The organism is Haematobacter genomosp. 1 (assembly GCF_002196855.1).
Taxonomy (GTDB): domain Bacteria; phylum Pseudomonadota; class Alphaproteobacteria; order Rhodobacterales; family Rhodobacteraceae; genus Haematobacter.
The window spans coordinates 1-56512 of the sequence record NZ_NIPW01000022.1; the positions used below are offsets into that span (position 1 = coordinate 1).

The following is a 56512-nucleotide window of genomic DNA, read 5'->3' on the forward strand; positions in this document are numbered from 1 at the left end:
CAATCCCGCAAGCAGAAAATGACATCCCGATGCATTTTTTCTGAAATTGCCTAATTATTAGGCAAAAGCGCGCCTTCTGGGCGCAACCTATCCCAGCCGGCGATAGGCGATCCCCCGGGCCAGCCAGCAGCCGAGTTCGGCGCCCGTGATCCGGCCCGCTCCGTCCCTGCGCAGGCGGAGCGTCCAGTCCCCCGGAGCTGGAGCATCCATGGAGCGGCGGGTCGCGACGAGCCAGATATCGGGGGCGAGAGGGCGGGCCAGTTCCATCGGCCCCTGCCCCAGCATCCCGCTGAACCCGACATAGAGGCCCCCCGCCGCGGGCATCAGCACCATCTCGGCCTCCAGCTCATCGGAGCGGAAGTGGCCTTCGGGTATCTCCCTGTCGGGCGGCGGCAGCGGCTCCAATTGCGCGGACAACCTGTCTGCGGACCGCGTCATCAGCATACCCCCCTCCCCTCTCTCCAGCCGGATGCCGGTCGCTTCCAGACCACCGTCGCGGAAGGTCAGGGGTTCCGGCGATGTGGCATAACGCAGGCGGGGGGCTGTACCGCCGTCGATTCTGACTGACAGCCCCGTCTCCCGGCAGAGCCAATGTCCGTCCCAGATCTCGGAGGGCGGGATCAGGGACGGATCGGGAAGATCCAGCATACGCCGGAACAAGCTCCGCGCTGCCGACTGGGCATCCCCCTGATGGTTGAACATGACCACGACGGAGAGACGCGCTTCCCGCGCATGTATCCTGTAGGCCCGGAACCCCCGCAGCGCCCCGCCGTGGCCGGTTACCGCCAGGCCGCCTTCCTGCCCGCGCGACAGACCGTAGCCGTAGGGCGCGGGGCTGCCACCCGCGAAACTTGCCGGCGACGAAATGCGTGAATAGAGCGCGCCCGGATCGTCGCGCGTCGCATCGATCCACGCCTCATAGGCCAGCATATCGGTGAGCGAGGCGGAGATCCCGGCATCGCCCTTCCACCAGATACCGTTGTCGGCGGGGAAAAAGCCCGTGTCCAGCGTGCCCTCATACCCGGTGACCCCGTCCGGGGGGTGGCGGGTATAGGGCACCAGCGCCGCCGTTTCCATCCCTGCGGGGCCGAAGATGTGGCGCGTGTAGAGCGTTGCCAGATCCTCCCCCGTCGCGGCCTCCAGCATCTCCGCGAGCAGACGGAAATTGCCGTTCGAATAGGAATAGCGGGAGCCGGGGGCGAAATGGCCGGTCTTCATGCGCGCAAGCAGGGGCAGGGCATCCTCCCGCCGGAAGGTCTGCTCCGCGCGCGCGCCTTGCAGCACCGTCAGCGCCCAGTAGTCCCGCAGACCCGACTGATTGTCGCAAAGCTGCCGCGTGGTGGGAAGCCGGTCGCGGAACCGGGGCAGATATCCGGCCAGCCGGTCGTCAAGCCGTGCGGGATCGCCGATCTCCGCCAGCAGCGCCGCGCAAGTAAACTGCTTCGAGATGGAGCAGATCGGCAACCGCAGCGCCTCTGTCATCGGGCGGCGGGCGGCAAGGTCGGCGAACCCCCAGCTTCGCACTGCCACGACCCTGCCCTCCCGCACGATCCCCGCGACGCCCCCAGGCCCCGGATACAGGTTTGGCAGAGCGTCCAGCGCGCCTTCGATGTCCATGATCTTTTCCACTTGCAGGGCCGATTCACGTGTCGGCGGCGGGCCGGCGCGCGGCGCAAGGAAGGCAGCCCCGCCCTGCCCCGTCAAGCGGCGGAATTCCCTTGCAGCGACCGTGCGCCCCTGCACTATCCACGCGACAGAAACAGGAGCTCGCCCATGTCCTCCCACGGCTACGAATCCGGTCGCCTCAACCTGCCCTTCGTCGGCATTCCGACTTTCGCCAAAAGCCGCTACGTGGAGGATTGGGACAGTATCGCGGCCGATGTGGCGATCCTGGGGGCGCCTTTCGACTTCGGAACGCAATGGCGCTCCGGCGCCCGCTTCGGACCGCGGGGCATCCGGGAGGCCTCCACGCTCTTCTCCTTCGGTCACGCGGGTGCCTATGACCATGAGGATGACACGACCTATCTGGAGGGGGTGCGGATCGTCGATCTGGGGGATGCGGATATCGTGCATACCGATACGATGGGCAGCCACGCCGCCATCGAATACGGAGTGCGGAAGATACTTGCGGCCGGTGCCGTGCCGGTGGTGCTGGGGGGCGACCACTCCGTCAACATTCCCTGCATCAACGCATTCGAGGATCAGGAGCCGATCCACATCGTCCAGATCGACGCGCATCTGGATTTCGTGGACGAACGGCACGGTGTCCGCTTCGGCCATGGCAATCCGATGCGCCGGGCCTCGGAAAAGCCGTGGGTGACGGGGATGAGCCAGCTTGGCATCCGCAACGTCTCCTCCACAGCCAAGGAAGGGTATGACTATGCCCGCGCACAGGGGTCTGACATCCTCTCCGTCCGCCAGTTCCGCAAGCTGGGGGTGGAGCGCGTGCTGGACAGGATCCCGGCCGGTGCGCGCTATTACCTGACGCTGGACATCGACGGGTTCGACCCCTCGATCGCGCCGGGCACCGGGACGCCCAGCCACGGCGGGTTTCTCTATTATGAGGTGCTGGAGCTGATCGCTGGGCTGTGCGAGCGCGGCCGGATCGTCGGCGTGGACCTCGTGGAAGTCGCCCCCGATTATGACCGGACGGGGACGACGGCGATCCTTGCCGCGCAGATCCTGCTCAACACCATCGGGCGGATGTTCGCGGCGAAATCCTGACGTCCGTCAGGAAATCTTCACCACAAGCTTGCCGAAGTTCCGCCCCTCCAGCAGCCCGATGAACGCCTCCGGAACGGCGGCAAGCCCGCCTTCCACGATATCCTCGCGGTAGCGGATGCGCCCCTCCCGGATCCACCCGGCCATATCGAGGTAGAAGGCGGGGCGCTGGTCCACGAACTCCCGCTGGATGAAGCCGCGGATCAACAGGCTTTTGGAGAGCACCTGCCGCATCAAGCCGGGGAGCCGGTCCGGCCCTTCCGGCACGCCGACGGCATTGTATTGCGCGATGAGACCGCAGACCGGGATCCGCGCAAAGGTGTTCAGCAGCGGAAACACCCCGTCCCAAACCTTGCCGCCGACATTCTCGAAATAGACATCGACCCCGTTGGGGCAGGCTTCGGCAAGACGCTCGGCGAAGTCGGGCGCGCGGTGATCAATGGCCGCGTCGAAACCCAGTTCTTCCCGCACGAAGGCGCATTTGTCAGCCCCGCCCGCGATGCCTACAGCCCGCGCGCCCTTGATCCGCGCAATCTGCCCGACGACGGAGCCCACCGCCCCGCTCGCCGCCGCAACCACGACCGTCTCCCCCGGTTTGGGCTGGCCGATGGTGAGCAACCCCGAATAGGCCGTGAACCCCGGCATTCCCAGCACGCCAAGCGATGTCGTCACCGGGGCTTCGTCGGGATCGAGCTTCCGCAGATCTGCGCCATCCGAAAGCGCGTATTCCTGCCAGCCGGAATGGGAGAGCACCATATCGCCCTCCCGGTAATCGGGATTGCGCGAAACGACGACCTCCGCCACGGTGCCACCTTCCATCACGGCGCCCACCTCCACCGGTGCCGCGTAGGAACGCGCCGCGCTCATCCGGCCGCGCATATAGGGGTCGAGTGACAGGTAGCGAACGCGGAGCAGAACCTCCCCTTCCCGCGGGAGAGGTATTGGCGTCTCCTCCATTCGGAAATTGGCGGGGGTGGGACTCCCATCGGGCCGCGAGGCAAGGACGAGACTGTGGTTGAGGGTATCTGACATCGGGCTCCTCCGTTTCGGGCCAGTTGTGCCATGGGAAGGCACGACTGAAAACCGTTACCTGAATGTAATGTAATAACGTCTAATCACCCAGCAGATTGGTTGCGGGATTTTCCGCGATATCGACGTCGGCATAATACTTCTGTGCTTGCGCAGCCGATCGGTGAAGAGAAAGTTGCATCGCCGCCTGCAAGGGCGCGCCGTCCAGTGCAGCCTGCGTGAGAAAGCCGGAGCGCAAGCCGTGCGGTGAGGCGAACCCCTCCGGCAACCCGGCCTCGCGGATCAGACGGCGCAGCACCGCTGCCACGCCCTCCGGTGTCAGCCGGCGTTTGAGCACCCGGTCTGACTTGCTGATCGGCCGAAAGACCGGACCGCTTTGTATTCCCGCAGCGTCCAGCCACGCGACGAGACTGCGAGCGCCCCTGCCCTTCAGAACGAGTTTCGGGGTAGCGCCTTTCCGCGTGGTCTTGGTGCCCGGCAGCCGTATCCAGACATGTCCGTTCCGGTCGAACTCTCGCAAGTCCAGATCCTCCACGTTCAGCGACACGACCTCGGACCTCCGCCGTCCACCGGATGCCCAGGCGAGCAACAGGATTGCCCGGTCGCGCAGCCCCCGCATGTCCGGCCCTGTAGCGGCCACCAGTTGCAGCAATGTCTCGCGGGTCACCGGGTTCGCCGATTTGGGCGACGGCGGCCGATCAGCAGCGCGCCGGGCCTTCTGTCGCGCCTGGCGGATCAGCGGAAGCTCGAAGGGAGAAGTCAGGTTCTGGATGCGATGGAAGGCGCGCCAGCTTGCAATGCGACGGTCCAGCGTCGCAGCCGCCGGGCAGGCAAGCTGGCGGCGAAGCCCATCGGCGATCAAACGCTCGGCTGCCTGACGTGCTGGATCATGCGCGGCGGCTTCCTCCAGATCGCGCGCGTGATCAAGGAGGAAAGCCAGGGCGACGTCCTCTCGTTCCGGCCAGATCGGCGCTGTGCCGAAACGAAGCATGCGCCAAGCGGAGATATATGCCAGGTCCCGTTCCCAGGCGCGGAGTGTGTTTTCGGGCGTTCCACGCCGGTAAAGCTCGGCAAGGTCGCTGCTGAGCCCGGTGGCGAGCGCTAGGGTGGTAGAGTTATCGACCATGCCGAATGTTCCTCATAAGGAGCAGGATTTGCAAGCAGGTTGAGTTGACAGCTGTCAACATCACCGCGTTGACAGCTGTCAACCTGCCGCAACCGCCCTTCGTGGCAGTCCTCGGACCATCTTTTCCAGCGAGAACGCACCATTCACGGCCTTTTTGGCCAGAACCCGAAGGTATGCGGACGGATGACGGATGGATTTCAGTCTTTGTAGAATGCAAGCAACCGTCGCGGCCGCGCACTCCGGGGTCATGGTTTCTCGGGCTTTCTGCCAGGAGCCGGCGTCGATGCCTATCATCGGGCGCACCTGTTCTGCAGCCTGGATGAAGTCTCGCCAGCTTTTCACGGGATAAAAACTTGCGAATTCCGTGCAGGACTCCATCACTTCAGCTAACTCCGGTGTGACGGGCACCCGCGTAGTTTTCTCTATCGTTATTGTGTTGTTTTCCTGTATGTGCCGCTCATTCTGATCGTCATTGCCGCTCGTTTCTTCCAGTTCGTCTGGCGCGAAAAACTGGTTTAACAGCTCGGCAATTTGCTCAAGTTCTAGGTGTGAAAGCTTACGCCGAAGGGCTTTCTTCATCTCCGTCAATGCAAGACTGTCGGACTGCCCAAGTTGAATCGCGTCCCGAAGCCTGAGGACGACACTCTCTCGCAGTTGTTGAAGCTGGTCATGGGCGCGGCGGCATTCATCCGCCATGCACCGAATTTCAACAGCTCGCCGAGCGAGCGGTGCAAGGTCAAAACCGAACGCACGGGCAGGTCGCGATTCGCTGGCGCGGGTTGCGTAGCGCTTGCCATTGGGGCTGTCGTGACGAAGAATCATGCCCGCTGCGACCAAGGCCGCGATATGGCGACGTAGCGTGCTCTCCGGCATCCCGTGCGCGCGGTGCGAGAGCGTCGCGTTGGAGGGAAAGACGATGCAGCCGTCGGGCGAGATGACGTCGCCTGGAAGAAACGAGATAAGTGCGTGCAGGACCGACAGATCGCGATCGGAAAGTGAAAACGCCTTTCGCGCGACTGTGAGATCGCGCAAAGGCTCCCATTTCGGAACCGCTGTCGCTTCGGCCGAGCCTCGCGCCAGAGCGCGCGCCGCCATCAGGTCAGCCGTAACCGGCCGCCCGAAAGGCGTTATGGAAATATGTTTCATATCATGTCACGAGGACGCGAAATATCGGCCGCCGCAGAAAGACGGGAGTTGACAGCTGTCAACGAAAGCCGCTACGTTCGAAGTGCTAGATCGACGGAACGGCCCTTCGGGATGTCATGTCCTGAGGGGCTTTTCTTTGTCCTGCTTCGTGCTCCCTTGTTGTTGCCCTGATCATTCCTCGCCGCTGGCAAGCCAGCTGCGGTGAATTTCGTCGATATTCTCAACCAGCCATTCCGCGAATTTCGCATGCTGGCTGTTGTCTATTGTAAGCATGGTCGCACGGCTGTTGCGTGAAACCGCGCCCAACCGTTCGCCGCCGTTGCCGGTCAGCGGGGCCTTGTCTGGCGCAGGGGAGGGCGCCCGCTGCGTCAGACCGGCCAGAACTGCCTCGAATTTCGCATCCGAGGTAGCGCCGTCTGCAAGCGGGATTACATCCTCAATACGTCGGCCCTTGAGCCTGGAGGCGAGGGTCGTCCAGCGATCCCGCCCGATCCCCGGTGCCGTCCCGATGGCGCGCATCAGGGGCAGGGGCACTGAATCCGCAACGGAAAGCATACGTGAAATCAATGTCTTATCGATCTGAAGCGCGTCGCAGATGATCTTCCGGTCAAAGCCTTCGTCCCGCATCGCGCGGGCAAAGTTCACTTTCTCGATGAAGCTCAGATCCTTGCGGGCGGTGTTCTCCTGCCCCTGCGCGATCACCAGCTCGCGATCATTCAGGTTGCGGATCATCGCCTTGACGGGTTGCCCAAGCAATTTCAGCGCAGAGACACGGCGCCGGCCATAGACCACCTCATACCGACCCTCATAATTGGGGGAGTGGCGGAGAAGGACGGGCACCTGCTGGCCGTAATCGCGAATACTTTCGGCCAGCGCCGCGATACCTTCAGGGTCGTCATCCAGCCGGTCGCGAATTCCGGCATTGTCGATCATGTCAGGAGGCACGTCGATCACCGAGCGGCTGCGCAGATCGGCGATCGACTGGCTGACCGCGCCAATGGCACCGCGACCGGGCCGGGGAATCGGCTGACTGGTCGAAACGCTGGCAGGGGAGGGGGGGTCTCCCGCGTCCATAAGCCCTTTGAGAAGGTCTTTCCGTGCCATCACGCGCCTCCCTTCCGGCCCCAGGCCTGCTGGATCAGGGCCTCGATCTCGCCGTTCACCGCATTCAGGCTTTCCATGGCACGCTCATAGGTGGCGCGGACGAATTGCGTTCGTTCGATTTCGTAGAGCGTCTGCTTGGTGATTCCCGCATCGGAAATCGCCGTGGACTTCAGCACCGGGTGGTTGAGCACATGTTCCCCGAACATGGAGCGCATGAAGCTCACCATCTGGTTCTGCGGCCCATCGCCCGGCTCATAGCGGGTCACGACATAACGCAGCCAGTCATAAGACATGTTGCCGCCCGCTTCGGACACCACCCCGAGCAGGTTGGACGTCATCAGCAAAAACTGACACATCGACATCACATCCAGCATCTGCGGATGGACGGTCACCAATACCGCGGTGGCAGCAGACAGCGCCGACATCGTCAGAAAGCCCAGTTGCGGCGGGCAGTCGATCACCACCACATCATAATTCGCCTCCACCTCCGCCAGCTTGTCGCCGACGCGGGTGAAGAAGAACTGCCCCGTGCGCGAGGCGAGCATCCGCGGGGTGTCATGCTCGAACTCCATGAGATCGAGATTCCCCGGAATGATGTCGAGATTGGGGAAATAGGTCGGCTGGATCACATCCGCCAGCGGCACCGGCACATCGTAACGGATCGCGTCGTAGAGCGTGCCGCCGTCGATCAGGTCGAATTCCGGCTGAAACCCGTGCAGCGCGCTGAGGCTCGCCTGCGGATCCAGATCGACCGCCAGGACCCGGTAGCCGTCCAGCGCGAGCTTCTGCGCGAGATGCGCGGCAGTCGTTGTCTTGCCGGAGCCCCCCTTGAAATTGATGACGGCGATCACCTGAAGATGGTCGTTCTCCCGCCGCCCGGGCAGATAGGTTCCGGGAGATTTCGCCCCCTTTTCAAGGGTTTCGCGCAGAGCTTGCACATCGGCGAGGGAGTAGTAACGCCGCCCGCCCGCCCGCGTCTCCGGGCTCGGGCCGCGTCCCTCGAGATGCAGTTTCCGCAGATAGGCATCCTTAACGCCCAGAAGCTCGGCCACCTCACCGGAGGTGAACTTCCGCAACTCCTTGCGGGCGTCGGGAGGGAAAAGCTGGGCACGATGCGCCTGAAGCCGCTCCGAAAGACGCGCGGCGTGTTCTCCCACGAGAACGTCAATGCGTTCCTGTTTTGTCATCTACTGCCTCGCGCCAGATCGTTAGTTACGCTTCTGGTCGTTTTATTCTGTTGTTGGCGTAAATAACTGCCTGAAACGCGGGATTCGAACAAGGCCTTTCAGCGGCTTTCCGCACCGGATCCGTCGTCTTTCGCCACAGCTCTGGCGAAAATATCGCCTGATTGTGGAATTACCGGCAGTTTTATCCGTCTTTGTCGGCTCTGCCACGGGATTCGCGGCGCTGGATGCCGGCTCGCGCGGGGGTGGTCAAAGAATCAGGTGCGACAAACATCCGCGGCACCATCGGGCGGTGCTGCGGCGTTTCATCCCTGTCGAGCGGCGGCCAATAGCGCGTAGTATCGCTGACCATAAGCAGACGGCCCGGAGGATGGAAATGACGATGGTGAAGATGAAGATCGGTGGTGCGGAGCAGGCATCGGGCGGCGGCAGGACCTATCAGCGTCTGAACCCGGTGACCGGCGCCGTGGCGAGCGAAGCACCGGCCGCCACGGTCGAGGATGCGGTCGCGGCGGTGGATGCCGCTGCCGCAGCATTCCCCGGATGGGCGGCGCTTGGCCCCAACGCCCGGCGCGCCGCGCTTCTCAGGGCTGCGGATGCTTTGGCGGCGAAGGGCGACCGCTTCGTGGCGGCGATGGCCGCCGAGATCGGCGCGACCGAGCCTTGGGCGCGGTTCAACGTCTCGCTCGCGGCCTCCATGCTGCGTGAGGCCGCCGCGCTTACCACGCAGGTGGCAGGCGAGGTGATCCCGTCCGACAAACCGGGCTGTCTGTCGATGTCGATCCGGGAACCCGCCGGCGTGGTGCTGGGCATCGCGCCATGGAATGCGCCGGTCATCCTCGGCACGCGGGCGCTGGCCACTCCGCTGGCCTGCGGCAATGCGGTGGTGTTCAAGGCCTCCGAGATCTGCCCGCTGACCCACGCCCTCATCGTCGAGGCGCTTGAGGAGGGGGGTCTGCCCAAGGGTCTGGTCAGTCTCGTCACGAATGCGCCCGAGGATGCGGCCGATATCGTCGGCGCGCTCATCGACCATCCCGCGGTGCGGCGGATCAACTTCACCGGCTCGACCAAGGTTGGCCGGATCATCGCGGAGCGCGCGGCACGAAACCTGAAACCCGTGCTTCTGGAGCTGGGAGGCAAGGCGCCGCTCCTCGTCCTCAAGGATGCCGATGTGGACGAAGCCGTGAAGGCCGCGATCTTCGGCGCCTTCTTCAACCAGGGCCAGATCTGCATGTCCACCGAACGCATCATCCTCGCCCCCGAGATCGCGGAGGATTTCGCGGCGAAGTTCATCGCGCGCGCAAAGGCTCTGACGGCGGGCAATCCGGTGGACGGAAGGGCGCCGCTTGGCGCGGTGGTCGATCTGCGGACGGTGGAGAAGGTCGCTGCGCTGATCGAGGATGCGCGTGAAAAGGGGGCGGAAGTGCATTCGGCCGGTGCGCCCGAAGGCGTGCTCATGCCCGCGCAGGTGGTGGACCGCGTCACCCCCGACATGCGCATCGCCTATGAGGAAAGCTTCGGCCCGGTCGTGGCGCTGTTCCGCGCGGCGGACGAGGCGGATGCGATCCGTATTGCCAACGATACCGAATATGGACTGTCTGCCGCGGTCTTCACACGCGATACGGCCCGCGGGCTGGACGTCGCGCGCCAGATCCGCTCCGGCATATGCCATATCAACGGGCCGACCGTGCATGATGAGGCGCAGATGCCCTTCGGCGGGGTGAAGGCGTCGGGTTATGGCCGCTTCGGCGGGCAGGCGGGGATCGCCGAATTCACCGATCTGCGTTGGATCACCATGGAAACACGGCCCGGCCAGTATCCCCTGTAAGCCAGTATCCCCTGTAGGCCACCTCACCGCTTGCGCTCGCGCGCCGGATCGGCAGGATGCGCGCGAGACGCAGGAGAGATGCATGGCCCAGTTGAAGGGTGACAGGACCGAAGCCATCTGCCGTGCCATCCGCCGGGCCATCATCGAAGGTGCGCTGATGCCCGGTGACCGGCTGCCGGAAGACGGTGTGGGCGACTCCTTCGGGGTAAGCCGCACGCTTGCCCGCCATGCGCTTGGCCAGCTGGCCGCCGAGGGGCTGGTCGATCTCCGCCGCAACCGGATCGCCACGGTCGCAGCCCCCACACCGGAAGAGGCGCGCGATATCTTCGACATCCGCATCGCGCTTGAACGGCAGGTGGTGGGCCATCTGGCCGGCGTGCTGACGGAGAAGCAGGCCGCCGAACTCCGGGCGCTCGTGGAAGCGGAGGACAACGCGCGTCATGGGCCGGACGGCCCCGCGATCCGGCTGGCGACGGAGTTCCACGTCCGTCTTGCCGAAATGACGGAGAAGGCGATCCTCGTCCGCTATGTCACGGAAATCTGCTACCGGGCGGGGCTGTCGCTCTCCTCCCTCGCGCGGCCGCATTCATCGGATTGCGCGGTGAGCGAGCATCTCGACCTGATCGAAACCATCCGCACCGGCCCGCGGGAGGCGGCGATGGCGCTCATGGACAGGCATCTGGAGGCGGTCGCCTCGCGCGCGCTGTTGTCGAGCAAGGGGGTCAGGACGCGGGAGCTTGCCGATATTCTCGCGCCATACCTGAACTGACATGGGTTGGCGTTCCGTGCCGGACTGCCAGGGCGCAAATGGCGGCGTCTCCGCAGGCTACCGGCGGGAGAGGGAAGGGTCCAGCAGCCATTCGGCGCTGTCGTTCCAGACGTCGGTCTCCAATATCAACCCGTCCTCCACCACGAAACGATCCACGAAGCGGTTGTGGTCGAAGGGCGTCCCGTCCGGCCAGGCACCGTGGAGATGGCCGGTGCAGTAAACCACCGTGCGCGCGCCGTCCGGCATCGCGTCGTAGCGGTCGATCCGCTTCTTCACCCACGCATAGCGGGCCGCATTGACGCGCGTCGGCCCGTCAGGTGCCGTGAATTCGCGGTTGCCGGTGAAGCGGCACAGGAACTCCGGCGCGACATGAGCCGCGGCGGCCACCGGATCCGGGCGCATCGAAGCCTCAAGGTAGGCCCTGACCGCCGCCACGTCCCGCTCTGTCCTGTCGCTCATTGCCAACCTCTGCCTAAAGTGCATACACATTCAGGATACTGAACCGCCAGCAGGAGACAAGCCGTGACGTTCGACCTCATCCTGCGAAACCTCCGGCCCTATGCCAGCGCGCAGGCAACGGATATCGGCATTCGCGACGGCCGGATCGCGGAAGTGGGGGCATTGGCGGGGCAGGGGGAGGATTTCGGCGGTCGGATCGCCGTGCCCGGACTGGTGGAGAGCCACATCCATCTCGACAAGGCGGGCCTGATCTGCCGCTGCGGGCAGGGCGCCGGGAGCCTTGCCGAAGCCGTCGCCGCCGTCTCCCGTCTGAAGCGGGACTTCAGTGAGGCCGATGTCCATGCCCGGGGTGCGCGGGTGGTGGAGGCGGCGATCCGGCAGGGCACCATGCACATGCGCGCCCATGTGGAGGTGGACCCCCGCGTGGGCCTGCGGAGTTTCGCGGCGATGAAACGCCTGCGGGCGGATTATGCCTTTGCGCTCGACCTCACGCTCTGCCCGTTTCCGCAGGAGGGTCTGACCAATGATCCGGGTGCGGAGGCGCTGCTCCGCCAAGCGCTTGCGGAAGGGGCCGACCTGATCGGCGGCTGCCCCTATACCGACACCGACCCGGAGGAGCAGATCCGGCGCATCTTCGCCATGGCGGTCGAGCATGACGTGGATATCGACTTCCATCTGGACTTCGACCTCGATCCCGGCTGGACGCATATGGATGCGGTCTGCGAGGCGACGGCCCGTGCGGGCTGGCAGGGCCGGGTCACCATCGGTCACGCGACGAAACTTGCCGCGATGGGGAAGGGGGCCTTTGCGCGGTATGCGGACCTGCTCCTGTCGGCGGGGGTGGGGGTGACGGCGCTGCCGTCCACCGACCTCTATCTGAACGGGCGATCGGAGGGGTTCCGCGCGGCGCGCGGTGTGGCGCCGGTGCATCTGCTTGCCGCGCGGGGGGGCAATGCTTCCGTCGCCACCAACAACGTGATGAACCCTTTCACCCCCTATGGCGATGCGTCGCTGCTCCGCATGGCCAACCTCTATGCCAATGTGATGCAGCTCGGGCTGGAGGCGTTTCCGCTTTGCATGGCCCTCATCACGGAGGGGGCGGCACGGCTGATGCGGCTGGAGGGTTACGGGCTGGCGGTGGGTGACCAGGCGGATATCGTCGTGCTGGATGCCGCCGATCCGGTCGAGGCGTTCGGGGGGATCGCCCAGCCCCTCGCCGGGTTCAAGCGCGGGCGGCCGAGTTTCCTCCGCCCGCCTGCCCGGATCCTGCACCCCTGACGGTCAGGAAAGCTGTTCGCCCTTCCGCTCCGGGATCAGGAAGAACATCGCCACGATGTCGAGGACATAGAGCGCGGCCAGCAGGGCGATGGCGGTCTCGAACCCGTGCGTCACCGCGATCGCGCCCACCACGACCGGGCCGAAGCCACCCACCGCGCGGCCGACGTTGAACAGCACGTTCTGCGCCGTGGCCCGGGCCGCCGTCGGGTAAAGCTCGCTCATCAGCGCGCCGTAGCCGCCGAGCATCCCGTTGACGAAGAAGCCCATGACCGCGCCGCCGATCAGCAGCGCCGTCGGATCCGTCAGGCGGGAATAGACCAGCACCATCACCGCCGCCCCCAGCATATAGCCGAAGAACGCGGGCCGCCGCCCGACCCGGTCCGCGATATGGCCGAAGCAGAAGATACCTGCCGCCATCCCGAGGATCGTCACCGCTGTCCACAGCGCGGATTGCGTGAGCGCAAAGCCGAACCGGGTGGAGAGGTAGTTCGGCAGCCAGATCATCACGCCGTAGTAGCCGAAGTTCTGCACCGAGCAGAGGATCACCATGCCGAGGCTGATCTTCCGCGTCTCCCTGTCTGCGACGAGCAGGCCGAGGGGGGAACGGGCGGGCCGCTGGCGCGACTTCTCCACGAACACCTCCGGCTCATGCAGCGTGCGGCGGATCACCCATGCCGCCAGCGCCGGAAACAGGCCGATCACGAACATGCCCCGCCAGCCGATCACCGGCAGCAGAAGCGGTGTGATGAGCGCGGCCGCGAGCACGCCCGCCTGCCAGCCCAGCCCGACGTAGGAGGACGCGCGCGCGCGTTTCGATGCGGGCCAGGCTTCCGCGACCAGCGCCATGCCGATGCCGAACTCTCCGCCCAGCCCGAGCCCCGCGATGGTGCGGTAGATCAGCAGGTCCCAGTAGCCCTGCGCCAAGGCGCTCAGCCCGGTGAACACGGCAAAGACCACGATTGTCCAGGTCAGCACCCGGACGCGGCCCAGCCGGTCGGAGAGCATCCCGAACAGGATGCCGCCCACCACCGCGCCCACCAGCGTCGCGGTGACGAGGGAGGCCGCCTGCGCCGGGCTGAGGCCCAGATCCTGCGAGATGGGTTTCAGCATGAAGCCGAGGATCAGCAGGTCGAACCCGTCCATCGCATAGCCGATGGCCGATCCCCAGAGCGCCTTGCGCGCCTTCGCATCCACCGGGCGGTCGTCCCACGCCGCCCCGGTCCGTTCCTCGACCATCGCCTTGCTCCCGGATTTTGCAGTCGGCCTGCTCTATGCGACGTCCCGTCGCAGGGCAATCCGTTGCGCCGCCCATGAGCCCGATTGGACGTGAGGTCTGCCCGGCAACCGGGCGGTTCGCCTGTTTCCCGGGCATCAGGGGATGCGGAACCGCCGCAACCCGAGCGCGAGAAGGAACATCCCCGTCAGCAGAAGCACCACCGTGGGCGCCGGCGCGCTGTCGAGGAAGAAGCTGAGATAGACCCCGCCCAGCATCGCCACGGCACAGGACAGCGCGGCGACGGCCATCATCGCCGGGAACCGCCGCGACGCCAGAAACCCGATGGCCCCCGGCGCGATGAGCAGCCCCACGGCAAGGATCAGCCCCGTCGCCGACAGCAGCGCCACGATCATCAGCGACAGCAGCACCAGCAGCCCGTAATGCAGCACCCCCGTGCGCAGCCCCATCGCCCGCGCCTGCACGGGGTCGAAGGCGTGGAGCAGCAGGTCGCGCCACTTCAGCAGGAGCGTGCCCGCGACCAGCAGGGAAATCGCCCCCGCTGTCCACAGATCCTGCGGCCCGACGCCCAGCATGTTGCCGAACAGGATATGATCCAGATGCGCGTCGGACGGGATGGAGGTGTAAAGGACGATGCCCAGCCCGAACATCCCGGAGAACACGATGCCCATCACCGTGTCGCGCTTCACCCGGCTGTTGTCGGAGAGGTAGCCGGTGGCAAGCGCCGCCGTCATTCCCGCCCCGAAGGCGCCGAGGATCAGCGGGATCTGCAGGACATAGGCGATGACGATGCCGGGAAGTACGGCATGGCTCACCGCATCGCCCATCAGCGCCCAGCCCTTCAGCACCAGAAAGCACGACAGGAGCGCCGCCGGAACCGCGACGATCGCCGCGATGAGGAAGGCGTTCTGCATGAAGGGGAAGTGGAAGGGCAGGAGCAGGGTTTCCATCAGGCGGTCTCCCTCGTCCGGCGGCGGGCGGCGAGACGTCCGTGCCGGGGGGCAAGAAAGAAGGCCAGCAGGAACACCGTCGTCTGAAGGCAGACGATGATCCCGCCCGTCGCCCCGTTCAGGAAGTAGCTGAGATAGGCGCCGAGAAAGCTCGTCCCCGCGCCGATGGCCACGGAGAGCACGATCAGCCGGGGGAAGCGGTCCGTCAGCAGGTAGGCCGTGGCGCCCGGCGTCACCACCATGGCGATCACCAGAAACGCGCCCACCGTCTGCATCGCCGCCACCACCGAGGCGGAGAGCAACATGAAGAACACCCCCTTCAGCAGCCCGGGGCGGAGGCCGATGGTGCGGGCATGGACCTCATCGAAGAACACGACCATCAGGTCTTTCCACTTCGCCAGCAGGATCGCCAGCGACACGAGGCCGATCAGCGCGAGCTGCAGCGTATCCTCCGGCGTGATGGCAAGGATGTTGCCCATGGTGATCGTCTGGATGGAGACGGACATCGGGTTCAGCGAGACCATGAACAGGCCAAGCCCGAAGAAGGCGGTGAAGATCAGGCCGATCACCACATCGACCCGTAGCCCGGACCGGTCCGAAAGCAGCAGCATCGCGCCCGCCGCCAGCCCGCCCGAAAGGAAAGCCCCGAGCGCGAAGGGAAGGCCGAGCATGTAGGCCCCCACCACACCCGGAACGACCGAATGGGAAAGGGCGTCGCCGATCAGCGACCAGCCCTTCAGCATCAGGTAGCAGGAGAGGAAGGCACAGACGCCCCCCACCAGCGCCGAGACCCACATCGCGTTGGTCATGTAGCTGTAAAGGAAAGGTTCCCACAGGATGCTCATGGCGCGGACCCGCTCCCCGCCAGCGGGGATCCGGTGGGCCGCTTGCCCGCCGCCCGCTCCTGCGTTGTCTGCGTTCCGGGGGGGTGGCCGGGCGGGTTGGCAGGGAGGTGCTGGGGGGCGAACTGCCGACCGGCGGTCGGCTGTCCCGAACCGCTGCGCGCGGCCTGCCCTTTATTGTCCGGGCAGCTCGCCCGGGTTCCGGCGTCAGGCCCCCCCGCGCTTTCTGTTTCCAGCATGGCAATCGCATCCGTTTCCGCGCGACCGGCACCCGCTTCGCCCGCAGCATGGGCCGCATGCCCCGGTGAAGCGCCCGCGCGCCCCGGCAGCGCCCGCCGCGTCGCCCCTCCGGGGCCATCTTGCCGGTCAGCCAACGGTCCACCGGCAGAACCGCCCTCTCGATCTCGACGCGCTCGCGGCTCGCCAAAGGCGAGCGCGAGGGTCTCCGGCGTGAAGATCTCTGCCGTCGGGCCGGAGGCGAGGACCGTTCCGCGCACCACCACGACGCGGTCGCAGAACTCCGGCACGCGGGCAAGGTCGTGGGTGGAGACGAGCATCACCCGCCCTTCGTCCCGCAACTCGCCCAGCAGGTCGATGATCCGGTCCTCCGTCCCGGCATCGACGCCGGTAAAGGGTTCGTCGAGCAGGATGAGCCGCCCGTCCTGCGCCAGTGCGCGGGCAAGGAACACGCGCTTGCGCTGGCCGCCCGACAGCTCACCGATCTGGCGATGGCGGTAGTCGCTCATGCCGACACGGGCGAGGGCGGTGTCCACCGCCTGCCGATCGGCGGCGCGGGGGCGGCGCAGGAAGCCCATGCGGCCATAGCGGCCCATCATCACCACATCCTCAACGAGAACGGGGAAGCTCCAGTCCACCTCCTCCGCCTGCGGAACATAGGCGACGAGGCTCCGGGCAAGCGCCTCCGCCACCGGCAGCCCCAGCAGCCGGACTTCTCCCGAAACCGGGACGAGGCCCATCAGCGCCTTGAACAGCGTGGATTTCCCCGCGCCATTGGGCCCGATCAGGGCGGTGATGGACCCTTCCGGCACGCTGAACCCGGCATGGCGGAGGGCGGTGTGACCGTTGCGATAGGTGACGGTCACGTCCCGCGCGCGCACTCCCGCATCGTCGGTCACTGGCTGCCCTCCGCCAGACCCTCGGCTATGGTGCGGGTTGTGGTTTCCAGCAGGTCGAGGAAGGTGGGCACCGGCCCCTCCGGCTCCGACAGGCTGTCCACATAGAGCATGCCGCCATATTGCGCCCCCGTCTCCCGCGCGACCTGCCGGGCGGGGGATTGGCTCACCGTGCTTTCGCAGAACACCGCGGGAATGTCGTTCGCGCGCACCCCGTCGATGACCGCGCGGACCTGCTGCGGCGTGCCCATCTGGTCGGCGTTGATGGGCCAGAGATACAGCTCCCGAAGCCCGAGGTCGCGGGCAAGGTAGCTGAACGCGCCCTCGCAGCTCACGAGCCAGCGGCGGTTCTCCGGCAGGGCGGCGATGTCCGCTTTCAGCGGCTCGATGGCGGCGCGGAGACGGTCCTTATATGCGGCGGCATTCTGGGCATAAACCTCCGCATGGGCAGGGTCATGCTCCGCGAGCGCGGCGGCGATGTTGTCAACATAGGTCAGCGCCTCCGTCAGCCCCATCCAGGCGTGGGGGTTGGGCTTGCCCTCATAGGAACCGGCGGTGATCGCGATGGGCGCGATCCCGTCGCTCACCGTGACGGAAGGTACGTCCCCCAGCGTGCGCAGGAATTTCTCGAACCAGACCTCAAGGTTCATGCCATTCCACAGGATCAGGTCGGCCCCGTGCGCCCGGACAAGGTCGCGGGGTGTGGGTTCATAGCCGTGGATCTCTGCCCCCGGACGGGTGAGGGAGACGACTTCCGCCGCGTCGCCAGCCACCTGTTGCGCCATGTCGGCGATCACGGTGAAGGTGGTGACCACCTTCATCCGCTCCTCCGCGCCCGCGGTGCCGGTCAGCAGCGCCAGCGCCGCCGTTGCGCCGAGTATGCGTCTCCCGATCCGGTTCATTCCCGCTCCTGTCCTGCCTGACTTTTTGCTCATATCATGAAAATGATAATCATTCGCAAAAAGTCAAGAAAGATCGTCGAGACAGTCATGTCCCCCGCAGCAACCCCATGGCGATGAGGGTCATCACCAGAGCGATCAGCCCATCCACCAGCCGCCATGTGCCGGGGCGGGCGAAGACCGGCCGGAGCAGCCGCGCGCCATATCCGAGTGCGAAGAAGAACATCACCGATCCAAGGATTGCCCCGGCTGCAAAGGCAGGCCGCTCGCCCGCGAACTGGGTGGAGACGGAGCCCAGCAGGACGACGGTATCCAGATAGACATGCGGATTGAGCCAGGTGATCGCCAGACAGGCCAGCACCACCTGCCGGAGCGCCGCCGGGGGAGCGCCGGTGACGGTCAGTGCCGCCTCCGACCGAAGCGCGGAGCGGAGGCTGCGGACGGCATACCACAGCAGGAAGGCCGCGCCGCCATAGCGCATCACCGGTTCCAGCCACGGAAACAGCGCGGTGATCCGCCCGAAGCCCGCGACACCCAGCGTCACCAGCACCGCATCCGACAGGGCGCAGGTCAGACAGACGGCGAACACATGCTCATTCCGCAGCCCCTGCCGCAGAACAAAGGCATTCTGCGCCCCGATCGCCACGATAAGTCCAAGTGACATGGTCAAACCGGAGAAGAAGGCGACGGTCATCGAATGCTCCCTGAATGTGCGTCCTTGCAGTAGGCGGTGCGGGGGGCGTTAATCAAATTAATGCAGCTCACGCCGATTCAGGAAAATTCATGATCGACTATCCTTCGGCCCGCGCCGTGGCGCTGGTGGTGGAGACGGGGAGCTTTGAGCGCGCCGCGCGGGTTCTGAACATCACGCCCTCTGCCGTGTCGCAACGTGTCCGGCAGTTGGAGGAGCGGCTGGGCGCGGTGCTGATCGAACGCGGCACGCCCTGCCGCGCGACGGAAAAGGGCGCGTGGCTTTGCCGGCATGTGGAGCAGGTCGGGTTGCTGGAGCAGGACCTGCTCCGCCATCTCCCGGGACTGACAAAGGCGAGGGGCAGCGGGTGACATTGAACATCGCTACCAATGCCGACAGCCTGGGCACCTGGTTTCTGCCTGCCGTCGCGCCCTTCACCGCGGAAACGGGCTATCTGCTCAACATCGGGATCGACGATCAGGATCACACGGCGGACTGGCTGCGCAGCGGGCGGGTGCTCGCCGCGGTGACGGGTCTGGAAACACCGGTGCAGGGCTGCTGCATCCAGCGGCTGGGAAGCCTGCGCTACCACGCCACGGCCAGCCCGGTGTTCATCGCGCGCCACTTCCCCCATGGCGTGACGGCTGCGGCGATGGCCGACGCGCCTGCACTGACCTATGACCAGAAGGACCGGCTTCAGCACCGCTGGCTGGAGACGCAGCTGGGGCAGGGGGCCGTGTCGCCGACGCACTGGCTGCCCTCCACGCAGGGCTTCGTCGATGCGACGCTGGCGGGGATGGGCTGGGCGCTGAATCCGGCGGGGCTCGTGGCGGAAGCGCTGGATGGGGGGCGGCTGGCGGAGCTGATCCCCGGCGCGGTGCTGGACGTGCCGCTCTACTGGCAGGTCAACCGGCTGGCGGCGGAAAGGCTTGCCCCGCTGACCCGGAGCATCGTCGCGGCGGCCCGTCATGCTTTGGTGTGACGCGACGTCATTCCGCACTTGCGGAGCGGCAGCGAAGCGGGCATCGTTCACGCCGCACCATAACGCATGGCAAGCCATGCCCGTTTTCCAGGCTTCCCGAAATTTCGCGTCGCCAAGAAGCACCTTCACGAAATGAATACATATCCCCCGACCCTGCAACCGTCATAATCGCAGGACGCCCGGCGTCCGACCGGGAGCAGGGGGGAGTTCCAGAAACGATGACCAAGATCGATCCCATCGACGCATGTCCGCCGAGCGGGCAGCTCATGCCGCTCGCGTTGCAGCATGTGCTCGTGATGTATGCAGGCGCGGTCGCCGTGCCGCTGATCGTCGGTCGCGCGCTGAACCTGTCGCCGCAGGAGGTCGCCTTCCTCATCAGCGCCGACCTGTTCGCCTGCGGCATCGCCACGATCATCCAGTCCTGGGGGATTCCCGGTTTCGGCATCAGGATGCCGGTGATGATGGGCGTGACCTTCGCCTCCGTCGGGCCGATCCTGTCCATCGCGGGCACGACCGATGTCGGGCTGACCGGGATCTTCGGTTCGGTCATCGCGGCGGGGTTGTTCGGCATCGCCATCGCACCCTTCATCTCGCGGTTGCTGCCGCTGTTTCCGCCGGTGGTGACGGGGACGATCATCCTGGTCATCGGCATCTCGCTCATGCGGGTCGGGATCAACTGGGCGGGCGGCGGGGTGCCGACGCTGACCAGGGTCGTCGACGGGGTGCCGGGGCAGTTTCCCAACCCCGCCTATGCGCAGCCGCAGGGGCTGATGATCGCGGGGTTCGTCCTGCTGGTCATCCTGGCGCTGCTGCGCTGGACGACGGGCTTCCTGCGCAACATCGCGGTTCTGCTGGGTATCGTGGCCGGCTGCGTGATGGCCTCGGTGCTTGGCCTGATGCATTTCGACAAGGTGGCGCAGGCGCATTGGGTGGATATCGTGCTGCCCTTCCACTTTGGGATGCCGACCTTTCACCTCATCCCCATCCTGACGATGTGCATCGTCATGATCGTGACGCTGATCGAATCGCTCGGCATGTTCCTCGCGCTTGGCGAGATGACGGAGCGGAAGGTGAGCAAGAGTGCGCTGACACGGGGGCTGCGGGCAGATGGTCTCGGCACGCTGATCGGCGGTGTGTTCAACACTTTTCCCTACACGTCATTCTCGCAGAACGTGGGGCTTGTCGGGGTGACCGGCATCCGCTCCCGCTGGGTGACGGTGGCGGGCGGCGCGATCATGATCTGTCTCGGGCTGCTGCCCAAGATGGCGGCACTGGTGGAATCGGTGCCGCAGGTGGTGCTGGGCGGCGCGGGGATCGTGATGTTCGGCATGGTGGCGGTAACCGGGGTGCGCATCCTCTCCACCGTGGATTTCCGCACCCGCCCGAACGACCTTTTCATCGTTGCCGTGTCCGTGGGCTTCGGGATGATCCCCATCGTCGCACCGGGATTTTTCCAGTCGCTTCCGCATGATCTGCATCCGCTGCTGGAATCAGGCATCCTGCTTGCGGCGATCATCTCCGTCGTGCTGAATCTGTTCTTCAACGGGATGCGGTCCGAAACCTCGGTCGAGCGGGAGACGGCGGGCGCCGCGGCCAGCGCGGAGCACTGCTGACGCCCGGAGCACTGCTGATACCTAGGCCGCGTCGCCCAGCGTGGCCTCAGGATCGACAAGATACCGCTGCGCCAGGGGCGCGGCGGCGGCACCCAGGGCACGCGCGTCCGGGCCGACCGTGCCCGCCTGTATCTGCGGCGGCGTGATCCCGGAAAGGTCCATGCCGCGGAGCGCCGTCTCCGTATGCGACACCACCTCCGCGCGTATCCGCGCGGGCATCCAGCCATCCACCAGCACTGCCTCCAGCTCCAGCAGGGCGCAGGCCGAGAGCGTGGCAGAGGCCAGTCCCGCGGCCGCACCGCCGATCCAGCGCGAAAGAACCGCCGGATCCACGTCCCAGTGGTCGGGGCTGGTCCAGAGTTGATCCGACGACTGGCCCGCCGTCTCCATCGCGCGGGCGAGGCTGGAGGTGGAGGCGACTTCCAGCAGCCGCACCATCCGCCCGTCCGGTCCGGGAACCGGCATGGTCGCCACGCCCGCCGCATTGCCGCCCCGCCCGGTGAACAGACGCCCGTTCAGGACCAGCCCGCCGCCGATGAAGTAACCGAAGTAGAAGTAGAGAAAGTCGCGCGGCTTCTCTCCCGTCCCGAACACGAGTTCCGCCCCGCAGGCGGCGGTCGCGTCGTTCTGAAGATGCACCGGCAGGCCGGTGAGAGCGGCCAGCGCCGCCTGCATGTCGGTGTTTCGCCACGGCTCCATCATCTCCGGCGGCGCGTCGATGTGGCGGCTCCATTCCCAGAGCTGAAAGGGCATGGCCAGCCCCAGCCCGCCGACCCGGCTGCGCAGCGGCGCGGGAAGCTCCGCCAACAACCCCTCCTGCTCCCGCTCCACAAAGGCCAAGACCGCGTCAGGCGTGGGGTAGGGATAGACCTGCCGCCGCTTGCCCCGGATGCGGCCGAGGAAATCGGTGAGCAGCAGGTCCGCCGAACGCCGCCCGATCTTCAGCCCGAGGAAGAACGCCCCGTCCGCCGCCAGCGACATCGGCACGGAGGGTTGCCCGATCCGCCCGCGCTGCGGTGTGCCGCGCTGGATCAGTCCCTCCTCCTCCAGCGCGCGCATGATGACGGAGACGGTCTGGGCCGACAGACCGGTCGCCCGCGCGATATCGGATTTCGCCACGCCGCTGTTCCGGCGCAGCAGCGACAGCACCAGCCGTTCGTTGTGTGCACGCATTGCGGATTGGTTCGAGCCGCGCAGCCCGACCCCTTCGGGGGGTGCCCTTTCAGGCAAGATCTCCGCCTTTGCCACCCTGTCCTCCCGCTTGGCCGGATGGGGCGCCCTGCTCCGGTGGTAGCAATCTGCCATCGAAGGCGGTGGGAGGCAATATTAAATCAGAGTGATTTATTTATCTTGACGCAAGGGGGCGATTCGGATTTCTCTCCCTGAACCGGAGGGGGCCCGCGGCGAGACGCGGGAATACGGGAGGAAACCATGAACGGCAGGATTGCACGACGCAGGACAACGGGACGACGCGCTCTTTGGGCGGCATCGGCCATCATGATCGCCGCCACGCCGGCGCTGGCGGCAGATCCGCCCACCGCCTGTCTTGTCACCAAGACGGACACCAATCCGTTCTTCGTGAAGATGAAGGAGGGGGCCGTCGCCAAGGCAAAGGAACTGGGCGTCAACCTCAAGACCTATGCCGGCAAGATCGACGGGGACCACGAAGGTCAGGTCGCCGCGGTGGAGGCCTGTATCGCGGGCGGCGCCAAGGGGATCATGATCACCGCCTCGGACACCAAGGCCATCGTCGATGTGCTCGACCAGGCCCGGCAGGCCGGGATCCTCGTGATCGCGCTCGATACCCCGCTGGACCCGCCTGACGCGGCGGATGCCACATTCGCCACCGACAACTTCAAGGCGGGCGAGCTTATCGGCCAATGGGCAAAGGCCACGATGGGCGACAAGGCTGCGAGCGCGAAGATCGCGATGCTCGACCTCGGTATCTCCCAGCCGTCGGTGGATGTGCTGCGCGATCAGGGGTTCCTGTCGGGCTTCGGTATTGACCTTGCCGATCCGCACCGCTGGGGGGATGAGACCGACCCGCGTATCGTCGGAAACGAGGTGACGAGCGGCAACGAGGAGGGTGGGCTGAACGCGATGGAGGCCCTGCTGACCAAGGATCCGCAGATCAACATGGTCTATACGATCAACGAACCCGCCGCTGCCGGCGCCTATGAGGCGCTGAAGGCTGCGGGCCGGGACAAGGACGTGCTCATCGTCTCCGTTGATGGCGGCTGTCCGGGGGTTTCCAACGTCAAGGCCGGGGTGATCGGGGCGACATCGCAGCAATATCCGCTGATGATGGCCGCGCTCGGCGTGGAGGCGATCGCGAAATTCGCCGCCGATGGCACGAAACCCGCGCCTACGCCCGGCAAGGACTTCTTCGACACCGGCGTGGCTCTGGTCACCGACCACCCGGTCTCCGGGCTGGACTCCATCGACAGCACCAAGGCCACCAGCCTCTGCTGGGGCTAGGCGCAGGACGGACTGGGCGGCCCCGGCCGCCCTCCCCCCACGTGTGAGGGAGAAACCCAATGGCGGATGCCAAGATCGTCGGCGGCTTCGAGGAGGGCCTGAAGGGTGCCTCCGGCGGGGTCGCGGAATTTCAGGACAACAGGACCACGCTGAAGAAGCTTCAGCAATGGCTGCACCATACGCCATCGGCGGTGCCGCTGATCGTGCTTGTGGCCTCCATCATCGCCTTCGGGCTGCTCTCACCGAATTTCCTCACGGCAACAACGCTGTCCACCATCCTGCAGCAGATTTCCATCGTGGGAATTCTGGGCATCGCGCAGGCGCTGATCGTGCTGACGGCGGGGATCGACCTTTCGGTCGGTGCCATCGCGGTGTTCTCCTCCGTGCTGATGGGGCAGTTCACCTTCCGCTACGGCATACCGGCACCCGCGGCCATCGCGCTGGGGCTGATGCTCGGCACGGCGATGGGTCTGCTGAACGGCTGGCTGGTGGCGCGGCTGCGCCTGCCGCCCTTCATCGCGACACTGGGGACATGGCAGATCCTGCTGGCCTCCAACTTCATCTTCTCCAAGAACGAGACGATCCGGTCCTCCGATATCGCCGAACAGGCGCCCATGCTCCAGTTCTGGGGCAATTCGATCCAGCCGGGGGGCGTCAAGGTGCTCTACGCGGTATTCCTCATGGTGGCGCTGGTTGCGGTGATGGCCTGGGTGCTCCGCCACACGGCCTGGGGGCGGCACGTCTATGCGACGGGTGACGACCCCGTGGCGGCGGAACTGGCGGGCGTGCCGACGAAGCGGCGGCTGATGCAGGTCTATGCGCTGGCCGGTTTCTTCTGCGCGGTGGCTGGCTGGGTGATGATCGGGCGCTTCGGCTCCGTCTCTCCCACGGCGTCCACCGGGCAGCTTGGCAATATCCAGTCGATCACCGCCGTCGTCATCGGGGGGATCTCGCTCTTTGGCGGGCGGGGATCCATCGTCGGCATGTTCTTCGGCGCGATGATCGTCGGCGTCTTCGAGATGGGCCTGCGCCTTGTCGGCACCGACCCGCAATGGACCTTCTTCCTGATCGGCGTGCTCATCATCTGCGCCGTGGCGGTGGACCAGTGGATCAGAAAGGTTTCCGTATGACCGAACCTCTGCTCAAGGCGCGTGGGCTGGTGAAACGCTACGGCCGTGTCACGGCGCTCGACAATTGCGACTTCGACCTGATGCCGGGGGAGATCCTTGCGGTGATCGGGGACAACGGGGCGGGGAAATCCTCGCTCATCAAGGCGCTCTCCGGCGCGATCCGCCCCGATGACGGGGAGATCACGCTGGAGGGCCGCGCCGTCTCCTTCCGCTCCCCGATCGAGGCCCGGGGGGCGGGGATCGAGACGGTCTATCAGACCCTCGCCATGAGCCCGGCGCTTTCCATCGCCGACAACATGTTCATGGGGCGGGAGTGGCGGAAACCCGGCCTTGCCGGCAAGGTGTTCCGGCAACTGGACCGCCCCCGGATGGAAGCCTTCGCCCGCGAGAAGCTGAGCGAGCTGGGGCTCATGACCATCCAGAACATCACCCAGCCGGTGGAGACCCTCTCGGGCGGGCAGCGGCAGGGCGTGGCGGTGGCGCGGGCGGCGGCCTTCGGCTCCAAGGTGGTGATCCTCGACGAGCCGACGGCCGCGCTCGGCGTGAAAGAGAGCCGCCGCGTGCTCGACCTCATCAGCGACGTGCGCTCGCGGGGGCTGCCGGTGATCCTCATCAGCCACAACATGCCGCATGTGTTCGAGGTGGCGGACCGCATCCATATCCACCGTCTGGGGCGCAGGCTCTGCGTGATCCGGCCGGGCGATCACTCCATGTCGGATGCCGTGGCCTTCATGACCGGCGCCAAGGTGCCGGAAGGCGCGGCGCAGGCGGCATGAGAGAGGTCGCGGACCTCGCCGCGCTGATCCGCGCGCGCGCGTCTGACGGCGCGCGTTTCCTCACGGGGATCGCCGGGCCGCCGGGTGCGGGCAAATCCACCCTCGCCGCCCGGCTGGTCGCCGAACTGGGACCGGAGGCGCGGCTGATCCCGATGGACGGGTTCCATTACGACAATGCCGTGCTGGCCGCCCGGGGCCTGATGGATCGCAAGGGCGCGCCGGAGACCTTCGACGCTGGCGGTTTCGTGGCGCTCCTGACGCGGCTTCGTGCGGGCGAGGAGGCGGCCATCCCCGTGTTTGATCGCGCCGCCGACCTTGCCCGTGCCGGTGCCGATATCGTGGAGAGACGACACCGGCTGCTGGTGGTGGAGGGCAATTACCTGCTCCTGCCCGAGGGCGCGTGGCGCGGCGTCGCGCCGCTTCTCCACCTGACGGTTTTGCTCGACGTGCCGGAGCAGGAGTTGGAGCGCAGGCTGATCCGCCGCTGGCTGGAGCACGGCCTTCCCGAACCGGCGGCGCGGGCCAGGGCACTTGGCAACGACATGACCAATGCGCGGCTGGTGCTTGGCCGCTCGACCCCTGCCGAGGTGCGGTTTTCCGATCAGGTCGCGGCGGGAGACTGACCGCCGGCCCCCGCTGGGGCGGTCAGGGCCGTGGCGCGCGCGATCCTGACGAAACCGGCGATGTAGTCGGTTGCCTCCTCTCCTACGCGCACGCCTACATGGATGGACTTCGGCAATCCCTCCGCCCCGATCCGGGCCGCGCGGATCGGCAGGCCGCGGCCCTCCTCCCTCAGCAGCCAGTCCGGCACCGCGCTCACCCCCCGGCCTGCGGCGACGAGTTGCAGCATCATGTCCGTCGTCTCCACCGTCCGGTGACGGGCGGGGCTGACATGGGCGGGGGCGAGAAAGCGGGTGAATACGTCCAGCCGCTCGGGCGGCACGGGATAGGTGATGAGCACCTCGCCCGCCAGATCGCCGGGCAGGGCAACGGCCCCGATCGGGTGATCCTCGGGCACCGCCAGCACCAGCTCGTAGTCAAAGACCGGCGCATAGGCGATCTCGGGCCGCTCCATGGGGTCGGGGGTGATGATGAGGTCGATCTCATGACCCAAGAGCGCGCCCAGACCGCCGAAGCGGAACGCCGTGCGGATCTCCAGATCCACATCCGGCCATGCGGCCAGATAGGGGGAGACGACCCGCATGAGCCACTGCTGGCAGGGGTGGCACTCCATTCCCACGCGGAGCGCGCCGCGCTGGCCGGAGGCGTAGTCGGCGAGCACGGCTTCGGCATGGTCGAGCTGCGGCAACACCCGCTGCGCCAGCGCCAGCAGATATTCCCCCGCCTGCGTCAGCCGCAGGGCGCGCCCCTCGCGCAGCCACACCGCGACATCATACCGTTCCTCGAACTTCCGCATGGTATGGGACAGCGCGGACTGGGTGACATTCAGCCGTTCCGCCGCCGCCGTGAGGCTGCCGAGACGATCGACCTCACGCAGGATCATCAGGTGTTGGCGGTCGAGCATACATGATCTCCGTTCATGAATACATGAAGTTATACCATTTCCGCTCATGTTTCCACACGGCTATGGAGGGGTGAGCAGAAAAGGAGACCCGCCATGCCGCTGGATATGAGCCTCACCGCCGGAACGAGGGTGTCCTATCGTGTGATGCCGGTCGCGGGTCTGGGGCGCAGCTTCCGCCTTTGGCGGGCGATCCGGGGGATTCTGGCGGAGGAGCCGGAATTCATCGCCGTCGCCGCAGCCGATACAGCCCAGACGGTGGATACGGTGCGCGCCATCCAGACGATCTGGGGTATCCCCGCCTTTGCCGCCGTGCGGGCCGACGCCGCGCCGGCAGAAGTCGCGCCGCTGCGGGAGGCGGGCATCCCGCTGATGGGCCTCCTGCCCGCGGCCTCGCTTACGGCGGAGTCTCCTGCCGCAGAACTGCCCGCGACGCTGCTTCCCGGGCTGGACGCGCTGATCCTGCCCGCGCGGGAGCAGGCCGCGCTTGCCCTGACGCGGGAGGCGCTGGCCGGCCGGGGACTGTCGCTGCCCGTCATCGCGGAGCATGACTTCGCCCTGCGGGGGGAGGGGAGGATCCACCGGTTCCTGCCGCTGGCCGCCTGATCCGCCCCCTGATCTCCCACCGGATCCCCCCCTGATCTCCGTCGGTTCTCCTTGAGCCCGACGCCAAAACCGCCAAGAGTGGCGCGATGAGCGCTAACCGCCGATACCCGCCCGATGAGGAGGAACAGCCTCCCCCCGGCCCCTATGACGGGCCGCCGCGGGAGGATGACCTGTGGTTTCTCCCCCCCGACCCGGAGGAGGATCCCGCTCTCCCCCCATGGCAGCGCAGACCGGCGCGGAGCGCGGTGGAGCCTGCACTGTGGGAGGCGGCGCAGGCCGCGCTTTCCTACGATCTCGCGACCCTGACCTATGACCGGGGGCGGCTGGACGAACGCGCGCGCCACATGGGCGACGGCGCACGGGAGCGGCTCGCGGCGGCGGAGGCGCTGGCGCTCGGCTGGGGCACCGGCGACAGGGTGGGGGCGGACCGGTTGGCGCTCTGGCGCGCGTTCCGCGTCGGCGCTCCGGGCGACACGGCAGAGGCTCTGGCCCGCACCGCATGGGCGGCGCGGCGTCTCTCCGCCCCGTCCGCGCGGGGGGTGACGGAGCACCTCGGACCGGACCCGCGCCTCGATACGCTGCCGGAGGAGGTGGAGGCGGAGCTTGCGGCCATCGCCGCCCTCCATCCGGTGGTCAGGGGATGTGCGGCCTATCATCTGTGGCAGGGGTTGGACGAACGCCCGTGGCCGCTGCGGCGTGCGGAGGCGGCGGTGATCGGCGCGCGGATCGCGGCGGAGGGTCAGGGCGCGTCGTTGGCCTTCCTGCCGCTCGCACTGGCGGGTCCGTCGGCGCTGGTGGCGAACGGGTCGGTGGAGCGGAGGCTCGCCCGCTGGGTGGAGGCCGCGCATCAGTCGGTGCTGGTGGGGCTCCTCACGCTCGACCGGCTGATGGCCTGGCAGGAGCGGGCGACGGGGGCGATCCACGATCTGTCGGGCCGCACTCCCCCGCGCCTGCTGGACACCTTCCTGCGCCATCCCATGGTTTCCGTTCCTCTGGCCGAGCGGGAAACGGGGTCCTCCCGCGCGGCGGCACAGCGGAACATCGACACTTTCGCGCAGCGGGGACTTGTGCGCGAAGTGACGGGGCACGCCCGTTTCCGTGTCTGGGCGCTGGCGGATCAGGGGTGATCCTGCCCGGCCGTTCGGGTCGGCAGAGCCTGCGCTGCTTCGTTACCGGGTTGCCGTGATATCCACCGGACGACGTAAGCCCCTGACCGTAGGCACCGCAATGCCGAACCGAAATCAGGGCTGTGCAGGCAGAGGGAGCCGCTTCCTGGCAGACTGCTGAAAAAGGCTTTTTGGCCTGTGTTGGAGCGGAAATCGTTCGCAATCTGACCAAAGCCAGCCGGAAATCCATAGGCTTCCGGACGTTTCCGAGCCGATTTTCCGATTTCCGGCACATAGGCATGAAGCGTCAGGACTTTTCCGCAGCCTGTGAAAGCTCCGCAACGTCATGCCCCGCTCCGGAAATAGGGACGTCGGCCCCGGGATGACCCGAAACGTACAGGTTTCCGGCTGGATTGCGTCGGATCGGGCCAATTTTGCCCCAACGCAGACCTGACTGCCCGGCTTACGTCGAAAGATGGGAAGTCGGTCCCCCAAGAGCCAAAACCTGCGGTTTCCGGGTGTTCTCCAGCGCTGGAGGACGTCTCCGCCGCAGGGCAACCCCGGACCGCTTTTTCAGCCGGCTGCCAGAAGCGTCTCCGGCAGCCGGCTAGGCGAGCGCGGTGAAGCGGGAAAGGCGCGTGGCAAGATCGGCGATTGCTTCCCCGGCCTCCGCGATCGCAGGGGGGGTTGCCTCCTCCGTGGTCATGGAGAGGGCTACACCGGCAACCGGCAGGCCCGCGCGGTTCAGCACAGCGGCGCCGATGCAGGTCATGCCGGCGCGCACCTGACCGTTGTCCACGGAAAAGCCGTCCTGCCGCACGCGGGCGATCTCCGCGTCCAGCCCGGCACGATCCCGCACGCTGGCGGGCGTGAGGGGCGGCGGAAAATCAGCGGTCAGCGTGGCGCGGGTTTCGGGTGTTAGATATGCCAGCATCGCCTTGCCCGTGGCGGTAAAGACGGCGGGCAGCCGCATACCCATGCGGAAGGTGACGCCGAGCGGCGCGGTGGAGTTCCGGCAGGAGGTATAGACCACCTCGGCCCCGATCAGACTGCTCAAGGTGATCGTGTGCCGCTCAAGGGCGGGGATCGCGCCGATCAGCCGGTTGAACTCCTGCGCCATGTCGCTTTGGTCAAGCGCCGCGCCCGCCCATTTCAGCACATGCGCCCCGATCGTGTAGCGCCCCCGCTCCTCGTTCAGCAGGCCAAGCGCGGTGAGCGTGGCGAGCAGGCCATGGAGGGAGCTTTTCGGCAGGGCGAGGGCGCGGCCGATCTCTGCCTGCGCGGGCGGTTCGGGGGCTTCGGAGACATAGTCCAGAATGGCCTGCGCCCGCTCCACCGCGGGAACGAGGCGTGGTTCCGCCGCCGTCATCCCGCCCCTCCGCCAAGCCGGTCGGCAAGGAAAATGCCAGCCGCCTCTGCCAGCCGCCGCCCGGTCGCGACCTTTCCCGCGGCGGTGAACAGGCCGTGCGCATGGCGGGGCAGGTGGTGATGCTCAACCTCCGCGCCGTGGAGCGCCAGCCGTCCGGCATAGGCCACGCCCTCCTCCGCCAGCGGATCATGGCCGCAGGTCACGATGAAATGCGGCGCACGGGAGGGATCGGCCGCCAGCAGCGGCGACAGGCGGGGGTCGGACAGATCCGCCTCCCCGGCGTAGTGGCCGCGGAACCATTCCATCGACCGGACGGAGAGCGGCACCCCCCGCGTCAACCGTCCCCAGGTGGCGCCGCGCAGGTCCGTCACGGGATACAGCAGCACGACCGCGGCAGGCTCCGTCGCGGAGGTATTCGCCAGCACCGCGGCAAGGTTGCCGCCCGCGCTGTCCCCTGCCAGCGCGATGCGCCCCGCGTCGATATCCAGCGTCTCGGCCTGATCGCGGAGCCAGCGAAGGCCGGCCTCGGCATCCTCAAGCGGCGTGGGAAAAGGGTGTTCGGGCGCAAGGCGGTAATCCACGGCGAACACGGCCGCCCCGGACGCTTGCGCCAGAAACCGGCAGAGCGGGTCGTGAGAGGCCAGCCCGCCGATAACCCAGCCGCCGCCATGCAGGAACAGGATAGCAGGCAACCGGCCCGCCGAAGGGCGATACTCCCGGATCGCGATGCGCCCCCCCGGCGTGTCGCCCGGCACTTCGATGCTATGGTCGCGCACCGTTGCCAGCGGTTCCGTCTGCAGGCCGTTCGCCGCGCCGGTCAGGTCGTAATTCGCGCGCGCTTCCGCCAGCGGAACGGTCTGGAAGGAGATCTCCCCCGCCTCGCGGAAGGCCCGGATTAGCGGGCGCTGATCCTCCGCCACATCGGCCAGCGGCAGCAGCGCTTCGGAGGCGTCCATCGTCATCTCCACGCGTAGTCGTCCGCGTTCCACTCCGCGGCGCGACGATATTGGTCCACCGTGCCGGACCAGTTGTTGATGACCTTTCCGGCGGCGTTCTTGTACCAGCTCGAACAGCCGGAGGAGAAGGCGGAGCTTGCCATATCGGCCTGCATCCTTTCGTTGAACCTGTCGAACACCTCCGCATGGACGGCGGCCGCGGCCCCGCGGGCCTCCGTCTCCCTGATGGCGCGGAGCACGTAATCCTGCTGGATCTCCAGCATGGTGATGATCGAATTGTGGTTCAGGTTGGTGTTCGGCCCATAGATCATGAACATGTTCGGAAAACCCGGCACCGTCATGCCGAGATAGGCCTCCGCCCCGTCCGCCCAGACGTCGGACAGGCTCGCGCCATCCTCCCCCTTGACGATCAGGTCGCCGTGAAACGCCTGACTGGCGAAACCCGTGCCGAAGATGACCACGTCGAAGGGAAGAACCGTCCCGTCCGCCGTCTCGATGCCGTCTTCGATGAAGCGCGCGATGCGGCGGGTTTCCAGCGCCACGTTCTCCCGGCAGAGCGCGGGGAAGAAGTCGTCCGACCGCAGGATCCGCTTGCAGCCGAACTCGTAATCCGGCGTCAGTTTCGCGCGGAGATCCGGGTCCGGCACCTGCTTCTCCAGATGCTCCCGGGCGAGGCGGATGCCCTCCGCCTGCGCTTCCGATCCCACCTGCGTGCGCGAGAAGCCGTTCTCGCGGAAGGCATGGAGATGCGCGCGGGAGGCGTCGAACAGCGCGGGATCAGCCTCATAGGCGTCAAGCTGCGCAGGGTCGAACACGATCTGGTTGCGCGGCATGATCCAGTTGGCGGTGCGTTGGAACACCGTCAGCTGGCCGACTTCCGGCGCGATCTCCGGCACGTATTGCACAGCCGAGGCGGCATTGCCGACGGAGGCCACACGCCTGCCCGCGAGCGGCACGCTCCCGTCCCACTCCGCGGAATGGAACGTCTCGCCCCGGAAGCTTTCCAGCCCCTCGAACGCCGGAATCGCGGGTTTGTTGAGCTGCCCCCAGGCGGTGACGAACACCTCCGCCGTGTAGCGCGCGCCGCCCCGCACGGCAAAGCGCCATAGCCGCGCCGCACCGTCCCACTCGGCGCTGAGGATCTCGCTGTCGAAGCGGATATGGTCGCGCAGGCCGTATTCCTCCCCGAGCCGTCCCATGTAGCCCAGCAGCTCCTCCCGCCCGGCATACATCCGGCTCACGCGGAGATGCGGAAAGAAGGAGTAGCAGTAGAGATGGGCCTCCGTATCGCAGGCGGCACCCGGATAGGCGTTTTCGCGCCATACGCCGCCGATGTCCCCCGCGCGTTCGAGGATGACGAAATCCTCATCCCCCGCGCGGACCAGCTGCGCGCCCATGCCGAGCCCGCCGAAGCCCGCGCCGAGGATCAGGGTGCGGACATGCGTGGCCCCCGCCATCAGAACGCCTCCTGATACAGGCGGAGCGCATCGGCCTCCGTCACCTCCACCGGATTGTTGATGAGCAGGCGCTGCTGCAACATCGCGTCGGAGGCGAGCATGGGCAGGCTTTCCTCCGTCACCTTCACGGCGCGCAGTTGCCGGGGCGCGCCGGAGCGGTCCATCAGCGTCAGCATGTGATCGACGAAAGCCGTGGCGCGGGCCTGTGTCCCCTCCTCAGAAGGGGGCAGCAGCGCATCGGCCAGTTCCGCATAGAGAGGCGCGGCTGCGGTGGCGTTGAAGCGCAGCACCGGCCCCAGCATCAGCGCATTCGAAAGCCCGTGGGGGATGTGGTAATGCCCGCCCAGCGGATAGGCCAGCGCATGGACCGCCGCCACGGGCGCATTGGCAAACGCCTGTCCGGCAAGGTTTGCGCCGAGCAGCATCGCCTCCCGCGCCTCGCGGTTGGCGCCGTCCTGACAGGCGGCGACGAGGTTGTCCGACAGCAGCTTCAGCGCCGCCCGCGCCAGCACGTCCGACACGGGGTTCTTCTTGTGGCGGCTGGTATAGGCTTCGATCGCGTGGACCATCGCGTCGATCCCGGTCGCCGCCGTGTGGAGCGGCGGCAGACCCACGGTCAGCTCCGCGTCGAGGATCACCTTGTCGGCGTAGAGCTGATCGGCCACGACGCCCATCTTCGTCGTCTCGCCGGTCGTCAGGATGGTGATGTTCGTCACCTCCGAGCCGGTTCCGGCGGTCGTCGGGATTTGGACGAGCGGCAGACGCCCGCCCGTCACCTTGCCGATGCCGTAAAGCTCCTTCAGCGGCTGGTCGGACGTGACGAGCACGGCGGCGAGCTTGGCGATATCCATGGACGAGCCGCCGCCCAGACCGATCACCACGTCGCTTCCCGCCGCGCGGGCCTTTTCCACGCAGGTCAGCAGGACCGCCTCCGGCGGATCGGCCACAACGTCGTCAAAGACGGTGACGGTGAAACCCGCTGCCTCCAGCGAGGCGAGCGCGGGGGCAAGCACGCCCGCCTGATGGAGCCCCTTGTCGGTCACGATGAAGGCGCTCCGCGCCGGGAACCAGCCCGCGAGGATCTCCCCCAGCCGGGCGGCGGCGCCCCACTCGACCAGCATCGAACCGGGTGTGTTGAACGTGAATGGTGTCATTGTCCCCTCCGCAATCCTGAGGCGGGCCACGGCCCGCCCGCTCCCCGGCGCTCAGACGGCCGAGCAGATGTATTTCATCTCGACATATTCCTCGATGCCGAACTTCGATCCTTCCCGGCCGAGACCGGACTGCTTCACCCCGCCGAAGGGAGCGACCTCGTTGGAGATGAGGCCGGTGTTGTGCCCGACGATGCCGTAGTCCAGCGCCTCCGCCACCCGGATCGAGCGGGCGAAATCCTTCGTGAAGAAATAGGAGGCGAGGCCGAAGATCGTGTCATTGGCCATGCGGATCGCCTCCTCCTCCGTGTCGAACGGGAAAAGCGGCGCGACGGGGCCAAAGGTCTCCTCCCGCGCGACGACCATCTCCGGCGTCACGCCGGTGACCACGGCGGGAGAGATGAACAGCCCGCCCAGACGTTCGCCCCCGGTGACGACCTTGCCGCCCTTCGCCCGCGCATCGGCGAGATGCTCCTCCACCTTTTCGATGGCGGCAGGTTCGATCAGCGGGCCGAGGACGACGCCCTCCTCCGTGCCGGGGCCGACCTTCATCTTCTCCACCTTCGCCACCAGCCGCCGGGCGAACTCCTCATACACGCCGCGCTGGACGAGGATGCGGTTGGCGCAGACGCAGGTCTGCCCGGCATTGCGGTATTTGGAGGCGATGGTCCCCTCCACCGCCTGATCGAGATCGGCATCGTCAAAGACGATGAGCGGCGCGTTGCCGCCAAGCTCCAGCGACAGTTTCTTGATCGTCGGCGCGCATTGCGCCATCAGCGTGCGCCCCACTTCGGTCGAGCCGGTGAAGGAGAGCTTCCGCACCGTCTCCGATCCCGTCAAGACCTTGCCGATCACGCTGCTCTTGCCGGTGATGACCTGAAGCACGCCCTTCGGGATGCCTGCCTCCTCCGCCAGAACGGCAAGCGCCAGCGCGGTGAGCGGCGTGAGGTCGGCGGGGCGCACGATCATCGTGCAACCGGCGGCGAGCGCGGGGCCGACCTTGCGCGTGATCATCGCGGCGGGGAAGTTCCACGGCGTGATGGCGGCGGTAACGCCGATGGGCTGACGGATGACGGTGATGCGCTTGTCGGCCTGCGGGGCGGGGATCGTGTCGCCATAGACGCGCTTGGCCTCCTCCGCGAACCACTCGATGAAGGAGGCGGCATAGACGATTTCGCCCTTGGCCTCCGCAAGCGGCTTGCCCTGTTCCGATGTCAGGATGAGCGCGAGATCATCCGCATTCGCGATGATGAGGTCGAACCATTTGCGGAGGATCTGGCTGCGGTCCTTGGCGGCGTGTTTCGACCACGGGCCGAAGGCGCGGTCGGCGGCTGCGATCGCCTCCTCCGTCTCCGCCTCGCCCAGACGCGGAACCCGACCGACGACAGCGCCGGTCGCCGGGTTGGTGACGTCGAGCCATTCGCCCGACCGCCCCTCCACCCACGCGCCATCGACATAAGCGGCGGATTTCAGCAGGGCGGAATTGTTGAGTTTCATGGCGTGCTCCCCCGGATGTTCAGTATATTGAACTATGTTCAGAAATCTGCCGGGGACGGCGGCATATGTCAACCCGGAAAACCGCGGGGGGATGATCCCCCGGGCTCCGCCTCACGCCGCCGGAAGAAGGGTCAGTCGTCCACCCCGACCATCACGTCGGACGCCTTGACGACAGCGGCAGCGGCGCTCCCCACCGTCAGGCCGAGTTCCGCAACCGCTTCATTGGTGATGGAGGCGGTGATGACGCTGCCGCCACCGATGTCGATCCGCACATGGCTGGTCACCGCGCCCTTGACGATGTCAACCACCTTGCCCTTGAGAACATTGCGCGCACTGAGTTTCATTCGTTCCTCCTCTCGGCATTTGCCATAACCGATGATCCTGTTTCGCGCCCCCGGCCGTCAAGAGAAACGCCGTGGCCGTTGACGGGAACACCCTTGGGAAACGGGGCGCAGCGGTGCGGTGAAGCGGGCTGGCTCGAAGGGCCGGACGCCGTCTCCAGCCGCGAGGCATGGGTATCGCGCGGCAACATTTCCGCAACGCATCCTTATAGGCGGGAGGCTCCCGCCCGCATCGACCTGATCGACATCATTGTCCATGCGGCGGTGCTGGCCACGGTCTGTTGCGCGGTCCGACCACGCGGCCCGACCCTGCTTCGTGCGGCCGGTGTGACCCGCCCGATCCACGCCCGATCTACGTCGCAGGAGGGCAGGCCGCTTCCTTCGGCGGACATGTTGCCGCCTGACAGCGGATGGAGGAAAGCTCCCGACATCAACGCATTGGCCTGCAGCAAGGACGTGTTGTTCCGGTGATCGTCTGAACCGCGATGGCTATGTACGCGACCCGTGGCGTTCCATTGGGAGGGAGCGGCTGACCCTTGCCATTCCGGCCGATGCGCGGTTCCTGCGCCATCCCGAAGCCGCGATGCCCTTCCTCTTGCAACGGTGGGCGAAAGCCTGCTCGCCATGGCCATCGATCCGGTTCGTCATCATACCATGGGGAGGCATCTCCAACCGGAGCGCCGGTAGCTCAGGGCGGGCGTGTACCCTGCACCACAGGCCATGAGGCGCAGGCTGATGAAAGCGAACCGGGGCCCGGGCTGCTGAAAAGCCGGACATTGACCCGCCCTTGCGTCGGATGCCGGAAAACCGGTTCGGGCATGCGCCGAAACTGCGGCTTCCGGGGCGCGGTTCAGGATGTGGAAAAGCCTCCCGGGTGCCCTCGGAGTGCTTTTTTGCAGCCTGTTGATGAGCGGAGCGCCGGGACTGGAGGCTGCGGTGCAAACGGGGCTGGGGTGCAACCAAGGCGGCCGCTGCAACCAAGGAGACCGCTGCAGGATGGCAACACTTTGGCTCTTGCTCGCGCCGTCAATCCGCCGTGGGCGCAGGGCACGAAGCGTAGCGGCGGAAGCGGCTAATCCCTCCCGCTTCCGGACCCGCTTTCCCGGGATCAAGACGCTCCCGCCGCGCCCTTCCGCCAGTAGGCGGTGACGAAATGTGTCTCGCGCGGATGGTTCAGAACGGTGCGGAGATGGCTGCGGAGCGTGCGGAAGGCGGCGAATTCCAGCCCGGCCCAGACATAGGTTTCCGGCGGGACGGACAGTATTTTCAGCGCTGCCACCAAAGCTGCGCCGGGCGGGCCGTCGCGGAGAACCCAGTGCAGCTCCACCCCGCCGGGGTGACGGAGGGTCTGCCGCTCCGCCGCATCCGACACTTCGATGACGGCGTGGCCATGCATGTCCGGGGCGGCTTCCTCCAGCGCGCGGGCGATGGCGGGCAGCGCGGTCTCATCTCCCGCAAGCAGCACGTGGCCTTCCCGCGGGATGCCACCGCCGCCGGGGCCGACCAGCGCCAGCCGCTCCCCCACCCGCGCCGCGGCGGCAAAGGCCGAACCGGGACCGGCGTCGTCATGCAGAACGAAGTCGATCTCCATCCACCCTGCCGCCGGGTCGATACGGCGGATGGTATATTTGCGCACGACCCCGTTGCCGAAGGTGAACCGCCCCTCGGCATCGAAATGGGGCCAGACGGGGGCTTCATCCGCCGGCGGCAGCAGCAGCTTGCAGTGCAGCGCCGACAGGTCGGCGAAGCGCAGCAGGTCCGGCCCGGACAGGCGGAGGCGGCGCATCGCGGGGGTGATGTCCTCGATCCCCACGATCTCCATCTGCCGGAAGTTGGGCGGCACCGTCGTCGCGGGGAGGCCCCAGTCCACCTTCGGGCCGCCGAACTCCGCCAGATGTTCGCCAAGGTCGAGCCGCATCTCATGGGCGAGGGAGGCATCCGCCCCCCATGCCTCCATCCTGAGCACGTCCGCCGCCACGGTGACGGTGGCGCGGCGGAGGCCGAAGTCGATGCGCCAGACCCCTTCCGCCGTCTCCACCCGTGCGCCATGGCCGCCCAGATGCTCCGCGATCAGCCGGGCGAGGGCAGGGGCCTCCGGGGTGGTGACGCAGGCGGTGGTGGTCATCTCAGGCATGGTCATGCTCTCCAATCAGTCGCCGGATGTGCAGGGCGCCCCGGTCCAGTTCCGCCTCCACGCCCCAGACGCGGGCGAAGATGTCGGGGGTCAGGACGGTCTCCGTCGCGCCCTCGGCGGCCAGTCGTCCGCTTTCCAGCACCGCCACACGCTCCGCCCATGCGGCGGCAAGCGGGATGTCATGCAGCACGACGACGATCCGCCGCCCGTCCCGCGCGATCTCGGCCAGAAGCTGCATGACGCGGTGCTGATGGGCGATGTCGAGCATGCTCGTCGGCTCGTCCAGCAGGAGGAGCGGCGCGTCTCCGGCCAGCGCGGGGGCAAGGCCCGCCATTTGTCGCTGCCCGCCCGAGAGCCTGTCCAGCCGGTCGAGCGCCAGCCCCCCCGCCCCCAACCGGTCGAGCGCGGTGAGCGCCGCTTCCGCCGCGCGGTCACGCGACAGGCCCGGACGGGCCGCGCGGATCGCAGCGACGGAGGCTTCCAGCACGGTCAGCCCCACGCCGGAGGGCAGCATCTGCGGCACGAAAGCCACTTTGCGCGCCCGGTCGCGCGGCGAAAGGGCCAGCAGGTCCACGCCGTCGAGCCGGACCTCTCCCCGCGCGGGCAGAAGCCCGGCGATGGCGCGGAGCGCGGTGGATTTCCCCGCCCCGTTCGGCCCCAGCAATGCGGTGATGCCGCCGCCCGCCGTCTCGGAGAGGGACAGATCGTGCAGCACCGGACGACCGGGATAGCCTGACGTCAGATGGCGGACGGCAAAGCTCATCGCGCCACCCGCGCGATCAGGACGAAGAACACCGGCAGCCCGATCAGCGAGGTGACGATCCCCACCGGCAACAGCACGCCGGGGATCAGCGTCTTGGCTGCGGCGGAGGCGAGAGAGACGAGCAGCGCCCCGATCAGCAGGCTCGCGGGCAGGAAATGGCGGTGATCCTCGCCCACCGTCAGCCGCGCGAGATGCGGGGCGACGAGACCCACGAAGCCGATGGTGCCCGCCGTGGCCACCGCCGCCGCCGCCAGAAGACTGATGCGGAGGAGCGCCATGAACCGCAGCCGCCCGGGATCGACACCGAGGCTCGCCGCCCGCTCCGCCCCGAGGCGCAGCACGGTGAGCCGGGAGGACGCGGCAAGGGAGAACGGCACGGCGATGGCCAGCGCCCCCGCCATCAGCGCCACCCGGCGGCCATCGGCCTGCGCCAGATCGCCCATGCCCCAGAGCGCGAACTGCTTCAGCGCCTCTGCCGGGGCCACGAACTGCACCAGCGCCAGAAGCGCGTTGAAGGTGAAGACCAGCGCGATGCCGAACAGCACCAGCAGCGCCGCATTTCCCTCTCTCCCCCGCACCAGCAGTTGCAGCAGTGCGATGGACAGGGCGGCGGCGACGAAGGCATTGCCCGCGACGGCAAGGTCGGGCGGGAGCCCCGGCAGGGCCAGCCCGAACACGATCGCCAGCGCCGCGCCGAAGCCGGCCGCGGCCGATACGCCCAGCGTGAAGGGGCTGGCGAGCGGATTGTCCAGCACCGTCTGCATCTCCGCCCCCGCCAGCGCGAGTCCCGCGCCCACCAAGAGCGCCAGCACGGCGACGGGCAGGCGAAGCTTCCACACGATGGTCATGGTCGCGGGGGAGAGCGTGGTATCCCCGCTGAGCGCACGCCAGAGGTCACTGATGCTCAACCCCGCAGGGCCGGTGCAGAGGTCCAGCACGAAGGCCCCCGCCACCGCCACTGCCAGCACGGCCAGAAACCCGGTGCGCCGCCGTTCTGCCGCGCGGTGGCGGGAAAGCCGGATATCTGTCGTCGCCGTCATGGGTCTGCCCGTTCCGTTCTCACTCCGCCGCGTCGATCCACAGCGCCCCGGTGAGCGGGGCGGCAAGGAAGCGCGCGTTGATCTCGGCCAGAGTGGCGGCGGGGTCAAGGTCGGGGAACAACTCGGGGTGAATCCAGCGGGCCAGCGCCTCGATGGCGACCATGTTGATGGCGGAGATGGTCAGCCCGTGCCAGATGCCGTGCAGCCGCTGCGTGGCAAAGGCGGGCGTCTCCGCGATCCCGGTGCGGGAGGCGGCGGCGCGCAGCCCCTGCCGCGCCGTCTCCGCATCCGCGCCCGGCCCGACGACCAGCCCCCCCGTCGCCGCCAGGTAGCTGCCGCCCGTGGCGATATAGACCTGCGGCGCGCGGGCGATGACATATTCCGCCGACAGAGGCCCCGCCATGCCGGGGATGACCTCGGCCCCGATGTTCTCACCCCCCGCGAAATCGACGAAATCCCCGATGCCCTCGCCCTTGCCGGGGGACAGGCAGCAGCTTCCGCGCCCGGCATGGGCTTCCAGCAGCACGGGGGGGCGGTTGCTTTCGGGCAGGTCCGCCAGCCGCGCGCTGATCCGGGCGATCCGCGCGTCGGCAAAGGCGGCATAGGCGCGCGCCTGCTCCTCCCGCCCGATGAGCTGACCCAGCCGGAGGAGGCCGGCATGCGGCTCCTCCGCCCGGATGGTGGGGGTGAGCGCCAGCACGGCTACGGAAATGCCCGCGGACTCCAGCACCCGGATCGTCGTGGGAGAGCGGTTGTAGAACGGGTCCAGCACCACCAGATCGGGGGAAAGCGCGATCAGCCCCTCCACCGAACCGCCCGCCGCCGGATCGCCGATATCCGGCACCGCCGCGAGGGCAGGGAGCGCCGCCTCCATCTCCGCCCGCGCGCCCGCATCGAGCCGCGCCGCGTTCCAGCCCGCCAGACGTGCGGCCGGATCGGGGTCGATCAGCGCGAGCGCGATGAACCCCATCCCGTCGGTCAGCACGATCCTTTGTGCCGGGTGGGCCAGCGTCACCTGCCGTCCGGCGTCGTCCGTGATGGCCACCTCCGCGCCGCCGGGCAACGGCATCAGGGCCATCAGGCAGACCGCCGCCCATATCCCGGCACGGGCGGTTGTCATGGCCGTCGTTCCTGCCGCCATCCCCCGCGCCACCCATGACCGGCGTCCCGCCTGCTGGGGATGAGCCTGCTGGGGATGAGCCTGCTGGGGATGTGCCTGCTGGGGATGTGCCTGCTGGGGATGTGCCTGCTGGGGATGTGCCTGCTGGGGATGTGCCTGCTGGGGATGTGCCTGCTGGGGATGTGCCTGCTGGGGATGTGCCTGCTGGGGATGTGCCTGCTGGGGATGTGCCTGCTGGGGATGTGCCTGCTGGGGATGTGCCTGCTGGCCCGCCCCGCGTGCGGGGGCGGGCCAGCAGGTCGCAGGGCTGCCCGCTTCCGGCTGCGCGGGGCGGGCCAGCCGCTTCACCATGAGTAGGCGAGGGTGAGCAGCACGCGCCGCTCCGCCCCGAAGGAGCAGGTGCCGTAGCCGTTGCAGGCGGCGACATAGTCCTTGTCGAACAGGTTCGTCACGTTCAGGTTCGCGCGGAGCCCCGCCAGCGACGGATCCTGCGCGCCGAAGTCGTAACCGATGGCGAGATCGACCAGCGTGAAGCTGTCCACCTTGGCGGCCCGGCCCTCGTACGGCCCTTCCGTCGCGCCCCAGACATTGTTGCCGGTGGCATAGGTGGAGCCGACGTAGCGCACGCCGCCGCCCACCGACAGCCCCGGAACGGGGGAGGAGGAGGGCAGGCGGTAGTTGAGCCAGAGCGAGGCGATCTGATCGGGAACGCCGGTCAGATGCTTGTCCACCGAGCGGTCGCCGTTCAGGATGTCCGGGTTGATCGCCGCGTCGGAGGATTCAGTCAGCCGCACCTTCTGATAGGTATAGCTGCCGATCAGGTCCAGCCCCTGCGCCAGCGACGCACGGGCTTCAAGCTCGACACCCTTGGCCTCGGACTTGTTGTCCTGCGTGTAGCAGGTGGAGAAGGCCCCCACATTCGCCGCGCATTCCGCCACGTTGACCGAATCCGCCACCGGCTGGCCGTCCTTGCTGCCGGAGAACAGCGTGATGCCGAAGGACCGGTCGCCCGAGGGAGCGAGATAGCGCAGACCCCCCTCCAGCATCTTGCCGGTGGACGGGTGCAGCACGTCGCCCGAGGCGGTCACGCCCAGCTCCGGCTCGAACGAGGTCGAGTAGTTCACGAAGGGCGCGAAGCCGTTGTCCATCAGATAGACGGTGCCGAGCTGCCAGGACACCTTTGAATCCTTGGCGGAAGAGGAGGTCACCGCCCCGTTCAGCCCGTTCGTCACGCTGGAGCCGGAGCGGATGTCGTCATGACGTAGCCCCGCCATGAAGCGCCACTGCCCGAAGGACGCCTGCTCCTGAAGGTAGAAGCCCGTCTGTTCGAACGGCTGGCGGAAGGCGCGGAAGGGCGTCACCCGGTCGATGTCCAGCCCGTAGACCGGGTCGAAGATGTTGATCGACGGATAGTTGGCCCTGTCCCAGCCGTCGCGGAACCCGCCCGAGAGCTTCTGGTAATCCACCCCCGCCAGCAGCGTGTGATCGACGGAGCCGGTGGAGAATTTCGCCTGCGCATAGGTGTCGAAGGCGGTGGAGTAGGACTGATGGTCGGCCAGATAGATCAGCCGGTTCATCGTCACCTCGTCCGACATCCACGCGAAGTCGAGCGCCTTGGTGGTGCTGTCAAGCTCCCCGTAGCGGAAGCGGCTGTGAACGCTCCAGACCGGGTTGAACTGATGGTCGAACTGGAAGCCGATGGATTTCTGCGTCCGGCTGTATTCCTGCCAGTTCGGATCGCCCTGCCAGAAGGTGGGAGACACGGTGCCATAGCCGGGGATCGGCAGAACGGAGCCGAGCGGCGGCACGAACTGCCCGTCCGGCGCCTTCGGGTCGTGCTGATACATCGCCTGCAGGGTGAACCGCGTGTCATCCGTCGGCGCCCAGGTGAGCGAGGGGGCCACCAGCACGCGTTCATCATGCTGGTAGTCGATCCCCGTCTTGCCCGCACGGCCGAGCGCGATGAAACGATAGGCGAAATCCTCGTTGAGCGGGCCGGTCAGGTCGATGCCCGCCTCCTTCCGCCCGTGGCTGCCGAAGGCCAGGTAGGCGTCCCGCGCGCGGGTGAATTCCGGCTGCTTGGAGACGAGGTTCACGATGCCGCCGGGGGAGCCGGAGCCGAAGAGCGTCGAGGCGGGGCCCTTCACCACTTCCACGCGCTCCAGCATCCATGGGTCGAACTGCACCCCCGTCCGGTCGGGGAAGCGCCAGCGCAGCCCGTCCAGCGTGCTGGCATAGCTCGCATCGGCGGAGAACCCGCCCGAGCCGCGCACGAAATAGCTGTCGAACCGGTCCGATTGCGCCCCGGCGGTGCCGGTGACGATGCCCGGCGTATAGCGCAGCGCCTGGCTGACCGTGGTCGCGCCCTGTTCCTCCATCTGTTCCCGCCCGATGACGTTCACGGTCTGCGGCGTCTCGATCAGCGGGGTATCGGTGCGGGTGGCCGAGGTGGAGACGCGGGGCACGATACCGGCGGGGCCGGTGCCGCTGTTCTGCGCCGTCAGCATGACGGGGGAGAGGACGGTGCCCGATGCCGCGCCGGTTGCGGCGGCGGGGGCCAGGAGGGCCGCGCTGCTTGCCCCCGTACGCTGGAGCGCGATGCCCGTGCCCTCCAGCATCTGCCGCAGCGCCGCTTCGGGCGCGAGGCTGCCGGAGACGGCGCGCGTCGTCACACCCGCGAGCGCCGGGGGATAGGCCACCTGCCAGCCTGTCGCCCGGCCGAAGGCGCTCATTGCGCTGGAAAGCGGTTGCGCCGGGATGGCGATGCTCTGGGCCTGCGCAGCCACGGGCAGCGCTGCCGCCACTCCCAACACCGGCCCCGCCAGCGCCACGCTCAGGAGCAGCCGCGCGATCCCCCGGCTCCGCGCCGTTCGCCGTTCCGTATTCTGCCCGTTCATCTGTCCCTCGTTGTTCTGTCGGGCGCATATGTCGCCCCTTCGGAAACAATGACGTTCAGGCCCTGTCCGCGTCACAAATTTTTCCCGAGTTTTTTACTTTTTCTTTGTTGCTCCACCGCGCGCCGACCGCCCGGTTCACGCATCGGTCCGGTTCGAGCCTCAGTACAGCACCACCGCCCCGCCCGGCAGGTGACGGACGGTGAGGCCCGAAAGCCCAGCCAGCGCCGCCAGCGCGGCATCGGGATCGCGTAGTGAGAAACTGCCCGACACGTTCCGCACCCCTCCCCGCAACAGCATCACAGGCGCCGCCCGGTAGCGCCCGATCTCTGCCACCGCCTGGGCGAGCGGCGCGTCGCTGATCTCCATCCGCCCGCCGAGCCATGCCAGCGCGCTGTCCGTATCGGCCCGTGTGACCGGCGACAGCCCTCCTTCGGCGAGCGCGGTCACGGCCTCGCCCGGCTCCAGCGTCGCCTCGTCCGGGCCGTCGATCTCGTGCACGGCCACGTGGCCCTCGCGGAGCACGACCCGGTCCCCCACCTCATCAAGCCGGACGGTGAACTCCGTGCCGGTCACGCGCACTTCGCCCCGCCTGCCGGTGACGACGAAGGGGTGGAGCGCATCATGGGCCACGTCGAAGAATGCCTCGCCCGCCAGCAGCCGCACATGCCGGACGCCGCCCGTCATCTCCACCGCGATGGCGGAGCCGGTGTTCAGCGTGACCTGTGTTCCGTCGGCCAGTGCGATGCGCTCCTGCTCTCCCGCGCGGGTCGCGTAGTCGGCCTGCCAGGTAATGAGCAGCCGCGGAGCCTGCCAGATCAGGCAGGCGACCAGCAGCACTGCCGCCATCCGGCCTGCAATCGCCAGCCGCTGGCGCGCCTTGCCGGGCCGGTGAACCGGTGGGCGCAGAGGAGGGCGCAGACCGGCGGAAGCGGCACGAAGGGCAGGCGCCTGCCATGTGGCGACAAGGTCGTCGTAAGCGGCGCGATGGCGCGCATCCGCCGCGAGCCAGCGCTCGAACGCCGTCCGGTCCGCAGCAGCCCGGTTGTCACCCAGCCGCAGGAACCAGTCCAGAGCCTGTTCCTCCACCTCGGCGCTTGTCGGTCGGGGCATCAGTCTCCCTCGACCCGGCGCAGCACGTCCCGGCAATGGCCCATGACCAGCTTCATGTCATTATAGACGGTGTTGCGCGACACGCCGAGATCCTCCGCGATCCGGGCATAGCTCCAACCTTCGACATAGGAAAGCCGCCAGACCTCCCGCGCGCGTTCGGGCAGCGCGGCGAGGGCCGCCCGCAGGGCTGTGAGCCGCTGGCGTTCCATGAGGCATGCTTCGGGGGTCGGGGCGTCGGCCGCCACATCCTCAAGCGCGGCGGGGTCAAAGACTTCCGTCTCCACCCGCGCGCGTCTGCGGGCGCGGCGGGCATGGTCCGTTGCGATATTGCGGGCGGTTTCGTTCAGAAAGGCTTCGGGCCGGTTCACCGGCTGGGTCGCGACGGCCCGCGTGAGCTGGACCCAGGCATCCTGCGCGAGATCCTCCGCCGTATGCCAGTGCCCGACGCGCCCGGCCAGCCGCGCGAGCAGGGATCGTCGTCTGAGGAGATAGAGTTCGGTCAGCACGGCACTCTCCCGCGACCCTCCGTGACGGCGGGAGGGGCCAATTCCCGAGAGTTTTACTTCACGCGTCCGGTCAATGACCAGAGACAGTTTGGCGGCGGAGCGGGAAACGGTCGTCGATGCGCCCGATTGCATGTGGGGCGGCGGACAAAGGCAGGCGGAGGGATTCGCAAGGGGCGCGCGGGAGCCGCCTTCGGATCGGCGTCCTCTCGGGACTTTCCGACATGAGCCACCTCCGCCACCACCCGAAAGGCGACGGGTCATGGGCGATGACCGGCTCGGTCGTCGCTCTGCGGCGGATGGGCGGGCCCCGCTACCTCTAACAGGCTGCTGAAAAGGGTTTTTGGCCTGTGTTGGAGCGGAAATCATTCGCAACCTGACGAAATCCGGCCGGAAATCTATACTTACGGGCTGATTTTCCGATTTCCGGCACAGAGGTATGACACTTCGGGAGTTTTTCAGCAGCCCGCTAAAGGGCGGGTCGCAGCAGCCGCGTCTCCGGCAGGTCCGCGACCCTTTACAGGCTGCCCCAGCAATGTTTCAGGTCTGCGCGGGAGTGGGAAATCGCCTGAAACCTGACGAAATCCAAACATTCCGCGGCCGATGCTCCGATGCACAGGGCATAGACATGGTATCCCGGAACTGTTCGGCAGCCTGTTGGATCAGGAAGCGGTTTTAGCCATGCCGCCGCCGATTTGTCCGATCCAGCCGCCCGATCCGCCCCGCCCGTTCCACCGCGCCGGGGCCAGTCCACTCCGGCCACGCCAAGCTGCTGCGTCCGGGCCAGCCGCCCCGCCCGGACCCGTCCTCATGCCGAGGCGACGGGGCTGTCCCGCTCGCTCCCGGAACGGAAGCGGAAGCTCCCTTCGCCCATGCCGATGAGATTACCCGCCGCGTCGCGCACCTCGCCGGTGCAGAAAACGATCTTCCGCCCGCCCGCCTTCATCAGCGCCGTGGCGCGCACGACCCCCTCCTTCACCTGCCCGGTATAGGACACGGTGAGGGACAGGGTGACGGCCGCCTTCGGCTTCGCCGGATCGCCGCTCCATGTCGCGGCATAGCCGCAGGAGGCGTCGAGCAGCGTGGCGATCACCCCGCCGTGCAACACGCCCGAGCGGTTGAGGTGCCGACCGTCCACCTGCATCTCAACCACCGCCCGCCCGTCCGACCATTCGGCGAGCCGGTAGTCCAGCACACCGCGCAAGCCCTCCGGCGTGTTCTCCTGCTTGACGGGAAAGGCGGGGATGGGGGTGTCTTCAGGCATGAACTCGCTCTTCGCTGGTATCGCGCGCGAAGTAGAGATCGTGAAGATGGGAAAGGTCAACCGCTTCTGCGGGTTCGGAGAGGATCACCTTGCCCCCGCGGACCAGATAGACATGGTCCGCGATCTTCAGCGCCTTGTTGGTGTTCTGCTCCACCAGCACGATGGTCCGGCCCTCCTTCTTCAGACGGTCGAGGATCGCCATGACCTCATCCGTCATCACGGGCGACAGCCCGAGGGAGGGTTCGTCCACGAGGATCACCTTCGGCTCCTCCATCAGCCCGCGCCCCATGGCGAGCATCTGTGCCTCGCCGCCGGAGAGAGAGCTGGCGAGCTGATGGCGGCGCTCCTTCAGGCGGGGGAACATGTCATAGGCCATTTCCAGATTGCGCGGCACTTTCGGGCGGCACCGTTCGATGAAGCCGCCGATCAGCAGGTTGTCCTCCACCGTCATGTCGCGGAAGATCATCCGGCCCTCCGGGATCATCGCGATACCGTCCTTGACCAGCGTCCAGGTGGGCGTCCCCGCGACATTCCGCCCGGCAAAGCGGATCTCGCCCGAGCGGACGGGGATCAGCCCCATGATCGCCCGCATGAGCGTGGTCTTGCCGCCGCCGTTCGGGCCGAGGATGCAGGTGAGCTTGCCCTCCTCCACCGAGAGGGAGATGTCCCACAGCACGTTGATCGCCCCGTAGCCGGCGCGGACCTTGTCGATTTCAAGCAGCTTCGCCACCGGTATAGCTCCTGATCACTTCGGGGTTGCGGAACACGTCGTCAGGGGTGCCGTCGGCGATGAGGCGGCCGAAGTTCAGCACGATGACGCGCGGACAGGTGTTGGAGATCGTCTCGATGTCATGCTCCACCATCAGCAGGGCCAGCCCGAACCGCGCGCGCGCCTCGTCCAGCGTCTGCATGAAGGCGCGCTTGCCCGCCGTTTCCAGCCCGGCGAGCACTTCGTCCAGCATGAGCAGCCGCGGATTGGTGGCGAGCGCCTTGCCCACCTCCAGCGCCTTCTGCTCCGTCAGCGCGAGAGAGGTGGCGGCATCCATGTCCGCCTTGTGGCCGAGGCGGGTTATGTCGAGGATCTCGGCGATCTTCTCCGCATCGACGCGGCCGGTGCCGAAGCGCTGCGCGACGATCAGGTTCTCCCGCACCGTCAGTTCGTGCATCGGCTGCGGCACCTGGAACGCCCGGCCAAGGCCGATGCGCGCGCGTTTGTGGATGGGCATGCCGATCAGGTTGTGCCCGGAGAAGGAGAGCGTCCCCTTCGTCGGCCGCACGAGACCGGAGACGGCGTTGAACAGCGTGGTCTTGCCCGCTCCGTTCGGACCGACGAGGCCGATCACTTCCTTCTCCGCCAGCGAGAAGCTGACATCCGAAACGGCGACGAGCCCGCCGAAGGCGACGGTGACCCCATCAAGCGCGAGCATGGCTGCCCCCCCTGGTGAAACGATCCCGGATCCAGGGCAGCAGGCCCTGCGGCGAGACGATGACGATCACGGCCAGCAGCGCGCCGAGGATGAGCTGGTGGCCGGCGGGCAGGATCTGCTTGAACACGAACTGATCCACCAGATAGACGACCATCGCGCCGGCGAGCGGACCCCAGAGCGTCCGGTAGCCGCCGAAGATCGCCGCGACGATGGCGAGCGTCGTCCAGCTTCCGTTGAAGGCGTATTCCGGTTCGAGGAAGTTGATATAATGCGCGTTGAACGCGCCCATCATCCCCGCGAAGAACGCCGAGAGCAGCAGGATCAGCGCCTTCAGCAGCGTGGCGTTCACGCCGACGACACGGGTGGCGTCCTCGCTCTCATGCATCGCGCGGAGAGCGAGACCCTCGGGGCTGCGGCGCACCAGCGCATAGATCAGCATGCTGAACAGGACGAGCGACAGCACCACGAAATACCCGCCGAGCGGCGTGCCGAAGTCGATGCTCCCGATCTTGGGCAGGCGGGGGATCGACAGGATGCCGCCCGCGCCGTTGGTGAGCCAGCGCATCTCGGTCGCGAGGATGCGGAAGATCTCGGCAAAGGCCAGCATGGCGAGGGCGAAATACGGCCCCCGGAGCCGCAGCGCGGGCATGGTCACGATGGACGCGGCCGAGGCGATCAGCCCCGCCACCGGCATGGCCAGAAACACCGGCCAGCCCGCCTTCATCACCAGAAGGGCGGAGGCATAGGCCCCGACGCCGAAGAACGCGGCCTGGCCGAAGCTGACCATGCCGCCCAGATTGCCGAGCATGGCCCAGGAAACCGCGATGCCCGCGATGGTGAGCGCCGCGACGATGATGCCCATCACATAGGTATTCGTGGCAAAGACCAGCGGGACGGCGATATAGGCGAGGGCGAGAAAGACGATGAGTGCGATATGTTTCATCCGCGCCTCCTCGCACGGCCGAAGAGCCCGGAGGGCATGACGAGAAGAACGACGAGGAACAGGACCATCCCCGCCATCGGCTGCAGCGCGGAGGACCAGAGCGTTGCCGTCAGGCTTTCAGCGATACCGATCAGGATGGCGCCCACCAGCACACCCGGCACGGAGCCGAGACCCGCCAGAACGGTGATGACGAACGCCTTGATGGTCAGCGCATGGCCGACGGAGGGCTGGATCACCTGCCCGGTATAGAGCGCCACGCCCGCGATGGCGGCAAGCAGCCCGGCCACGCCGAAGGAGAGAACCTCCGTCGTGCGCGGGTTGATGCCCATGAGCTTGGCCGCATCCCGATTGGACGACACGGCGCGGAGCGCCCGGCCATACCAGCTCCGGTTGAGCCACCACCAGACGGCGGCGACCATGACCGCGCCCGCCAGCGCCGCCAGCACCTCCGCCTTCATGGCATAGAAGGTATCGGCCATCACGAAGGGCTCGTGGTACCAGGCGACGTTGGTGGAGCGCACGTCCGCCGACCAGATGAGTAGGATCGCGTTGGTAAGCGCGATGCCGATGCCGAAAGTCAGGATCAGGGAGTTGATCTCCCGGTCCGTCTTGATGCGGGTGAGCAGCAGATAGACGAGCACGCTGGTGAGCGACACGATCACCACGGCGAAGGGAAGCGCCCAGATCGGGTTGAGGCCGTATTGCGACTCCGCCGTATAGGCGATGTAACCCGCGAGGAGCACGAGCTCCCCATGGGCGAGGTTGATGATCCGCATCGTCCCGAAGACGAGCGCGAGACCGAGGGCGATCAGCGCGTAGTAGGCGCCGACCAGAACCCCAGAATACAGGGACTGGATGATGAGTTCTGTCATGGTCTTTCCGTGGAACGCGCCGTTACCAGGCGACGCCGGGGAAGGTGGCGGGGCCGGTCTGGGCCTCGGGCGGCCAGACGATGGGGATCTGTCCGGCCTGATGCTGGCCGATCCGGTGCGAGAAATTCACGTTGTCGCCGCCCTCGTCGAAGCGGACGGTGCCGATCAGCGTCTCATGTTCCTTGCCGCGGAGGGCGCGGATGATGCCTTCGGTGGAGGGATCGCCCGCGTCATAGGCCTCCGCCACCGCGTTGAACAGCAGGGTGGACTGCACATAGCCGTAGATGCCGAGGTAATCGACATCCTTGCCGAACATCTGCGCATAGACTTCCGCAAAGACACGCTCCTGCTCTGTCAGGAACTTCGGCGGGAAGGAGACGGTGGAGGTGCCGTAGACGTTGTTCATCAGCTCGGGGAAGTCCCGCCACATCTTGGTGGTGGTGAGCGACCAGACCCCGCCGATGGCCTTGACATCCGGGGTGAAGACGCGGGCGGCGCGGATGATCCCGACATAGTCGTTCTCATAGCCGATCATCGCGATGGCCTCCGATCGGTCGATGACCTTGATCTTGTGCATGATCGGCTTGAAGTCGGTCACGGAGGCGTCGAACGGGTGCATGGTCACCGCGATGCCGCTTGCCTGCCAGTCCTTCTCCAGCATGCGGGCCACTTCCTGCGTGGCCTCCCGCGTGGAGTAGAGCACGGAGACGGAACGGATGCCCTGATCGCGGTAGAATCCGGCCAGCGCCTTGGCATAGCCCGCCGCGTTGTTGATGCGGAAGAAGGTCTTGAGACCCCGGTGGCTCAGTTCCGTGGCCACCCCGCCGGAGGTGATATAGACCTTGCCCAACCGCTCCGCCGTGTCGGAGGCCGGTCCGATGATGTTGGAGCCGTAGCCGCCGGTAAAGGCGATCGCCCCCTCGGAGTTCAGCTTCTCGATTGCCGCGATGGCCTTGGCCGGCTGGGTTTCGTCGTCCACGGTGATGACCTTTACCGTGTGGCGGCCGTTGGTGCGGTTGAAGATCTCGGCGGCGACCTGGATCCCCTCGTTCATGCCCTGGCCCACGCGGGCCAGCGGGCCGGTGAGCGGCAGTTCCGATCCGATGATGAATTCCGCCGCACGCGCACCTGTCGCGCCGCCAAGTCCGACCGTCAGCGCGAGCGCCGAGGCCGCGAGAAGTCTCAGCATTCTTTCTCCTCCCCCAAGGGTCATGTCAGGTGTCGCCCCGCGCCATCGCGGCGAGGCGGTTCTTCAGGATCTTGCCCGTTGCCCCTGCGGGCAGCGCCTGCATCACCACGTAGTCGCTGGGATGCTTGTAGGGCGCGAGATTGGCCGCCACGTGGGCCTTCAGCGCGTCGAGATCGAGCGCCACCTCCGGCGCGGGTTCGAGAAAGGCCACGACCTCCTCGTTCCCGGCCTCTGCCGGGCGCCCGACGACGGCGGATTGCGTGATGCCGGGGAAGGCGTTCAGCACGGCCTCCACCTCCACCGGATAGACGTTGAAGCCGGAACGGATGATGAGTTCCTTCGACCGGCCCACGATGAACACCGCTCCGTCAGGATCGATCCGCGCGAAATCGCCCGTGTTCAGCCAGCCATCGGGAGAGAGCACCTGCGCCGTCAGGTCCGGGGCGTGATAATAGCCCTTCATGATGCCGGGGCCGCGTGCCCAGAGCTCGCCGATCCCGCCTTCCGGCGCATCCTTGCCGTCCGGCCCCACGAGGCGGAGTTCCACGCCGGGAAGCGCGGGCCCCACGGACACGTCCGCGCGCCGGGTGCCCCAGATCATGCCGGTCAGCGTGGGCGAGGCCTCCGTCAGCCCGTAGCCGTTCAGGACGGGAAGCCCGAAGAGCGCCTCCGTCCGCGCCTTCACCACCGGATCGAGCGGCGAGCCGCCCGAGGACAGGACGCGGAGCGCCGGGATGGAAAGGCGCGCCTCCGTCCCCAGCAGCTCGATGAAGCGCGCATACATCGCGGGCACGCCGAGGAAGCAGGTGATCCGCCCCGATTGCAGATCCTCCAGCACCTTGCGGGCGGAGAAACGCGGCATGAACTCAAGGCTCGCGCCCGAGGTCAGCGAGCACAGGAACACCGAGGACAGCCCATAGACATGCGACATCGGCAGCACCGCATAGACCACGTCCTGCGGGCGCATCTGGCGGGTGGCGGCGGACAGGCTTCCGATCGACAGCAGGTTCCGGTGGGTGAGCATCACGCCCTTCGGCTTGCCCGTGGTGCCGGAGGTGTAGATGAGCGCGGCCACCTGCTCGCCCGTCGGGTCCACCGGCTCGGGCAGCGTCGTCTCGTTCAGCGGGCCGATGGCGATGCGGCCCAGATGGGGCACGTCGATCTCCGCGATGCCGGCATGGGCGGCATGCTGCGCCGCATCCGGGGACACTTCGACGGTATAGATCACGCGGCGCGCGCCGGAATGCGCGCGGATCGTCTCAAGCTCACCCTCCGAGAGCCGCGCGTTGATCGTGGCCAGCCACACGTCGATCGTGCCCGCCGCCAGCAGCAGCAGGGCGAGCGCGATGCCGTTCTCGTTCACGACCATGAGCCGGTCTCCCGGCCGCAATCCCTGATCGGTGAGCCAGCGGGCGGTGTCCCGGATCGCCGCGGCGGCTTCGCCATAGGTCAGGCGGCGGTCACCCTCCACCAGCGCGGTGGCGTCGGGGGTGCGCTCCGCCCAGTCGAAGACCACATCGGCCAGCCGGGGCGGCAGCGTCTTCAGGGCGGCGAAGGCGCGGGCGCGGGTGGCCTCCGCAGCCGCTGCCGGGGTCTTTGGTTCGGCAATGTCTCCATGCGATGTCATCGCGTCTCTCCAGTGTCAGCGTCGGCCAGCGGGCGGCTGGCCCGGTATCAGCGCCGGGCGAGGCTCGCCTCGATCCGACCGACGGTTTCGACAAGGCGGGGGCCGAAATCCGCCGCCAGCCGGTCCGCCGGCATGACGAGCGCGGGCGCCCCGCAGTTGAACGACAGCACGCCGCGCCCGCCGGAAAGCGGGATGGCGCGTCCGACGGAATGGATCGTGCTTTGCCAGGCGCCGGTCGTCTGGGTGAAACCCAGCGTCGCGTGGTCGCGCATTCCGTCCTCTATCTCCTTGCGCACGGCGGGCCAGTCCACGCCGTGGCGGGCCTTCAGCAGGTCCATCGCCTCCGTGCGGTCCGCCTCCGGTGCGACGGCAAACCACGCCTTGCCCATGGAGGTGGTGCCAAGCGGTATGCGCGAGCCCACCTCGAGGTTCAGCTTGAGCGGCCCGCGCCCGCGCGCAGTTTCCACATAGACCATGGCGGCCCGGTGCCTGCGGCCCATGGAGACGGATGCGTCCGTCTCCAGCGCCAGCGTCTGCATGAAGGGCCGCGCCACCTCCCGGAAATCCAGCGAGGAAAGCGCGCTGTAGCCCAGAGACAGCACGCCGATGTCCAGCCGGTACTTGCCCGTCGCCTCATCGGCGCGGAGGTAGCCCAGCTCGGTAAGGGTATGGGTCATCCGGCAGACGGTGGCCTTGGGCAGGCCCGTCCGTCGCGCGATGTCCTGATTGCCCAGCGTCCGGTCCGCGCCGCCAAAGGCGCGCAGCACATCCAGACCGCGGGCCAGCGCGGTGACGAACATGCGGTCCCGATTGCCGGGCTGCGTTTCAGGCTCGAGTCCCGCCTCCCGCGGCATCATCCCGTCCTCCTTCTCCTCCTCCGAGGGGATGGCACGACGCCGGCGGGAATGTCAAAGTAAAATGGAACATGATTTCGCACAGCGAAACTATTTTGTCGGACGACCTAATTCTGCACCGCAGAACTGAGCCGCGTTGAGCGAAATCCGGGTGAATGGCGGTTTGTCAGCCCCCGACTCGGCCGGTCAGGCTCCGTGCGATATCGGTCAGGCGCGGCCGGACTTCCGAGAGCAGGAAGTCCGGCGGGGTCATCACGGTCGGCGCGCCGCAGTTCAGCACCATCGGCGGCAGCCCGCCACCGGGGTGAAAGCCCACCGCGATGCCGCTCACCTTTTCCTGCCAATCGCCAAAGGCGGTGGCGCAGCCATATTGCTCGTAATCCCGCAGACCCTTCTCGATCCCCGCGCGCAACCGGGGCCAGGCGCTTTCGTCGATGGCGCGAATCTCGTCCATCAGATCGTCCCGTTCACGGCTGTCGCAGACGGCGAGATAGGCCCGCCCCATGGCACTGCGGCTGAGCGACATCCGGGTGCCGATTTCCACGTTCAGAAGGATGGTCGCCCTGCCGTGGCAGCATTCGACATAGCGCATGGAGAGCCTGTCCCGCACCCCCAGCCCGGCAGAGGCATTGGCGAAATGGGCCAGATCCTGCAACCTTTCCCGCGCCAGCGCCCGGATGTTCAGCCCCCCGAGCACCACGGAGGCCAGCCCCATGAGCGCCGGGCCGTGCCGGTATTTGCCATGCGCCTCCGAATAGGTGAGATACCCCCGGCGGGTCAGCGTATGCGTCAACCGCGAGACGGTGGACTTGGGCAGGCCGCAGCGTTCGGCGATCTCCGTATTGCCCAGAAACTCCTCCCCCCGCTTGAAGCTGGACAGAACATCCAGCCCGCGCGCCAGGGCGGTGATGAAGCTCCTGTCGTCTTCCTCGGAGGAAAAATTCTGGGATCGGCTTGCCACTGACTGCTCCTTGCGATGAAGTTCCCATTTGTCCGCAGCGTCACATCGAGTCAACGCAATTCCGTCAGGTGGAACAATACACGCCCAATAAAGCGGCGACTTGGGGTTTGACACTGCGCGATTTTGGGAGCACAAATTCCGACCAGCAGATAATTGTTCTGCACAGCGGAACGTGGAGGAAATGCCGTGAACGATTCGACGATGCCCGCAGCCGAAGCCACCAGCTATGCCGCCGAAGGGGGCGTCGCGCTGATCACGCTGACCTCTCCGCCGGTGAATGCGCTTTCGGCGAAGATGCGGCAGGGCATCCTCGACGGTCTTGCCCGCGCGGGGGCCGACCCGGACGTGCGCGCCGTGGTGATCACGGGCGCGGGCCGGATCTTCTGCGCCGGGGCGGATATCACGGAATTCGGCAAACCGCCGGTCGCGCCCACTCTGCCCGATTTGCTCTCCGGGGTGGAGGAAAGCGTCAAGCCCGTCGTCGCCGCCGTCAACGGCGCGGCGCTCGGGGGTGGATGTGAGCTCACGCTGGCCTGTCATGGCCGCGTGGGCTCCGCCGCCGCGGCGATCGGTCTGCCGGAGATCAAGCTTGGCATCATTCCGGGTGCGGGCGGCACGCAGCGTCTGCCCCGCATCCTCGCGCCCGCCGATGCCTTCGCCATGATGCTGAAGGGCGATCCGGTGAAGGCGCCGAAAGCGAAGGCGCTCGGCCTGCTGGACGAGGTGGTGGAGGCCGATGATCTGCTTCCCGCCGCGCGCCGTCTCGCACTGGCCTTCGCCGACAAGGGCGATTGGCCCGTGACCGGCCAGCGCCGCGTCGAGAGCAGCCCGGAGGCCCGCGCGGCCTTTGACGCGGCTGCCGCCGAGGCGCGGAAGAAATCCGGCGACCTGCTGAATACCGGCGCGCTGATCCGCTCGGTGGAAGCCGCCTTCGACAAGCCGCTTGCCGAGGGCCTCGCCGTGGAGCGGGAGGAGTTCAAGACCCTCGTCGCTTCCGATCAGTCGAAGGCGCTGCGCCACGTCTTCTTCGCCGAGCGCGCCGCCGGCCGTGTGCCGGGTATCGGCAAGGACGTGAAGCCCCGCAAGGTGGAGAAGGTCGCCGTGATCGGCGCCGGCACGATGGGCGCGGGCATCTCCATGGCCTTTGCCAATGCGGGGATTGCGGTCCGCGTGATCGAGACGTCGGAGGAGCTGCTCGCCAAGGGGCTGGAGCGGATCCGGGGCACCTATGCGGCTTCCGTCAAGCGCGGCTCGCTGTCAGAGGCCGACCTTCAGAAGCGCATGGCGCTGATCGAGGGGCAGGTGGGCCTTTCCGCCGCCGGTGAGGCCGACATGATCATCGAGGCCGCTTTCGAGGATATGGGCGTCAAGCGCGAGATCTTCGGGGAGCTGGCCCGCGTGGCCAAGCCGGGCGCGGTGATCGCGACCAATACATCCTATCTCGACGTGAACGAAATTGCTGCCGCCGCGCCGGGACGCGAGGCGGATGTGATCGGGCTGCACTTCTTCTCCCCCGCCAATGTGATGCGGCTCTTGGAGGTTGTGCGCGGCGACAGGACCGCGCCGGATGTGCTGGAAACCGGCCTGACCATCGGGCGCAAGATCGGAAAGCTGCCCGTGGTCTCCGGTGTCTGCTTCGGCTTCATCGGCAACCGGATGCTGGCCCAGCGGACCCGCGCGGCGGAGCGTCTGCTCCTGTCCGGCGTCAGCCCGTCGGAGGTCGATGACGCGATCACCGGCTTCGGTTTCCGCATGGGGCAGTTCGCCATGCTGGACCTTGCGGGCATCGACATCGGCTGGCGCACGCGCAAGGCGTTCGGCGGCTTCGCCCCGATCGGCGACCGGCTGGCGGAGATGGGGCGGTTCGGACAGAAGACGGGCCGCGGCTTCTACCTTTACCCGGAAGGCGCGCGGAAGGGCGTGCCGGACCCGGAAGTAACTCAGATCATCGCCGAGGAGGCGAAGGCCCGCGGTGTCTCGCCCGAGACGCTGACCGGCGATGAGATCGTGGAGCGCCTGTTCTACCCGATGGTGAACGAGGGTGCCCGCATTCTGGAGGAGGGGATTTCCTACCGCCCCTCCGACATCGACCTTGTCTGGATCAACGGCTACGGCTGGCCCTCCTGGACGGGCGGGCCGATGTTCTGGGCCGATGGCGTCGGGCTCGACAGGATCGTGGCCTCGCTCGAGGCGCAGGCGAAGCGGTTCGACGCGCCGGAACTGGAACCTGCGCCACTGCTCCGCCGTCTTGCCGAAGAAGGCAAGGGTTTCCAATCGCTTAAGGAAGGCGCGTGAGCGCCTTTCGGGGAGAGATACATGACTGAAGCGGTAATCGTTTCCACGGCGCGCACGCCGGTCGGCAAGGCGCATCGCGGGAGTTTCAACCTGACGCGCGGGGCGGACATGGCCTCCCACGCCATCCGCGCCGCGC

52 protein-coding genes and 1 pseudogene (1 of these 53 cut by a window edge) are annotated in these 56512 nt (G+C 67.2%); 16 read left to right on the forward strand and 37 right to left on the reverse strand.

What is annotated here, in order from left to right; genetic code table 11:
* Positions 1–87: 87 nt before the first annotated feature.
* Entirely contained in the window at positions 88–1617 is a 1530-nt protein-coding gene (locus CDV49_RS11435) for a D-aminopeptidase (protein WP_088215643.1), read from the reverse strand.
* Between the two features lie 156 nt (positions 1618–1773).
* On the opposite strand from CDV49_RS11435, the gene speB reads away from it, so the two are divergent.
* The gene (gene speB, locus CDV49_RS11440) at positions 1774–2724 is read left to right on the forward strand and encodes an agmatinase (protein ID WP_088215579.1); all 951 of its coding nucleotides are present in this window, start codon (positions 1774–1776) and stop codon (positions 2722–2724) included.
* 6 nt (positions 2725–2730) lie between these two features.
* On the opposite strand, the gene CDV49_RS11445 is transcribed toward speB, so the two are convergent.
* The 5 genes from CDV49_RS11445 to repA form a co-directional block, all read right to left on the reverse strand.
* A complete protein-coding gene (locus CDV49_RS11445) occupies positions 2731–3753 on the reverse strand; it encodes an NADP-dependent oxidoreductase (RefSeq protein ID WP_088215580.1) in 1023 nt (340 codons plus the stop codon).
* Between the two features lie 79 nt (positions 3754–3832).
* A complete protein-coding gene (locus CDV49_RS11450) occupies positions 3833–4876 on the reverse strand; it encodes a tyrosine-type recombinase/integrase (RefSeq protein ID WP_088215581.1) in 1044 nt (347 codons plus the stop codon).
* Between the two features lie 78 nt (positions 4877–4954).
* Positions 4955–6022 carry a plasmid replication protein RepC gene (gene repC / locus CDV49_RS11455; RefSeq protein WP_088215582.1) on the reverse strand — a complete coding sequence of 356 codons (1068 nt, stop codon included), beginning with the start codon at positions 6020–6022 and terminating at the stop codon, positions 4955–4957.
* A 171-nt stretch (positions 6023–6193) separates the two neighbouring features.
* Positions 6194–7126 (reverse strand): plasmid partitioning protein RepB, encoded by a 933-nt coding sequence (gene repB, locus CDV49_RS11460; protein ID WP_088215583.1) that lies wholly within the window; start codon positions 7124–7126, stop codon positions 6194–6196.
* A complete protein-coding gene (gene repA / locus CDV49_RS11465) occupies positions 7126–8313 on the reverse strand; it encodes a plasmid partitioning protein RepA (RefSeq protein WP_088215584.1) in 1188 nt (395 codons plus the stop codon). Before repA ends, repB begins: the two co-directional genes overlap by 1 nt.
* A 373-nt stretch (positions 8314–8686) precedes the next feature.
* Between repA and CDV49_RS11470 the strand changes: the two genes are divergently transcribed.
* Both CDV49_RS11470 and CDV49_RS11475 read left to right on the forward strand, forming a co-directional pair.
* Positions 8687–10138 (forward strand): aldehyde dehydrogenase, encoded by a 1452-nt coding sequence (locus CDV49_RS11470; protein ID WP_088215585.1) that lies wholly within the window; start codon positions 8687–8689, stop codon positions 10136–10138.
* Positions 10139–10220: 82 nt separating this feature from the next.
* Positions 10221–10907 carry a GntR family transcriptional regulator gene (locus CDV49_RS11475; RefSeq protein ID WP_088215586.1) on the forward strand — a complete coding sequence of 229 codons (687 nt, stop codon included), beginning with the start codon at positions 10221–10223 and terminating at the stop codon, positions 10905–10907.
* A 57-nt stretch (positions 10908–10964) separates the two neighbouring features.
* Here the strand turns inward: CDV49_RS11475 and CDV49_RS11480 are convergent, their stop codons facing one another.
* On the reverse strand, positions 10965–11366 hold the full coding sequence (locus CDV49_RS11480; protein ID WP_088215587.1) for a nuclear transport factor 2 family protein: 402 nt from the start codon (positions 11364–11366) through the stop codon (positions 10965–10967).
* 63 nt (positions 11367–11429) lie between these two features.
* On the opposite strand from CDV49_RS11480, the gene CDV49_RS11485 reads away from it, so the two are divergent.
* On the forward strand, positions 11430–12644 hold the full coding sequence (locus CDV49_RS11485; RefSeq protein ID WP_088215588.1) for an amidohydrolase family protein: 1215 nt from the start codon (positions 11430–11432) through the stop codon (positions 12642–12644).
* Between the two features lie 3 nt (positions 12645–12647).
* Here the strand turns inward: CDV49_RS11485 and CDV49_RS11490 are convergent, their stop codons facing one another.
* The 6 genes and pseudogenes from CDV49_RS11490 to CDV49_RS11515 all read right to left on the reverse strand — a co-directional run bounded on the left by CDV49_RS11490 (position 12648) and on the right by CDV49_RS11515 (position 18396).
* Entirely contained in the window at positions 12648–13880 is a 1233-nt protein-coding gene (locus CDV49_RS11490) for an MFS transporter (protein WP_088215589.1), read from the reverse strand.
* 135 nt (positions 13881–14015) lie between these two features.
* Positions 14016–14831, reverse strand: a complete 816-nt coding sequence (locus CDV49_RS11495) for a metal ABC transporter permease (protein ID WP_306424949.1) — start codon at positions 14829–14831, stop codon at positions 14016–14018.
* Positions 14828–15673 (reverse strand): metal ABC transporter permease, encoded by an 846-nt coding sequence (locus CDV49_RS11500; protein WP_088215591.1) that lies wholly within the window; start codon positions 15671–15673, stop codon positions 14828–14830. The genes CDV49_RS11495 and CDV49_RS11500 overlap by 4 nt, the downstream gene beginning before the upstream one ends.
* Before the next feature lie 419 nt (positions 15674–16092).
* Positions 16093–16806 (reverse strand): annotated as a pseudogene (locus tag CDV49_RS20895) (ATP-binding cassette domain-containing protein); the annotation flags it as partial.
* Complete coding sequence (locus tag CDV49_RS11510) at positions 16803–17705, reverse strand: metal ABC transporter substrate-binding protein (protein WP_088215592.1); 903 nt, start codon at positions 17703–17705, stop codon at positions 16803–16805. The gene CDV49_RS11510 and the pseudogene CDV49_RS20895, both read right to left, overlap by 4 nt.
* A gap of 85 nt (positions 17706–17790) precedes the next feature.
* Positions 17791–18396: a LysE/ArgO family amino acid transporter gene (locus CDV49_RS11515; RefSeq protein WP_088215593.1), complete on the reverse strand. Its 606-nt coding sequence runs from the start codon at positions 18394–18396 to the stop codon at positions 17791–17793.
* An 89-nt stretch (positions 18397–18485) separates the two neighbouring features.
* Here CDV49_RS11515 and CDV49_RS21000 point away from each other — a divergent pair, with 89 nt between their 5' ends.
* The 3 genes from CDV49_RS21000 to CDV49_RS11525 all read left to right on the forward strand — a co-directional run bounded on the left by CDV49_RS21000 (position 18486) and on the right by CDV49_RS11525 (position 20988).
* Positions 18486–18764 carry a LysR family transcriptional regulator gene (locus tag CDV49_RS21000; protein WP_218821946.1) on the forward strand — a complete coding sequence of 93 codons (279 nt, stop codon included), beginning with the start codon at positions 18486–18488 and terminating at the stop codon, positions 18762–18764.
* Positions 18761–19375, forward strand: coding sequence for an ArgP/LysG family DNA-binding transcriptional regulator (locus CDV49_RS11520; protein ID WP_218821947.1), 615 nt, complete (start codon positions 18761–18763; stop codon positions 19373–19375). The genes CDV49_RS21000 and CDV49_RS11520 overlap by 4 nt, the downstream gene beginning before the upstream one ends.
* 218 nt (positions 19376–19593) lie before the next feature.
* Positions 19594–20988: a nucleobase:cation symporter-2 family protein gene (locus tag CDV49_RS11525; protein WP_088215594.1), complete on the forward strand. Its 1395-nt coding sequence runs from the start codon at positions 19594–19596 to the stop codon at positions 20986–20988.
* A gap of 21 nt (positions 20989–21009) precedes the next feature.
* On the opposite strand, the gene CDV49_RS11530 is transcribed toward CDV49_RS11525, so the two are convergent.
* The gene (locus CDV49_RS11530) at positions 21010–22236 is read right to left on the reverse strand and encodes an ROK family transcriptional regulator (RefSeq protein ID WP_373447800.1); all 1227 of its coding nucleotides are present in this window, start codon (positions 22234–22236) and stop codon (positions 21010–21012) included.
* A gap of 249 nt (positions 22237–22485) precedes the next feature.
* Here CDV49_RS11530 and CDV49_RS11535 point away from each other — a divergent pair, with 249 nt between their 5' ends.
* From CDV49_RS11535 to CDV49_RS11550, 4 genes are read left to right on the forward strand one after another with little or no spacing between them, the layout of a single operon-like run.
* Positions 22486–23466, forward strand: coding sequence for a sugar ABC transporter substrate-binding protein (locus CDV49_RS11535; protein WP_256947316.1), 981 nt, complete (start codon positions 22486–22488; stop codon positions 23464–23466).
* 59 nt (positions 23467–23525) lie between these two features.
* Positions 23526–24596: an ABC transporter permease gene (locus CDV49_RS11540; protein ID WP_088215597.1), complete on the forward strand. Its 1071-nt coding sequence runs from the start codon at positions 23526–23528 to the stop codon at positions 24594–24596.
* A complete protein-coding gene (locus CDV49_RS11545; protein ID WP_088215598.1) occupies positions 24593–25372 on the forward strand; it encodes an ATP-binding cassette domain-containing protein in 780 nt (259 codons plus the stop codon). The genes CDV49_RS11540 and CDV49_RS11545 overlap by 4 nt, the downstream gene beginning before the upstream one ends.
* On the forward strand, positions 25369–25995 hold the full coding sequence (locus CDV49_RS11550) for a nucleoside/nucleotide kinase family protein (RefSeq protein ID WP_088215599.1): 627 nt from the start codon (positions 25369–25371) through the stop codon (positions 25993–25995). The genes CDV49_RS11545 and CDV49_RS11550 overlap by 4 nt, the downstream gene beginning before the upstream one ends.
* Here CDV49_RS11550 and CDV49_RS11555 read toward each other — a convergent pair.
* The gene (locus CDV49_RS11555; protein ID WP_088215600.1) at positions 25974–26897 is read right to left on the reverse strand and encodes a LysR family transcriptional regulator; all 924 of its coding nucleotides are present in this window, start codon (positions 26895–26897) and stop codon (positions 25974–25976) included. The genes CDV49_RS11550 and CDV49_RS11555 overlap by 22 nt on opposite strands.
* A 93-nt stretch (positions 26898–26990) precedes the next feature.
* Here CDV49_RS11555 and CDV49_RS11560 point away from each other — a divergent pair, with 93 nt between their 5' ends.
* Both CDV49_RS11560 and CDV49_RS11565 read left to right on the forward strand, forming a co-directional pair.
* Positions 26991–27500 (forward strand): hypothetical protein, encoded by a 510-nt coding sequence (locus CDV49_RS11560; protein ID WP_088215601.1) that lies wholly within the window; start codon positions 26991–26993, stop codon positions 27498–27500.
* An 86-nt stretch (positions 27501–27586) separates the two neighbouring features.
* Positions 27587–28627 (forward strand): helix-turn-helix domain-containing protein, encoded by a 1041-nt coding sequence (locus tag CDV49_RS11565; protein WP_088215602.1) that lies wholly within the window; start codon positions 27587–27589, stop codon positions 28625–28627.
* 586 nt (positions 28628–29213) lie between these two features.
* On the opposite strand, the gene CDV49_RS11570 is transcribed toward CDV49_RS11565, so the two are convergent.
* From CDV49_RS11570 to CDV49_RS11615, 10 genes are all read right to left on the reverse strand, one after another.
* Entirely contained in the window at positions 29214–29975 is a 762-nt protein-coding gene (locus CDV49_RS11570; protein ID WP_088215603.1) for an IclR family transcriptional regulator, read from the reverse strand.
* Positions 29972–30931 carry an alpha/beta hydrolase gene (locus tag CDV49_RS11575; RefSeq protein WP_088215604.1) on the reverse strand — a complete coding sequence of 320 codons (960 nt, stop codon included), beginning with the start codon at positions 30929–30931 and terminating at the stop codon, positions 29972–29974. Before CDV49_RS11575 ends, CDV49_RS11570 begins: the two co-directional genes overlap by 4 nt.
* A 2-nt stretch (positions 30932–30933) precedes the next feature.
* The gene (locus CDV49_RS11580) at positions 30934–32388 is read right to left on the reverse strand and encodes a flavin-containing monooxygenase (RefSeq protein WP_088215605.1); all 1455 of its coding nucleotides are present in this window, start codon (positions 32386–32388) and stop codon (positions 30934–30936) included.
* Positions 32388–33542, reverse strand: a complete 1155-nt coding sequence (locus CDV49_RS11585; protein ID WP_088215606.1) for an iron-containing alcohol dehydrogenase — start codon at positions 33540–33542, stop codon at positions 32388–32390. The genes CDV49_RS11580 and CDV49_RS11585 overlap by 1 nt, the downstream gene beginning before the upstream one ends.
* Positions 33543–33593: 51 nt before the next feature.
* Complete coding sequence (locus tag CDV49_RS11590) at positions 33594–35036, reverse strand: NAD-dependent succinate-semialdehyde dehydrogenase (protein ID WP_088215607.1); 1443 nt, start codon at positions 35034–35036, stop codon at positions 33594–33596.
* A gap of 131 nt (positions 35037–35167) precedes the next feature.
* Positions 35168–35380: a TOBE domain-containing protein gene (locus CDV49_RS11595; protein WP_088215608.1), complete on the reverse strand. Its 213-nt coding sequence runs from the start codon at positions 35378–35380 to the stop codon at positions 35168–35170.
* 1105 nt (positions 35381–36485) lie between these two features.
* A complete protein-coding gene (locus CDV49_RS11600) occupies positions 36486–37511 on the reverse strand; it encodes a siderophore-interacting protein (protein WP_143413160.1) in 1026 nt (341 codons plus the stop codon).
* Positions 37504–38274, reverse strand: coding sequence for an ABC transporter ATP-binding protein (locus CDV49_RS11605; RefSeq protein WP_088215610.1), 771 nt, complete (start codon positions 38272–38274; stop codon positions 37504–37506). Before CDV49_RS11605 ends, CDV49_RS11600 begins: the two co-directional genes overlap by 8 nt.
* Entirely contained in the window at positions 38271–39314 is a 1044-nt protein-coding gene (locus CDV49_RS11610; RefSeq protein WP_088215611.1) for a FecCD family ABC transporter permease, read from the reverse strand. Before CDV49_RS11610 ends, CDV49_RS11605 begins: the two co-directional genes overlap by 4 nt.
* A gap of 19 nt (positions 39315–39333) precedes the next feature.
* On the reverse strand, positions 39334–40434 hold the full coding sequence (locus CDV49_RS11615) for an ABC transporter substrate-binding protein (RefSeq protein WP_179209183.1): 1101 nt from the start codon (positions 40432–40434) through the stop codon (positions 39334–39336).
* A gap of 75 nt (positions 40435–40509) precedes the next feature.
* Between CDV49_RS11615 and CDV49_RS11620 the strand changes: the two genes are divergently transcribed.
* A complete protein-coding gene (locus CDV49_RS11620) occupies positions 40510–40791 on the forward strand; it encodes a hypothetical protein (protein WP_088215613.1) in 282 nt (93 codons plus the stop codon).
* On the opposite strand, the gene CDV49_RS11625 is transcribed toward CDV49_RS11620, so the two are convergent.
* From CDV49_RS11625 to CDV49_RS11685, 12 genes are all read right to left on the reverse strand, one after another.
* The gene (locus CDV49_RS11625; protein ID WP_088215614.1) at positions 40779–43331 is read right to left on the reverse strand and encodes a TonB-dependent siderophore receptor; all 2553 of its coding nucleotides are present in this window, start codon (positions 43329–43331) and stop codon (positions 40779–40781) included. The genes CDV49_RS11620 and CDV49_RS11625 overlap by 13 nt on opposite strands.
* Before the next feature lie 159 nt (positions 43332–43490).
* Positions 43491–44441, reverse strand: coding sequence for a FecR family protein (locus CDV49_RS11630; RefSeq protein ID WP_088215615.1), 951 nt, complete (start codon positions 44439–44441; stop codon positions 43491–43493).
* Positions 44441–44947, reverse strand: coding sequence for an RNA polymerase sigma factor (locus tag CDV49_RS11635; RefSeq protein ID WP_218821948.1), 507 nt, complete (start codon positions 44945–44947; stop codon positions 44441–44443). Before CDV49_RS11635 ends, CDV49_RS11630 begins: the two co-directional genes overlap by 1 nt.
* A gap of 805 nt (positions 44948–45752) precedes the next feature.
* Entirely contained in the window at positions 45753–46208 is a 456-nt protein-coding gene (locus CDV49_RS11645; protein ID WP_088215618.1) for a PaaI family thioesterase, read from the reverse strand.
* The gene (locus CDV49_RS11650) at positions 46201–46938 is read right to left on the reverse strand and encodes an ABC transporter ATP-binding protein (RefSeq protein ID WP_218821949.1); all 738 of its coding nucleotides are present in this window, start codon (positions 46936–46938) and stop codon (positions 46201–46203) included. Before CDV49_RS11650 ends, CDV49_RS11645 begins: the two co-directional genes overlap by 8 nt.
* Positions 46922–47635, reverse strand: a complete 714-nt coding sequence (locus CDV49_RS11655) for an ABC transporter ATP-binding protein (RefSeq protein WP_088215619.1) — start codon at positions 47633–47635, stop codon at positions 46922–46924. Before CDV49_RS11655 ends, CDV49_RS11650 begins: the two co-directional genes overlap by 17 nt.
* Positions 47622–48578 (reverse strand): branched-chain amino acid ABC transporter permease, encoded by a 957-nt coding sequence (locus CDV49_RS11660; RefSeq protein WP_088215620.1) that lies wholly within the window; start codon positions 48576–48578, stop codon positions 47622–47624. The genes CDV49_RS11655 and CDV49_RS11660 overlap by 14 nt, the downstream gene beginning before the upstream one ends.
* Entirely contained in the window at positions 48575–49450 is an 876-nt protein-coding gene (locus CDV49_RS11665; RefSeq protein ID WP_088215621.1) for a branched-chain amino acid ABC transporter permease, read from the reverse strand. The genes CDV49_RS11660 and CDV49_RS11665 overlap by 4 nt, the downstream gene beginning before the upstream one ends.
* Positions 49451–49472: 22 nt before the next feature.
* On the reverse strand, positions 49473–50639 hold the full coding sequence (locus CDV49_RS11670) for an ABC transporter substrate-binding protein (protein ID WP_218821950.1): 1167 nt from the start codon (positions 50637–50639) through the stop codon (positions 49473–49475).
* A gap of 25 nt (positions 50640–50664) precedes the next feature.
* The gene (locus tag CDV49_RS11675; protein ID WP_088215623.1) at positions 50665–52266 is read right to left on the reverse strand and encodes a class I adenylate-forming enzyme family protein; all 1602 of its coding nucleotides are present in this window, start codon (positions 52264–52266) and stop codon (positions 50665–50667) included.
* A 47-nt stretch (positions 52267–52313) separates the two neighbouring features.
* The gene (locus CDV49_RS11680; protein ID WP_088215624.1) at positions 52314–53123 is read right to left on the reverse strand and encodes an IclR family transcriptional regulator; all 810 of its coding nucleotides are present in this window, start codon (positions 53121–53123) and stop codon (positions 52314–52316) included.
* 163 nt (positions 53124–53286) lie between these two features.
* Positions 53287–54081, reverse strand: a complete 795-nt coding sequence (locus CDV49_RS11685; RefSeq protein ID WP_088215625.1) for an IclR family transcriptional regulator — start codon at positions 54079–54081, stop codon at positions 53287–53289.
* Between the two features lie 186 nt (positions 54082–54267).
* Between CDV49_RS11685 and CDV49_RS11690 the strand changes: the two genes are divergently transcribed.
* Entirely contained in the window at positions 54268–56376 is a 2109-nt protein-coding gene (locus CDV49_RS11690) for a 3-hydroxyacyl-CoA dehydrogenase NAD-binding domain-containing protein (protein WP_218821951.1), read from the forward strand.
* A 21-nt stretch (positions 56377–56397) separates the two neighbouring features.
* On the forward strand, positions 56398–56512 hold the 5' end (the start) of the coding sequence (locus CDV49_RS11695) for an acetyl-CoA C-acyltransferase (protein ID WP_088215626.1). It continues 1070 nt past the right edge of the window; the window shows 115 of its 1185 coding nt (coding positions 1–115); it begins with the start codon at positions 56398–56400; its stop codon lies off the right edge, out of view.

Bases quoted from the DNA above. Each gene is read 5' to 3' on its own strand.
- CDV49_RS11605 (WP_088215610.1), bottom strand. From the start codon at position 38,274: ATGAGCTTTGCCGTCCGCCATCTGACGTCAGGCTATCCCGGTCGTCCG.
- repA (WP_088215584.1), bottom strand. From the start codon at position 8,313: ATGACAAAACAGGAACGCATTGACGTTCTCGTGGGAGAACACGCCGCG.
- CDV49_RS11575 (WP_088215604.1), bottom strand. From the start codon at position 30,931: ATGGACGCCTCCGAAGCGCTGCTGCCGCTGGCCGATGTGGCGGAGGAT.
- CDV49_RS11565 (WP_088215602.1), top strand. From the start codon at position 27,587: ATGAGCGCTAACCGCCGATACCCGCCCGATGAGGAGGAACAGCCTCCC.
- CDV49_RS11445 (WP_088215580.1), bottom strand. From the start codon at position 3,753: ATGTCAGATACCCTCAACCACAGTCTCGTCCTTGCCTCGCGGCCCGAT.
- CDV49_RS11540 (WP_088215597.1), top strand. From the start codon at position 23,526: ATGGCGGATGCCAAGATCGTCGGCGGCTTCGAGGAGGGCCTGAAGGGT.
- CDV49_RS11480 (WP_088215587.1), bottom strand. From the start codon at position 11,366: ATGAGCGACAGGACAGAGCGGGACGTGGCGGCGGTCAGGGCCTACCTT.
- CDV49_RS11680 (WP_088215624.1), bottom strand. From the start codon at position 53,123: ATGATGCCGCGGGAGGCGGGACTCGAGCCTGAAACGCAGCCCGGCAAT.
- repB (WP_088215583.1), bottom strand. From the start codon at position 7,126: ATGGCACGGAAAGACCTTCTCAAAGGGCTTATGGACGCGGGAGACCCC.
- CDV49_RS11595 (WP_088215608.1), bottom strand. From the start codon at position 35,380: ATGAAACTCAGTGCGCGCAATGTTCTCAAGGGCAAGGTGGTTGACATC.
- CDV49_RS11510 (WP_088215592.1), bottom strand. From the start codon at position 17,705: ATGAACCGGATCGGGAGACGCATACTCGGCGCAACGGCGGCGCTGGCG.
- CDV49_RS11655 (WP_088215619.1), bottom strand. From the start codon at position 47,635: ATGCTCGCGCTTGATGGGGTCACCGTCGCCTTCGGCGGGCTCGTCGCC.
- CDV49_RS11610 (WP_088215611.1), bottom strand. From the start codon at position 39,314: ATGACGGCGACGACAGATATCCGGCTTTCCCGCCACCGCGCGGCAGAA.
- CDV49_RS11600 (WP_143413160.1), bottom strand. From the start codon at position 37,511: ATGCCTGAGATGACCACCACCGCCTGCGTCACCACCCCGGAGGCCCCT.
- CDV49_RS11585 (WP_088215606.1), bottom strand. From the start codon at position 33,542: ATGACACCATTCACGTTCAACACACCCGGTTCGATGCTGGTCGAGTGG.
- CDV49_RS11560 (WP_088215601.1), top strand. From the start codon at position 26,991: ATGCCGCTGGATATGAGCCTCACCGCCGGAACGAGGGTGTCCTATCGT.
- CDV49_RS11620 (WP_088215613.1), top strand. From the start codon at position 40,510: ATGAGCCTGCTGGGGATGTGCCTGCTGGGGATGTGCCTGCTGGGGATG.
- CDV49_RS11675 (WP_088215623.1), bottom strand. From the start codon at position 52,266: ATGACATCGCATGGAGACATTGCCGAACCAAAGACCCCGGCAGCGGCT.
- CDV49_RS11535 (WP_256947316.1), top strand. From the start codon at position 22,486: ATGATCGCCGCCACGCCGGCGCTGGCGGCAGATCCGCCCACCGCCTGT.
- CDV49_RS11435 (WP_088215643.1), bottom strand. From the start codon at position 1,617: ATGGACATCGAAGGCGCGCTGGACGCTCTGCCAAACCTGTATCCGGGG.
- CDV49_RS11470 (WP_088215585.1), top strand. From the start codon at position 8,687: ATGACGATGGTGAAGATGAAGATCGGTGGTGCGGAGCAGGCATCGGGC.
- CDV49_RS11660 (WP_088215620.1), bottom strand. From the start codon at position 48,578: ATGAAACATATCGCACTCATCGTCTTTCTCGCCCTCGCCTATATCGCC.
- CDV49_RS11570 (WP_088215603.1), bottom strand. From the start codon at position 29,975: ATGACGGCGGCGGAACCACGCCTCGTTCCCGCGGTGGAGCGGGCGCAG.
- CDV49_RS11545 (WP_088215598.1), top strand. From the start codon at position 24,593: ATGACCGAACCTCTGCTCAAGGCGCGTGGGCTGGTGAAACGCTACGGC.
- CDV49_RS11490 (WP_088215589.1), bottom strand. From the start codon at position 13,880: ATGGTCGAGGAACGGACCGGGGCGGCGTGGGACGACCGCCCGGTGGAT.
- CDV49_RS11580 (WP_088215605.1), bottom strand. From the start codon at position 32,388: ATGGCGGGGGCCACGCATGTCCGCACCCTGATCCTCGGCGCGGGCTTC.
- CDV49_RS11615 (WP_179209183.1), bottom strand. From the start codon at position 40,434: ATGACAACCGCCCGTGCCGGGATATGGGCGGCGGTCTGCCTGATGGCC.
- CDV49_RS11625 (WP_088215614.1), bottom strand. From the start codon at position 43,331: ATGAACGGGCAGAATACGGAACGGCGAACGGCGCGGAGCCGGGGGATC.
- CDV49_RS11555 (WP_088215600.1), bottom strand. From the start codon at position 26,897: ATGCTCGACCGCCAACACCTGATGATCCTGCGTGAGGTCGATCGTCTC.
- CDV49_RS11475 (WP_088215586.1), top strand. From the start codon at position 10,221: ATGGCCCAGTTGAAGGGTGACAGGACCGAAGCCATCTGCCGTGCCATC.
- CDV49_RS11630 (WP_088215615.1), bottom strand. From the start codon at position 44,441: ATGCCCCGACCGACAAGCGCCGAGGTGGAGGAACAGGCTCTGGACTGG.
- CDV49_RS11590 (WP_088215607.1), bottom strand. From the start codon at position 35,036: ATGAAACTCAACAATTCCGCCCTGCTGAAATCCGCCGCTTATGTCGAT.
- CDV49_RS11450 (WP_088215581.1), bottom strand. From the start codon at position 4,876: ATGGTCGATAACTCTACCACCCTAGCGCTCGCCACCGGGCTCAGCAGC.
- speB (WP_088215579.1), top strand. From the start codon at position 1,774: ATGTCCTCCCACGGCTACGAATCCGGTCGCCTCAACCTGCCCTTCGTC.
- repC (WP_088215582.1), bottom strand. From the start codon at position 6,022: ATGAAACATATTTCCATAACGCCTTTCGGGCGGCCGGTTACGGCTGAC.
- CDV49_RS11525 (WP_088215594.1), top strand. From the start codon at position 19,594: ATGACCAAGATCGATCCCATCGACGCATGTCCGCCGAGCGGGCAGCTC.
- CDV49_RS11665 (WP_088215621.1), bottom strand. From the start codon at position 49,450: ATGACAGAACTCATCATCCAGTCCCTGTATTCTGGGGTTCTGGTCGGC.
- CDV49_RS11515 (WP_088215593.1), bottom strand. From the start codon at position 18,396: ATGACCGTCGCCTTCTTCTCCGGTTTGACCATGTCACTTGGACTTATC.
- CDV49_RS21000 (WP_218821946.1), top strand. From the start codon at position 18,486: ATGATCGACTATCCTTCGGCCCGCGCCGTGGCGCTGGTGGTGGAGACG.
- CDV49_RS11500 (WP_088215591.1), bottom strand. From the start codon at position 15,673: ATGAGCATCCTGTGGGAACCTTTCCTTTACAGCTACATGACCAACGCG.
- CDV49_RS11670 (WP_218821950.1), bottom strand. From the start codon at position 50,639: ATGCTGAGACTTCTCGCGGCCTCGGCGCTCGCGCTGACGGTCGGACTT.
- CDV49_RS11645 (WP_088215618.1), bottom strand. From the start codon at position 46,208: ATGCCTGAAGACACCCCCATCCCCGCCTTTCCCGTCAAGCAGGAGAAC.
- CDV49_RS11550 (WP_088215599.1), top strand. From the start codon at position 25,369: ATGAGAGAGGTCGCGGACCTCGCCGCGCTGATCCGCGCGCGCGCGTCT.